This window comes from Bacillus sp. CPT56D-587-MTF, from assembly GCF_058792335.1.
In genome coordinates, this window is the sequence record NZ_JBYTEF010000001.1 from 1,292,287 (window position 1) to 1,349,957 (window position 57,671).

47 protein-coding genes, 4 pseudogenes and 1 riboswitch (2 of these 52 only partly in view) are annotated in these 57,671 nt (G+C 34.5%); of the genes and pseudogenes, 36 read left to right on the forward strand and 15 right to left on the reverse strand.

Annotation, left to right across the window (positions count from 1 at the left end):
• The 4 genes from AC3WVZ_RS06815 to AC3WVZ_RS06830 form a co-directional block, all read left to right on the forward strand.
• A protein-coding gene (locus AC3WVZ_RS06815; RefSeq protein ID WP_000429874.1) for an O-antigen ligase family protein crosses the window boundary here: on the forward strand, positions 1-1,124 show its 3' portion. It extends 91 nt beyond the left edge of the window; only the last 1,124 of its 1,215 coding nucleotides appear in the window; its start codon lies beyond the left edge, outside the window; the stop codon is at positions 1,122-1,124.
• Positions 1,099-1,899, forward strand: a complete 801-nt coding sequence (locus AC3WVZ_RS06820; RefSeq protein ID WP_000237682.1) for a glycosyltransferase family 2 protein — start codon at positions 1,099-1,101, stop codon at positions 1,897-1,899. The genes AC3WVZ_RS06815 and AC3WVZ_RS06820 overlap by 26 nt, the downstream gene beginning before the upstream one ends.
• Positions 1,896-2,948 carry a glycosyltransferase family 4 protein gene (locus AC3WVZ_RS06825; protein WP_001023704.1) on the forward strand — a complete coding sequence of 351 codons (1,053 nt, stop codon included), beginning with the start codon at positions 1,896-1,898 and terminating at the stop codon, positions 2,946-2,948. Before AC3WVZ_RS06820 ends, AC3WVZ_RS06825 begins: the two co-directional genes overlap by 4 nt.
• Before the next feature lie 93 nt (positions 2,949-3,041).
• Positions 3,042-4,589, forward strand: a complete 1,548-nt coding sequence (locus tag AC3WVZ_RS06830) for a glycoside hydrolase family protein (RefSeq protein WP_233936212.1) — start codon at positions 3,042-3,044, stop codon at positions 4,587-4,589.
• A gap of 112 nt (positions 4,590-4,701) precedes the next feature.
• Here the strand turns inward: AC3WVZ_RS06830 and AC3WVZ_RS06835 are convergent.
• Positions 4,702-19,756 (reverse strand): annotated as a pseudogene (locus AC3WVZ_RS06835) (cell surface protein).
• A gap of 122 nt (positions 19,757-19,878) precedes the next feature.
• On the opposite strand from AC3WVZ_RS06835, the gene AC3WVZ_RS06840 reads away from it, so the two are divergent.
• Entirely contained in the window at positions 19,879-20,739 is an 861-nt protein-coding gene (locus AC3WVZ_RS06840) for a GNAT family N-acetyltransferase (protein ID WP_233936213.1), read from the forward strand.
• 34 nt (positions 20,740-20,773) lie between these two features.
• Here the strand turns inward: AC3WVZ_RS06840 and AC3WVZ_RS06845 are convergent, their stop codons facing one another.
• The gene (locus tag AC3WVZ_RS06845) at positions 20,774-21,334 is read right to left on the reverse strand and encodes a cysteine hydrolase family protein (RefSeq protein WP_000806320.1); all 561 of its coding nucleotides are present in this window, start codon (positions 21,332-21,334) and stop codon (positions 20,774-20,776) included.
• Between the two features lie 182 nt (positions 21,335-21,516).
• Between AC3WVZ_RS06845 and AC3WVZ_RS06850 the strand changes: the two genes are divergently transcribed.
• Positions 21,517-21,777 (forward strand): DUF6123 family protein, encoded by a 261-nt coding sequence (locus tag AC3WVZ_RS06850; RefSeq protein WP_001195212.1) that lies wholly within the window; start codon positions 21,517-21,519, stop codon positions 21,775-21,777.
• A 2-nt stretch (positions 21,778-21,779) separates the two neighbouring features.
• Here the strand turns inward: AC3WVZ_RS06850 and AC3WVZ_RS06855 are convergent, their stop codons facing one another.
• The 3 genes from AC3WVZ_RS06855 to AC3WVZ_RS06865 all read right to left on the reverse strand — a co-directional run bounded on the left by AC3WVZ_RS06855 (position 21,780) and on the right by AC3WVZ_RS06865 (position 24,027).
• Complete coding sequence (locus AC3WVZ_RS06855) at positions 21,780-22,685, reverse strand: DMT family transporter (protein WP_063219992.1); 906 nt, start codon at positions 22,683-22,685, stop codon at positions 21,780-21,782.
• A 13-nt stretch (positions 22,686-22,698) separates the two neighbouring features.
• Positions 22,699-23,085: a reverse transcriptase-like protein gene (locus AC3WVZ_RS06860; RefSeq protein ID WP_000573880.1), complete on the reverse strand. Its 387-nt coding sequence runs from the start codon at positions 23,083-23,085 to the stop codon at positions 22,699-22,701.
• Between the two features lie 69 nt (positions 23,086-23,154).
• Positions 23,155-24,027: an aldose 1-epimerase family protein gene (locus AC3WVZ_RS06865; protein WP_000127417.1), complete on the reverse strand. Its 873-nt coding sequence runs from the start codon at positions 24,025-24,027 to the stop codon at positions 23,155-23,157.
• A gap of 132 nt (positions 24,028-24,159) precedes the next feature.
• Positions 24,160-24,204: riboswitch (PreQ1 riboswitch) on the forward strand.
• A gap of 6 nt (positions 24,205-24,210) precedes the next feature.
• Here AC3WVZ_RS06865 and AC3WVZ_RS06870 point away from each other — a divergent pair.
• The 3 genes from AC3WVZ_RS06870 (at position 24,211) to AC3WVZ_RS06880 (ending at position 25,698) form a co-directional block, all read left to right on the forward strand.
• Positions 24,211-24,696: a QueT transporter family protein gene (locus AC3WVZ_RS06870; RefSeq protein ID WP_001026474.1), complete on the forward strand. Its 486-nt coding sequence runs from the start codon at positions 24,211-24,213 to the stop codon at positions 24,694-24,696.
• A gap of 153 nt (positions 24,697-24,849) precedes the next feature.
• Positions 24,850-25,509 (forward strand): ribonuclease H family protein, encoded by a 660-nt coding sequence (locus AC3WVZ_RS06875; RefSeq protein WP_000875547.1) that lies wholly within the window; start codon positions 24,850-24,852, stop codon positions 25,507-25,509.
• 12 nt (positions 25,510-25,521) lie between these two features.
• Entirely contained in the window at positions 25,522-25,698 is a 177-nt protein-coding gene (locus AC3WVZ_RS06880; RefSeq protein ID WP_000358801.1) for a zinc-finger domain-containing protein, read from the forward strand.
• 33 nt (positions 25,699-25,731) lie between these two features.
• Here AC3WVZ_RS06880 and AC3WVZ_RS06885 read toward each other — a convergent pair whose 3' ends face one another.
• Positions 25,732-25,980, reverse strand: a complete 249-nt coding sequence (locus AC3WVZ_RS06885; RefSeq protein ID WP_000534392.1) for a DUF2564 family protein — start codon at positions 25,978-25,980, stop codon at positions 25,732-25,734.
• Positions 25,981-26,099: 119 nt separating this feature from the next.
• Positions 26,100-26,297: a cold shock-like protein CspB gene (gene cspB / locus AC3WVZ_RS06890; RefSeq protein ID WP_001161731.1), complete on the reverse strand. Its 198-nt coding sequence runs from the start codon at positions 26,295-26,297 to the stop codon at positions 26,100-26,102.
• A gap of 264 nt (positions 26,298-26,561) precedes the next feature.
• Between cspB and AC3WVZ_RS06895 the strand changes: the two genes are divergently transcribed.
• The 8 genes from AC3WVZ_RS06895 (at position 26,562) to AC3WVZ_RS06930 (ending at position 33,070) form a co-directional block, all read left to right on the forward strand.
• Complete coding sequence (locus AC3WVZ_RS06895; protein WP_001043767.1) at positions 26,562-27,290, forward strand: YqcI/YcgG family protein; 729 nt, start codon at positions 26,562-26,564, stop codon at positions 27,288-27,290.
• Positions 27,291-27,304: 14 nt separating this feature from the next.
• Positions 27,305-28,048 (forward strand): LysE family transporter, encoded by a 744-nt coding sequence (locus tag AC3WVZ_RS06900; RefSeq protein WP_001196841.1) that lies wholly within the window; start codon positions 27,305-27,307, stop codon positions 28,046-28,048.
• A gap of 19 nt (positions 28,049-28,067) precedes the next feature.
• Positions 28,068-28,361: a hypothetical protein gene (locus AC3WVZ_RS06905; RefSeq protein ID WP_000286361.1), complete on the forward strand. Its 294-nt coding sequence runs from the start codon at positions 28,068-28,070 to the stop codon at positions 28,359-28,361.
• A 78-nt stretch (positions 28,362-28,439) separates the two neighbouring features.
• Positions 28,440-29,069, forward strand: a complete 630-nt coding sequence (locus AC3WVZ_RS06910; protein WP_000755401.1) for a sterol desaturase family protein — start codon at positions 28,440-28,442, stop codon at positions 29,067-29,069.
• Between the two features lie 222 nt (positions 29,070-29,291).
• Positions 29,292-29,633: a DUF485 domain-containing protein gene (locus AC3WVZ_RS06915; protein ID WP_000817366.1), complete on the forward strand. Its 342-nt coding sequence runs from the start codon at positions 29,292-29,294 to the stop codon at positions 29,631-29,633.
• A 2-nt stretch (positions 29,634-29,635) separates the two neighbouring features.
• Complete coding sequence (locus AC3WVZ_RS06920) at positions 29,636-31,186, forward strand: solute symporter family protein (RefSeq protein WP_001098240.1); 1,551 nt, start codon at positions 29,636-29,638, stop codon at positions 31,184-31,186.
• 191 nt (positions 31,187-31,377) lie between these two features.
• Positions 31,378-32,727, forward strand: coding sequence for an aspartate aminotransferase family protein (locus AC3WVZ_RS06925; protein ID WP_000850962.1), 1,350 nt, complete (start codon positions 31,378-31,380; stop codon positions 32,725-32,727).
• A gap of 64 nt (positions 32,728-32,791) precedes the next feature.
• Complete coding sequence (locus AC3WVZ_RS06930) at positions 32,792-33,070, forward strand: DUF3986 family protein (protein WP_000417068.1); 279 nt, start codon at positions 32,792-32,794, stop codon at positions 33,068-33,070.
• Between the two features lie 62 nt (positions 33,071-33,132).
• On the opposite strand, the gene AC3WVZ_RS06935 is transcribed toward AC3WVZ_RS06930, so the two are convergent.
• Positions 33,133-34,296 (reverse strand): cation:proton antiporter, encoded by a 1,164-nt coding sequence (locus AC3WVZ_RS06935; RefSeq protein WP_000393901.1) that lies wholly within the window; start codon positions 34,294-34,296, stop codon positions 33,133-33,135.
• Positions 34,297-34,627: 331 nt separating this feature from the next.
• On the opposite strand from AC3WVZ_RS06935, the pseudogene AC3WVZ_RS06940 reads away from it, so the two are divergent.
• The 4 genes and pseudogenes from AC3WVZ_RS06940 to AC3WVZ_RS06955 form a co-directional block, all read left to right on the forward strand.
• Positions 34,628-35,305: pseudogene (locus tag AC3WVZ_RS06940) on the forward strand (ribonuclease J); the annotation flags it as partial.
• 10 nt (positions 35,306-35,315) lie between these two features.
• Positions 35,316-36,467: pseudogene (locus AC3WVZ_RS06945) on the forward strand (ribonuclease J); the annotation flags it as partial.
• Between the two features lie 93 nt (positions 36,468-36,560).
• Positions 36,561-37,391: a MerR family transcriptional regulator gene (locus AC3WVZ_RS06950; protein ID WP_233936215.1), complete on the forward strand. Its 831-nt coding sequence runs from the start codon at positions 36,561-36,563 to the stop codon at positions 37,389-37,391.
• Between the two features lie 142 nt (positions 37,392-37,533).
• Entirely contained in the window at positions 37,534-38,889 is a 1,356-nt protein-coding gene (locus tag AC3WVZ_RS06955) for an MATE family efflux transporter (protein ID WP_233936216.1), read from the forward strand.
• A gap of 36 nt (positions 38,890-38,925) precedes the next feature.
• Here AC3WVZ_RS06955 and AC3WVZ_RS06960 read toward each other — a convergent pair whose 3' ends face one another.
• Positions 38,926-39,591 (reverse strand): DUF421 domain-containing protein, encoded by a 666-nt coding sequence (locus AC3WVZ_RS06960; protein WP_000923928.1) that lies wholly within the window; start codon positions 39,589-39,591, stop codon positions 38,926-38,928.
• 126 nt (positions 39,592-39,717) lie between these two features.
• Between AC3WVZ_RS06960 and AC3WVZ_RS06965 the strand changes: the two genes are divergently transcribed.
• The 3 genes and pseudogenes from AC3WVZ_RS06965 (at position 39,718) to nfsA (ending at position 41,701) form a co-directional block, all read left to right on the forward strand.
• Positions 39,718-40,329: a YdcF family protein gene (locus tag AC3WVZ_RS06965; RefSeq protein WP_233936217.1), complete on the forward strand. Its 612-nt coding sequence runs from the start codon at positions 39,718-39,720 to the stop codon at positions 40,327-40,329.
• A gap of 146 nt (positions 40,330-40,475) precedes the next feature.
• A pseudogene (locus AC3WVZ_RS06970) lies at positions 40,476-40,794 on the forward strand (magnetosome magnetite crystal formation protein family).
• Between the two features lie 172 nt (positions 40,795-40,966).
• Positions 40,967-41,701, forward strand: a complete 735-nt coding sequence (gene nfsA, locus AC3WVZ_RS06975; protein WP_001004527.1) for an oxygen-insensitive NADPH nitroreductase — start codon at positions 40,967-40,969, stop codon at positions 41,699-41,701.
• A 375-nt stretch (positions 41,702-42,076) separates the two neighbouring features.
• On the opposite strand, the gene AC3WVZ_RS06980 is transcribed toward nfsA, so the two are convergent.
• The 3 genes from AC3WVZ_RS06980 to AC3WVZ_RS06990 all read right to left on the reverse strand — a co-directional run bounded on the left by AC3WVZ_RS06980 (position 42,077) and on the right by AC3WVZ_RS06990 (position 44,631).
• On the reverse strand, positions 42,077-42,802 hold the full coding sequence (locus AC3WVZ_RS06980; protein WP_233936218.1) for a sulfite exporter TauE/SafE family protein: 726 nt from the start codon (positions 42,800-42,802) through the stop codon (positions 42,077-42,079).
• Between the two features lie 221 nt (positions 42,803-43,023).
• Positions 43,024-44,223: an MFS transporter gene (locus AC3WVZ_RS06985; protein WP_000117058.1), complete on the reverse strand. Its 1,200-nt coding sequence runs from the start codon at positions 44,221-44,223 to the stop codon at positions 43,024-43,026.
• A gap of 288 nt (positions 44,224-44,511) precedes the next feature.
• A complete protein-coding gene (locus tag AC3WVZ_RS06990) occupies positions 44,512-44,631 on the reverse strand; it encodes a YjcZ family sporulation protein (RefSeq protein ID WP_000120179.1) in 120 nt (39 codons plus the stop codon).
• A gap of 232 nt (positions 44,632-44,863) precedes the next feature.
• Here AC3WVZ_RS06990 and AC3WVZ_RS06995 point away from each other — a divergent pair, with 232 nt between their 5' ends.
• Both AC3WVZ_RS06995 and hfq read left to right on the forward strand, forming a co-directional pair.
• The gene (locus AC3WVZ_RS06995) at positions 44,864-45,082 is read left to right on the forward strand and encodes an aspartyl-phosphate phosphatase Spo0E family protein (RefSeq protein WP_000291688.1); all 219 of its coding nucleotides are present in this window, start codon (positions 44,864-44,866) and stop codon (positions 45,080-45,082) included.
• Positions 45,083-45,135: 53 nt separating this feature from the next.
• Entirely contained in the window at positions 45,136-45,324 is a 189-nt protein-coding gene (gene hfq, locus AC3WVZ_RS07000) for an RNA chaperone Hfq (protein ID WP_000400664.1), read from the forward strand.
• 27 nt (positions 45,325-45,351) lie between these two features.
• On the opposite strand, the gene AC3WVZ_RS07005 is transcribed toward hfq, so the two are convergent.
• A complete protein-coding gene (locus tag AC3WVZ_RS07005; protein WP_065212107.1) occupies positions 45,352-45,954 on the reverse strand; it encodes an HD domain-containing protein in 603 nt (200 codons plus the stop codon).
• A 172-nt stretch (positions 45,955-46,126) separates the two neighbouring features.
• Between AC3WVZ_RS07005 and AC3WVZ_RS07010 the strand changes: the two genes are divergently transcribed.
• The 7 genes from AC3WVZ_RS07010 (at position 46,127) to AC3WVZ_RS07040 (ending at position 54,293) form a co-directional block, all read left to right on the forward strand.
• A complete protein-coding gene (locus AC3WVZ_RS07010; protein ID WP_000504191.1) occupies positions 46,127-46,960 on the forward strand; it encodes a flagellar motor protein MotP in 834 nt (277 codons plus the stop codon).
• Between the two features lie 19 nt (positions 46,961-46,979).
• Positions 46,980-47,657, forward strand: a complete 678-nt coding sequence (locus tag AC3WVZ_RS07015) for an OmpA family protein (protein WP_000033627.1) — start codon at positions 46,980-46,982, stop codon at positions 47,655-47,657.
• A gap of 150 nt (positions 47,658-47,807) precedes the next feature.
• Positions 47,808-48,176 (forward strand): response regulator, encoded by a 369-nt coding sequence (locus tag AC3WVZ_RS07020; protein WP_000940565.1) that lies wholly within the window; start codon positions 47,808-47,810, stop codon positions 48,174-48,176.
• A 129-nt stretch (positions 48,177-48,305) separates the two neighbouring features.
• Positions 48,306-50,324 (forward strand): chemotaxis protein CheA, encoded by a 2,019-nt coding sequence (locus AC3WVZ_RS07025; RefSeq protein WP_001192608.1) that lies wholly within the window; start codon positions 48,306-48,308, stop codon positions 50,322-50,324.
• A gap of 169 nt (positions 50,325-50,493) precedes the next feature.
• Entirely contained in the window at positions 50,494-52,134 is a 1,641-nt protein-coding gene (locus AC3WVZ_RS07030; RefSeq protein WP_001115001.1) for a flagellar motor switch protein, read from the forward strand.
• A 29-nt stretch (positions 52,135-52,163) separates the two neighbouring features.
• On the forward strand, positions 52,164-53,549 hold the full coding sequence (locus tag AC3WVZ_RS07035) for a hypothetical protein (protein ID WP_000800113.1): 1,386 nt from the start codon (positions 52,164-52,166) through the stop codon (positions 53,547-53,549).
• A 27-nt stretch (positions 53,550-53,576) separates the two neighbouring features.
• A complete protein-coding gene (locus AC3WVZ_RS07040) occupies positions 53,577-54,293 on the forward strand; it encodes a hypothetical protein (protein ID WP_000403950.1) in 717 nt (238 codons plus the stop codon).
• A 31-nt stretch (positions 54,294-54,324) separates the two neighbouring features.
• Here AC3WVZ_RS07040 and cheR read toward each other — a convergent pair whose 3' ends face one another.
• Complete coding sequence (gene cheR, locus AC3WVZ_RS07045; protein ID WP_000582879.1) at positions 54,325-55,107, reverse strand: protein-glutamate O-methyltransferase CheR; 783 nt, start codon at positions 55,105-55,107, stop codon at positions 54,325-54,327.
• Between the two features lie 39 nt (positions 55,108-55,146).
• Positions 55,147-55,644 (reverse strand): flagellar motor switch protein FliG, encoded by a 498-nt coding sequence (locus tag AC3WVZ_RS07050; protein ID WP_001020110.1) that lies wholly within the window; start codon positions 55,642-55,644, stop codon positions 55,147-55,149.
• Between the two features lie 143 nt (positions 55,645-55,787).
• On the opposite strand from AC3WVZ_RS07050, the gene AC3WVZ_RS07055 reads away from it, so the two are divergent.
• The 3 genes in view from AC3WVZ_RS07055 to flgK are tightly spaced (at most 17 nt apart) and all read left to right on the forward strand, a layout consistent with a single transcriptional unit that may run on beyond the window.
• A complete protein-coding gene (locus AC3WVZ_RS07055; RefSeq protein ID WP_000946323.1) occupies positions 55,788-56,252 on the forward strand; it encodes a YaaR family protein in 465 nt (154 codons plus the stop codon).
• Between the two features lie 15 nt (positions 56,253-56,267).
• Positions 56,268-56,720 carry a hypothetical protein gene (locus AC3WVZ_RS07060; protein ID WP_000275879.1) on the forward strand — a complete coding sequence of 151 codons (453 nt, stop codon included), beginning with the start codon at positions 56,268-56,270 and terminating at the stop codon, positions 56,718-56,720.
• Between the two features lie 17 nt (positions 56,721-56,737).
• Positions 56,738-57,671, forward strand: partial view of a flagellar hook-associated protein FlgK gene (flgK, locus tag AC3WVZ_RS07065; protein WP_001239715.1) — the 5' portion only. It continues 365 nt past the right edge of the window; only the first 934 of its 1,299 coding nucleotides appear in the window; its start codon is at positions 56,738-56,740; its stop codon lies off the right edge, out of view.

The window sequence follows — 57,671 nt, forward strand, 5'->3', positions numbered from 1 at the left end:
CATTGAAGATATATATGATTTTTTTAGTCATATATTTTTGTTTAACAATTAAAGACTTTCATATTCAAAAATTATATTTTCATGAAGTTATATTTTTACTGTTTTATTTCATTTATTGTTTAAGTGGAATTCTTTCTATGTATTTAAATGCTAGTATTCGTATGATTTTTGGCGTGCTACTCGTTTTAGGATGCTATTTTATAATGAGGAATTTATTGGGGAATACTGAAATAGTGGTACTTGAATCATCTATTGCTTATGTAGGAGTAGTATTTAATGTTGTAAGTCTAATACTCTATATAATCGGTTTACAATACTTTAGTTTATACGGTGGAGAAGAGAGAGAAATTTTTGCTGGTTTATTAGTGGATAGAGGATATCCACGGTTAATTGGATTGCTAGATGATCCTAACATCTTTATTTTCTATAATACAATATTTTTTATGTACTATATGACGAATTTACAAAATATCACTAACATTCTAGGGTTAATTTTATGTGTTACGACGAGTTTATTAACTTTTTCAAGGGGTGGTATACTAGCGCTTGTGCTTGTCGTTTTTGTATATATATGTATGTCTAGTTTCGCTAAAAAAATAAAAATAATTATAAGTTTAGTATTGTTTAGTGTAGTTATTTTTAGTTTATCGAATAGTGTAATGGGGGGGCAATTAGATGACATATTAAATAAACGAATTTCTGATTTTTCCCATGATAATGGAAGTGGTAGATTTACATTATGGGAAGCTGCTTTTAAATATTATTTATCCAATCCATATATCGGAATCGGTGCTTTTAACTTTTCGAATTATTATGAGTATCAATTTAATGAAAAATTATATGTACACAATACATTTTTAGAAATCTTGTCTGAATCGGGTACAATTGGTTTTCTTCTATATAGCGCGTTTTTATTCATATTAATGTTCAAGCTAGCGCAGCATACTTTGTTTCGTGAAAAACCATATCTTCTATTGACTATGATTGCATTTATATTTCAGATGATGTCATTGTCACTCATTATTAACGAAGCCTTCTTTTTATTTTTAGCAGTTGTTGTGAAGTATATTTCAATATATGAAGGAAGGGGAAAGATAGATGGTAAAATGTCTATCAGCACATAACGAGCCGCCTTATGTTTCTGTAATAACACCTTCTTATAATAGTATACGATTTATAGGTGAGACAATTTTATCTGTACAGAATCAATCGTATGAAAACTGGGAAATGCTTATCGTTGATGACGGTTCAACCGACCAATCTGCCACAAAAATTAAAGATATAATAGAAGGAGACTCACGTATTAGGTTATTATCATTAAAACAAAATGTTGGTGCTGCTAAAGCTCGGAATTTAGCGATCCAAGAGGCGAGAGGAAGGTACATTGCCTTTTTAGATAGCGATGATATATGGTTGCCGCATAAATTGAAGACACAATTGTTATTTATGGAAGAAATGAATATTGCTTTTTCATATGCGTCGTATAGTTTAATTGATGAAAACGGTAATGAATTAAATCGTGAAGTGAGTGCACCAAAATCTGTCGACTATCATTATTTAGTAGGAAATACAATTATCGGTTGTTTAACAGTGATGATTGATCGTGAAAAAATTCCATATGTCGAAATGCCTAGTATACAGCCGGAAGATACAGCGTTATGGCTGAACTTATTACATGAAGGGTATGAAGCAAAAGGGATACAGCAAGTGTTAGCAAAATATAGAATTGTTACAAATTCTGTTTCTAGAAATAAAATTAGAGCAGCTTTCCGGTATTGGAAATTGTTAAGGGAACAAGAACGACTGAATTCGGTGCAAATTTTTTACTATTTTAGTAAGTATGCTTATCATGCTTATAAAAAAAATAAAATCAATGTAGTTGGGAAGACGCAATTATGAATATACTGTTGATGACAGATAAATTGATAACTGGCGGAGCCGAGAGCTATTTTTGTAAATTGGAAAGTAATTTGCGTTATGATGATTTTAAGATTTATACAGCTGCAGGTGATGGAGAACTATATGAATCTCTTACTAGAAAAGAAAATTTTATATTACTTAGTCGATGGAATCATTTGAGAAATATTTATTATTTACGAAACGAAATTTGTAAACGAAAGATAGAGCTTATTCATGCAAATAGTTTGCGAATGGTATTATATGCTTTTCTAATTCAAAAGTTTATTAAAAAAAAGATGAAAATTGTTTATACGAAACATAATGTAACGATATTAGAAAAGAAAATGCCAACGCTTTTTCGTTATTTCATGAATAAATATGTGAACAATATTATTACAGTAAGTGAGTTTGAGAAGAATAATTTAATTTCAATTCATGTAGCAGAAGAAAAAATAAATACAATTTATAACGGTGTCGATATTGAAAAGTTTTTATTCCAGCAGAAAAAGAAAGAATCTACATATAAAATAGGGATATTAGCTAGATTATCCAAAGAGAAAAACCATCAACTATTTGTCAAAATTGCAAATGTGTTGAAAAAGAGAAATGATTTTATGTTTTATATTGCTGGTGATGGACCAGAGAAAGAATCGATTATGAAAGAAATAGAAAAATATGGATTACAGCAAAGGGTGAAGATGCTAGGGAATATTTCAGAGCCGCATGAGTTTATAGGGAATATGGATGCTTTACTTTTATTATCTTTTCGTGAAGTGTTTCCAATGGTAGTAATTGAAGCGATGGCTACAGGGACACCAATTGTTTCAATAGATGTTGGTGGAATACATGAAGCGGTAATAGATGGAGAATCAGGTGTTTTAATATCTGAATATTGCGAATCTGAATTCGCAAGTGCACTTGAAGAACTACAAGGGGATGAACAAAGGGTAAATGATATTAGATTGAAAGCACGAGAGAAAGCAGTGAGGTATTTCTCGTTAGCTAAAATGATAGAAGAAACGAAAAATATATATGAGTTAAACAAATGACCGGGTAGGTCGTTTGTTTTTTTAATTATAGAAACTTTTAAGAGAGAACTCACATATTATATGAAAAAAGGTAATATGAGGAGTGAATTTATTTTGTCAGAATATATTTCTTCCCAAGAAGATTGTGCGCCAGAAAGTAGCGTTCACATTGATTGTTTTGGCGCAGTTCCAAACTCGGGAAATGATAGCTCATTAGCAATTCAGCAAGCTATTGATTATTGTGTAGCGAATCGAATTTCGACGGTTAGAATTACAGGGGTAAATACGTACAAAATTGTAAAGCCGATTGTTATTAAATCAAACGTAAGATTAGAGTTAGATCCTACCGTAACGCTGCAAATTGATGGGGATTTTAATGCATTTGAGCTACAAAGTAACGCTTCGATAGTTGGTGGTACTATTCAAGTTATAAATTCGTTGTTTCAATCGGCTGTCATTTATGTTTCTGGTTCACAACAAATCGAAGTACCTAATCAATCTGTTATATCAAATATAAATATAATAAATACAACTCCATCGTATAAAGGAAAAGCTATACATTTTTATTGTCAAAAGGCATGGGATTATATTAGTTTCTTTCAAGTTAAATTTATTCAAATTAAAAACTTTCAAACTGCAATATATTTGAAAACAGAGTATATAGATGATATCAATACACCTTGCTGGATTAATGCCAATGTATTTCAATCAATATTTATTGATGGATGTGTGTATGGGATTGAAGTAGATGGAAATAGTGATTTGCCAAATGAAAGTTCAGGAAATACATTTCATGATATTCAAGTGCAATGTAGACAACAAACGAAAAAAGCAATTCGTTGCTCAGGTGCGTATAATATATTTGATTGTATGATTTGGGATACGTACCGGATGAGTAGTGAACAAATTGTCATTGAATTTTCTTCTAATTCGCATCGTAACTACCTTTTTTCAAATTTACTTTCTACAACTATTGTAGATAAAGGACGATACAATGTTTGTAAGTCTACCTATGAAGAATCTCTTCGAATTCAGTTACCGATTACGTTAAATAAACCACATTTAATAGGGAATCAAGATGATATTTTAGTAAATGCTCAGCAGAAGTATACGATTAAGCAAGTAAGTGGGAAAGTGCCTTACGGGGGGAATCTCGCAAATTGCTTTAATTTAATAGATGAACAAAGTGTAAACTATATTGACGTTTCAGATAGTAATCCAGTTGTAATTGAACTGGATTTTACGAAAAAACCAATACAAATGTTAAATTGCTTTGGAATGTATTGTGGGTGGGGAGAGAGCCCAAAGAAAATTAAAATTGAATATGCATTAAGCGCAACTGGAAGTTGGGTTATCGCGTTGGATGTTCCATTAAATGTTGGCGATACAATTATATCGAATATGAAGGCGAGTCAGTTATATAAAGTTAGAATTACATTAAGTGGTTATTCTCAAGATCATAAGCGTTTTCGAATTAATCGTATTTTTGCAAGGTCTTCTATGGAAAATGGGAACGCTTGGTTAGCGACAACTGGCGGAAGAATGTTTGGAGATATTGAAATAGAGGCAAGTAAAGGTATAATCATGAAGACTGCTAGTGGAGTGAAATGGAAAGTTACTATTAATGAAGCTGGCCAACTTATTACGACTAAGATAACTTGAGATGTTGTTTAATTGTATATCCTTGGACGAGTTACAACGTAGTGGGATATAGGTAATGAAAAAGAGATTGTAATTTGGTTTCAACCAAACTACAATCTCTTTTTTGTTTCAATTACTTCCACCAAATCCAAGTCCAAAGGTAATTTCGTACATTTCGAGGAGTAATGCGAATGAAGCGTTCACCGTCAAAGAAGCAATTTAAATTTGGAAGTGTTTCATCTGGATTTTCTGGAACAAAAGTGACGATGTTTTCGTTACTTGTAACGGTTACTGTAATTGGTGGGTCGGTAGGCGAGACTTGAAGTTGTAACGAAATATTGGCCGTATTTTTAAATTCATTATTAACAGGTGGACTTATTACTTGTACTGTGAATAATACGATAATTGTTTCGTTTGGTTCCAAATTAGTGGCAACTAGGAAACCGATATTCGGATTCGCTAGTGGAGAGCGTTCACCGTTAATAAAGACAGTGCCGTTTATAAATTGTAAACCTGCTGGAATGGTATCTTGTAAAGAAATATTTGAGAGTGAAATTTTGGAAGTATTTGTAATACGTACCGCGTAATCAAAATATTGATTTAAATAAGCTGAGCTGACGGAAGCATTTTTCGTGACTGTTACAGTTATAAATTGAATTGGTATACGAACGATATTTGAATTAACAATGAAAGTGATAATTGGATCCTGTGGTGTCAATTGAAAGGCAGCGGTAACTGTTGCAGAATTTATAATTGTACTGTTTGAAGGAATAGAAGTTACGAGAACTTGAAATGTTATAGTTGCTACTGAATCTGCAGGTAAAGAGCCGATATTAATACCAGTGTCTGGACGAACATTTGTAACGGGAGTACCGTTAATTGTTACGCTGTTTTCTATAAATGTTGTACCAGCTGGAATGCTGTCTATAACAGAAGTACTGATTGTCGGAATTGGGGAGTGATTAAATACCGCTAATGTGAATGTAATGATATCTCCTATAACGACAATAGATTTGTCAGCTGTTTTTTCAATGTCAACCATCGGATCAACGACTGTCGTTGTAACGGTATTTGTTTGTTTTGTAACTGTATTTATTTGCTTTGTAATCGTAATAGGTGGTTGGATTAGACCGACAATAGGCGTATAGGAAATAGTAGCATCGTTATTGATTGTAGATTGAAGAGTAGAAGAAGAAATTGTCACTTGGAATGTAATAATAACAGATTCATTTGGAGCAAGATTTCCTAACGTAATACCATTTTCCGGATTCGCATTAGGTTGATTGATTCCGTTAATCGTAACACTACCAATAACAAATGTCGTATCTGCTGGTGCTGTGTCTACTAAAAGAAGGTCTTCGATAATGATATTACCATTATTAGTAATCGTGATGGTATACGTTAAAGTTTGACCGGGTAAGGCACTTGTGAAATCAACAGCTTTTATCGCAATGACATTATCATTTTGGACAGTAGTTGTGACGGTGTTTGTTGTAGTCGTATTTGTAACAGGTACGTTATTTGGGTTGACTATATAGTTAAAAGTAGTAATTGCGTTGTTGTTTAGTTCATTTGGTGTTGGAATAGAAGTTACAGTTACTTGGAATGAAACGATAGCATCTTCACCAATAGTTATAGTACCAATTGGTATGCCGCTTACTGGATTCACTCCTGGAAGAGTTTCTCCGTTTACAATGACGCTATTTTCTATAAACGTAGTACCTTGAGGAATAATATCTTGAATGATTACATCATTTACTGCAACATTACCGGTTTGATTTAGTGTAATCGTATACGTTAACGTATCACCAACCGTTGCAAATGCAAGGTCAACAGCTTTATTACTATTCAAATTTGCGTGATTAATTTCTGTTGCGGCAGCTGATGAAATAATAGTTTCGGTAATAGGTGGTCGATCTGGTACCGTGTATTCATATTCAATTGTACTCGTGTTAGAGATTGGATTTGTTTGTGGAATCGAAGTAACCCGTACTTGGAATAGAATGGTTGCTGTCGTATTAGGTGGAATGGTATCAATTTGTATACCGTTAAGAGGGTTGTCATTTGGCCGAGCGTTGCCGTTCACAATAACACTATTCTCTATAAAGCTCGTATTTGCCGGGATAATATCTGTAACAATAATGTTTTCGACTTGTATATTTCCGTTATTTATGATGGAAATTGTATAAGGGAGGATAGTTTGTAAGTCAGCATATTGGATAGGTGTTGTTTTTGTCGCAATTACATTAGCGGAAATAACTTCAGTGAAGGTAATATTGCTAGTCGATATTTGTTCTTCCACGTTAATTGTATAACGAGAAGTTGATTGATTTTGAACATGACCGCTAGTAGGAAGAGCTACGACGGTAACAGAAAATGTGACTGGGATAGAAATGTTAGGAGCAATCGTTCCTACAAGTATACCTACACTTGGATTGGCGTTAAGCTGAGGAATGTTATTTACTAAAACGCTACCGTCAATAAAGGTTGTTCCATCAGGTATATTGTCTGTAAATACAACAGCAGTGGCATCCGTATTCCCTGTATTCGTTAAAGTTGTTGTATAAGTTAAAATGTCACCAATCGTTACAGAGGTTAAATCAACAGTTTTAAGTGAAACGATATCAGCATCATTAATTTGAACGAAAGTAGTATTGGAAGTAGTAGATTTTTGAATTGGTGCAAAGTCAGGATTGAAAATAAAGTCGTAGACAATGTTTGCAGTATTAGGTGTTGGATTTACAGTAGGTAAATTCGTAACGGAAACTTGGAATGTTATTGTAGTCATTTGACCTGCTGCGACATTAGGAATGGAAAAGCCGATATTCGGATCTGCTGCAGGAAGTACAGTATTATTAACTATTACACTTCCTGGAATAAATACTGTTCCATCTGCTATAGTATCTGTAAAAAAGATGGAATTAGTTGTAGCCGATCCATTATTTTGAATGAATACTGTATATTCAATGGTTTCATCAATAGTAGCTAATACAGTATTAGCAGATTTTGTAGCAATAAGAATAGCATCAATAAATTGTATGTTTGTAGCATTGGAAGAGGTCGTTTCTGAAATTGGTGGTGTGCTTGGTTCTGGTCGATACTCATAGTGAATGACGGCAATATTATTAATGTTATTTTGTGGCGGTATAGAAACTACGCTTACTTGGAACGTAACAATAATCGTATTATTTGGAAGAATTATATCAAGATTGATACCGGTAATTGGATTTTCGTTAGGTCTTGGTACGCCATCTACAAGAATGCTATTTGGAACGAATGTGGTGCCAGAAGCAATTGCGTCAAGTAGGAGAGTATTTGTAATAGGTATTGTACCGGCGTTTGTAACTGCGACTGTATATGTGATGATTTGACCGATACGTGTAATGGATCTGTTAGCGGATTTAATTGCACTAACATTTGCCGTTCGCACTTCAGTATTTACTGCATTTGATAACGATCTACGCTGAATAATTGGAGAACTAGGGTCAATTTGGTATTCGTACGAAGTGTCTGAAATATTAATGACTGTATTGCCCTCTGGTATATTTGTAAGTTGTACTTGGAATGAAATAGTGACTGTTTCATTTGGTTGTATCGTGCCGAGAGTTACTCCGTTTTCAGGATTCACGCCAGGCTGAATTACATTATTTATTGCTAAGCTATCTTCAATGAATATAGTACCTTCTGGAATGTTATCAATGAACACGATATTGTTAGCCGGAACGGTTCCTATATTTTGAAGTGTATTTGTGTAGGTAATCATTTGCCCGATTGATACGAAATTTACATCCGCACTTTTAACAGAAATAATATTTGCATTTTGAAGTGATGTTGTAACAATGTTAGAATTTGCAGAGCGATTTACTGGTGGGGCTGTAGGAATACTTACATATTGGTAAGTTGCTGAAGATTGATTTACAATTTCAGTTTCATTCGGTGGATTATTTGTTTGCACTTGAAATAGTATCGTTTTGGAACTGTTTGCTGGAATTGTTCCAATCGGTATTCCGTTTTCAGGATTTACACCTGGCTGAAGGACACCATTAATTGTGACACTATCGGGAACGAATGTAGTCCCAGCAGGGATAGAATCTGTGAAATTAATATTTATTGCGTCAACATTACCGATATTTTTCACTTCAGAAATATAAAGTATAGTTCCACCGATATCTACAGTTGTTGGATTGGATGTTTTTGTAATTGCCAATTGTGCTTGCACGAAATTTGTAATAACGATATTACTAGTAGATGTTTCAGTAATAGGCGGTTGCCCTGGGTCTGGTTGGATTGTATATGTTGTATTGGATTGATTTGTAATCGATTCTTGGGAGAATGAATCGTTAATAAGAATTTGGAACGAAATAAGGTGAGTAGCGTTTGCTGCTAAAGTAGGTAAAGTAACACCTACATTTGGATTGGCATCAAGTATAGTTGTTCCGTTAAGTGTAAAACTATTTTCTACGAATGTAGTATCTTGGGGGATCGTATCTGAAAATATGAGATTCGTAGCTGGAATATTTCCTGTATTTTCTAGTGTTATTGTGTAAGTCAAAATATCACCTGTTGTTGCTTGCTGTGCATTGACTGCTTTTAAAGAAAGGATAGTCGCATCCGAAATTTGTGTGAAAGCAGGATTAGACGTAATTGTTCGAGAGATGATAGGAGCAGTTGGATCGGCGATAAAAGTATAGTCAATACGGGCTGTATTAGAAATTGGGTTTACGCTTGGAATAAGATTGAACGATAACCTGGAATGTTACAGTGACGATTTCTGACGGTGTGATGGAGTTTAATGGTATTCCTACGTTAGGATCAGCATCTGGAACGGAAACGCTATTAATAGTTACGCTATTCGGAATAAAGGCAGTTCCTTCGGGGACCAAATCTGTTAAAGTAACTGTATTTGCAGTAGTATTTCCGTTATTTTGAACGACTACTGTGTAAGTGATTGTACCGTCAGTAGATTGTACGAGAGAATCTGTACTTTTAATTACGGATAATGATGCATCAACAACAGCTGTATTAACCGTATTAGACGAGGAGGTTGCTGTAACAGGAGGTTGACTTGGATCGACAATATACGTGTAACTTGTAAGTGCTTGATTTATAATTGCTCCTTGTGGTGGAATAGAACTTGCAAGAAATTGGAACGTAATAGTAGCGGAATCACCTGGTGCGATAATACCAACGGGAATACCGAGAGTTGGACTTGCATCTGGAAGTGAAATCCCGTTGAGCGTAACACTATTTGGAATAAATAATGCTCCTTCAGGAACTCCGTTAATGAGTAATACAGAGTTTGCAGGGAAGTTTCCAGTATTCGTTAATGTTGCTGTATACGTAATTACATCCCCGATAGACACAATTGAACGATTTGCTTGTAAAACAGTTGTAACAGTCGCGTTATTAATTTGTGTTGAAGCGCTATTAGAATTTATCGTGCCTGTAACAGGAGGAGAGGCCGGATCAACGATGAATGTGTATTGAATAGATGCTACGTTTGTAATCGGATTTGAAGGTGGAGTTGATGTAACTATGACTTGGAAAGTAACGGTTAAGGAACTATCCGAGCTAATTGTTCCGATATTCACTCCGTTATTTGGATTTGCACCTGGAATGGTACTTCCATTTACAGCAAAACTATTTTCAACAAAGGTTGTTCCTGCTGGAACTGGGTCTGAGAAATTTACATTCGTAGCGTTTGTATTGCCGCTATTTTGAATCAAAACTGTATAAGTGATCGTATCTCCAATATTTGCAAAGGCTGTATTAGCAGTTTTTACAGCTGAAAGTATTGCTGTATTAATAGAAGTAACGAAGACATTCGTTTCCACATTGCCAGGTTGAGCCAGTAATGCATTGCCTACGTTATATTGGAAGTTAACAAATCCTAAGTTTTGGAGTTCAGGTGTGAACGTTGTTGGATTACTTACGATTTGTACTTGGAATATGATTGTAACAGTTTGATTTGGATTGATTGTATTTATGCCAACACCGTTAATAATCGAAGCGGATGGTAATGGAGTGCCATCAACAATAACTGATCCTGCAACAAATTGTGTCCACGATGGTAAAGGGTCTGAGAATATAGCGTTGTTAGCAGGAATATTGCCTGTGTTCGTAATAGTCGTTGTATACGTAATCGTATCACCAATCGTTGCAAAAGTTTTATCTCCTATTTTAATAGTATTTAAAATAGCACTTTCAATTTTTGTTGTAACGTTGTTAGAAATAATATTTTTTGAAACTGGGGGATTAGCTGGATTAACGATATGTTGAAAGCTAACGCTAGCTTGATTAGTAATTGGATTTATAGGCGGAATTTCATTGGCGATAATGTTAAATGCTACGATGACAGATTCGTTTGGCGCGATATCACCGATTGGAACGCCTGTAATGATATCTGCATTTTGGATGCTAGTTCCGTTCAGTGTAAAGCTATTCGGTTCAAAGGAAGTTCCGTCTGGAATAAGGTCGGTAAAAATAACATTTGTTGCACTTACATTTCCGCTATTTGTAATTGTAACGGTGTAGGTAATATCCTGCCCGATATCTACCGTAGATACATTTGAATTTTTTTGTGCAGTAAGGATAGCGCTATTAATTTGTGTGGTCGTTGTATTAGATTGATTGGAAGTTGTAATAAGTGGCTGGCTAGGATCAACGACATAATGATATGTGGTAGAAGCAGAGTTAGAGATAGGATTAAGTGTTGGAAGTGTAATAACAGTTGCTTGGAATGTAACGATTGCCGTATTACCACCATTAATGGAACCAATATTTACACCAGTTGATAAATCGGCGTTTGGAATGGTTTGCCCATTAGCTGTGAAACTATTTGGAACGAAACTTAAATTGCTATCAAGAATATCGATAATAGTTACATCAGTTGCGGTCACATTTCCGGTATTAGGAAGGTTAAGTGTAAATGTTATTGTATTACCAACATCCGCAAAAGTAAGATCTGCTGTTTTGGTGCTAATAATAGTTGCGTTGTTTATTTGAAGGAGTGTAGTGTTGGAAGTAGCTGCACTTGAAACGGGAGGATTAACAGGATCAACAGTAAATTCATACGTCGTTGATGCTGTATTTGGTGCTGGGTTACTAGGGGGAATATTGTTTACTGTAACTTGAAAGACGATACTATATATTTCATTTGGTGGAAGTGTTGCAAGTAATACGCCTGTATTTGGATCCGCGTTAGATTGTAAAACGCCATCAATAGTTAATGTGTTAGGAACAAATGTAAGTCCACTTGGTAATGCATCTGTGAATACAATATTAGTTGCATCGGTATTGCCTACATTGGTAATAGAAGTAGTATAAAAAGCAGTTTGCCCGATATCTGCAAAGGATACACTTTCATTTTTCGTCATAGACAATATTGCTTCGTTAATTTGGGTTGAAACAGGATTACTAATTGAAGTTTCTGCATCAGGCGGTGAGACTAATTGATACGATGTTGATGAGAAATTTACAATTGGGTTTTGGGTTGGTAATGATGTTACAGTAACTTGGAACGAAACTGTTACTGTAGTCCCGGCTGTTATTGTCCCAATATTCACACCGTTCGATGGATCCGCCCCACTTTGAGGAACTCCATTAATAGAAAATGTGTTTGCAATAAATGTAGTGACGCTTGGCACTGTATCTGTAAATATAACATTTTGTGCAGATGAGTTTCCATTGTTTGTTAAAACGACAGTATAAGTGAGTATGTCTCCAATACGACTAAAGGATTTATCGACTTGTTTTAATGAAAGAATGTTAGCTGTATTAATCGTAGTAAACACTGTGTTTGAAGTAACGTTTCTTGAAACAATCGGTGCATTTGGATCAGCGATAAATGTGTAAGAAGCAGTAGCGGAATTGGCTACAGGATTTTGGTTTGGTGTAGAAGTAGCAGTAACTTGAAATGCGATAGATATTGAGTTGTTAGGAGCAATTGATCCGATTGTTATACCTGTATTAGGATCGAGTTCGATGTGTGTACTGCCATTGATTGTGACACTATTCGGAATGAACGTTGTGCCGTCTGGAATAAGATCAGTGAAAGTAATATTCGTTGCATTTGTATTGCCATTATTCGTTAAAATGGTTGTATAGGTAATGGTATCACCTAGTGTTACAATTGTTTGATCGACCGATTTTACCATCGTTATCATAGCATCTAGTACCGGGTTTGTAACAATATTCGTTGAAGTAGAAGTTGTAATAGGAGTTCCGTTTGGATCGACAGTATAAGAATATAAAATGGTGTCATTACCCATAATCGAACTTGAAGGGGGAACAGAAAGAACATTTGCTTGGAAAGTAACGGTTACTGTTTCACCAGGAGCGATATTTGGTATAGTTACTCCAAGTGCTGGTTGCGCACCAGATTGCTGAACCCCGTTTATTTTGACTGAGTTTGGTATAAAGGTAGTGTTAGCTGGAATTGCGCTCGTGAACGTTATATTCGTTGCAGTCGTATTTCCTGTATTTGTAATAGTTGTTGTATACGTAATCGTATCTCCAACAGAAATGATAGATTTATCAACGCTTTTTTGGGTCGTTAATATTGCACTATTAATTGTTGTCGAAACAGCATTAGATACGTTCGTTTGTGTTACGGCAGGTTGGCTAGGATCAACTACATGTGCAAATTGTACAGAACTAAAATTAGAAATTGGATTTATACTTGGAATGTTTGTAACAAGTACGTTGAGAGTAATCACGGCCGTTCCATTTGGGTTTATATTTCCAATCTGAATCCCGTTAGATGGATTTCCGATTTGCTGTGTACCAGAATCGTTTGTAAGAGTGCCAGATATGAATGTCGTCCCATCAGGTAAAGTATCCGTGAAAATTATATTTTGTGAAGTGACATTTCCAGGGTTACTTAATGTAATTGTATAAGAAATTGTATCACCAATCGTTGCGAAAGTTTTATCTACAGATTTGATTGCCACAATTTCCCCAGAATTTATTTGTGTCGAAACAGAATTAGATGTCGTATTTCGTGAAACAAGTGGTAAATTAGGTCCTGTCATAAATTTATAATCAATAGAAGCGCCGTTTACAACCGGTGAGTTTGGTCCGCCTGGTCCAATTGTGAAAATTGGATTTGGAATGCTAACTACTTGCACACGGAAGGTAACATTTATAAAATCTCCTGCAATAATATCTCCAATTGGTATCCCGTTAGCTGGATTTACTCCAGGTAATAAAACTCCGCCTACTCGAACGCTATCTTCTATGAATACTGTGTTATTTGGAATCGGATCTGTAAAAATGATATTCGTAGCAGTTGTGTTTCCTACATTTTCTAATAAAACTGTATACGTTAAAAATGAATTTCCAGGTGCTATGTCAGAAAATAGCCGATCCACACTTTTCGTTGCTTGAATAATCGCTTCGTTAATTTGAACTAAAGTTGGATTACTTGTAGCTGTTTCTGTCACCGGCGGCTGGGTAGGATCAACAATGATCGAGTATGTCGTGCTAGACTGGTTCAAAGTTGGATTTGTAACTGGTATTGAGCCAACGATAGCTTGAAAGCTAATTGTTGTCGTTCCTCCAACTGGAATTGAGTCTAAAGAAATCCCGCTATCTGGTCTAAATCCAAGTTGTGGGATGGTATTAATTTGTACGCTATCAGGAACGAATGAAAGTTCAGGTGGTAATATATCGATAAAAACAGGTGTGTTTGCGGCAGTATTTCCGCTATTGGTGAGGGTAGTTGTATACGTAATTGTATCTCCAACAGCAGCAAAAGCACTGCTTGCAGTTTTTGTTGCGATAACAGAAGCAGTATTTACTTGTGTAAAGGTTTTATTAGATTGAACTGTTCGTGAAACTGGCGGTTCATTTATATCTACAATAAAGCTATATTGAAGCGATGATTTATTCAGGATTGGATTAGGGTTTGGAAGTGTTGTAATGTTTACTTGAAAACTGAGTGTAGCAGATGCATTTGAATTTAAGTTACCAATATTGATACCGTTTTGTGGATTTGCATTCGGAACGGTTACACCATTTATCTTAAAGCTATTTGGGATAAAGGTAGTACCGTTTGGAATTGTATCAGTAAAAATAATGTTGTTCGCAGTAGTATTTCCGTTGTTTGTAACAGCTGAAGTGAATGTAATTGTATCACCAATTGTAGCGAAAGTTGTACTAGCGCTTTTATTTATTACTAAAGTAGCGTCAATAATTGGTGTAACTGTTGTATTTGTTACAGTGCTACCAACAGCAGGAGATTGGTTTGGATTTACGGTATATTCATAATTTACAAGAGCATTATTTGTTAATGTGCCACTAGGTGGTATCGCTAAAATTTGTGCTTGAAAAGTAATGAATACAGTATCTCCTGGCGAAATATCTGCCAAGTGAACACCAAGTGATGGATCTAATCCTGGTTGTGGAACATTATTGATCGTTACGGAGTTTTGGATAAATGAAGCTCCTGCGCCAAGCCCATCTGTTAAAACAGTTGCACTAGCAGGGATATTACCTGTATTTGTTACTGCAATCGTATAAGTAACAATATCACCAATTGCAGCTGTCGGTGTATTCACAGACTTAGTAGCGACAATAGTAGCGTTATTAATTTGAGTTGTTATTACGTTACTTAACGTATTGGCGGATGCTGGAGGTAAGTTAGGATCTACGACATACTGGTACGTTGTATTATTTTGGTTCGGGATTGGATTTGGATTCGGGATAGAATTTACTTGTACTTGGAATGAGATGATTGTATTTGCATTCGGATTTATTGGATCGATTGCAATTCCGCTTGCTGGATTGACATTAGGAAGTGTATTCCCATTTACAGTAACACTATTAGGAATAAACGATGTTCCGTTTGGAATTACATCTGTAAATATTACATTTGATGCAAGTATGTTCCCGTTATTCGTTAAAGTAGTCGTGTACGTAATAATATCATTTACGTTAGCAAACTGTTTATCTGCAGATTTAGTAGCGGCAATTGAGGCGTTATTAATAGTTGTCTGTACAGTGTTAGAAGCAACCATCTGCATCACAGCAGGTTTGGATGGATCATACGTATATTGGAATGTTGTGCTTGATTGATTTGTAATTGGGTTTACAGCAGGGATAGTTGGTACAAAAACTTGAAATGCAACGGTGCGTGATGAATTCGCTCCTATCGTACCAATTGAAATGCCAGTGGCAGGATTTGCGTTAGCTACAGGGACATTATTAATCGTTACAGTATTAGGAATGAAGAGGGTACCCGCTGGAATGATATCTGTAAACGTTACATTAGCAGCAGAGATATTCCCGTTATTTGTTAAAATAGTTGCATATAGTATGACATCACCAACATCAGCGAAGTTTGTGCTTGTGAGTTTTGTAGCAACGATATTAGCAGTATTAATTTGTGTAGTTACTATATTGCTAGCAGTGTTTCTAACGAGAGCAGGTAAGTTTGGATCAGCGATAAAGCTATATTGAAGTGAAGCGCTGTTTTGAATTGGGTTTGGTGAAGGTAGCCCATTTGCACTTATTTGAAAAACAATCGTTGTAAAACCACCTGAAGGAATGGAGCCGACTTGAAGACCGGTACTAGGGTCTGCACTTTGTTGTAAAGTACCACCTATAAAAATACTATTTGGTACGATAGTGGAGCCATTAGGGATTATATCGGTAACAATAACATTATTTGCTGTAGTATTGCCAAGATTAGCTAAAGAAATTGTATATGTGATTGGTTGCCCGACATCGGCGATAGTTAAATCTACTTCTTTGACAATCACTACATTTGCTAAATTAATTTGTGTACTTACAGTATTACTTACAGATGTTTCTATAGTTGGTGGATCGCCCGGATTTAGAATAAAGCTATACTGTGTACTAGATGAATTTAATGTTGGGTTTTGTGTTGGTAAAGAGGTGACGGTTACTTGATAAGAGACAGTAAGTGAGCCATTAGCAGCAATGGAAGGTAGTGGAACACCTATATTTGGATCTGCGTTATTTTGGAGTACACCATTAATAAGAAAAGTGTTTGGGATAAAGGTAGTACCGTCTGGATTCGTATCTACGAAAGTAGGACTATCAGCAGAAACACTTCCTGCATTCGTCAAAGTAACAGTATAAGTTAATATATCCCCTACGGTAGCGAACGCTCGGTCCACTGTTTTGGCTGAAATGACATTTGCATCGTTTACTTGAGTAAATGTAGTAGTTGAAGTAGTATTCTTACTTACAGGTGAAGCGTTTGGATCAACGATAAAGTTATAGGAGATGGAAGCGCTATTTGAAATAGGGTTTGGATTTGGAATGCTAGTTATTACTACTTGGAATGAAGCTGTAATTGTAGTATTAGCATTGATGCTACCAATATTGATGCTAGCTGGTGTAACGCCTGGCTGAGTAACACTGTTAACTATAACGCTGTTTGGGACAAAGGCGGTTCCATTCGCAATTGAATCAGATAGTAATACATTGTTTGCTGCAACATTCCCATCGTTCGTAAGAGCGAAGGTGTAAGTTAATACATCGCCAACTTCCGCAAACGTTTTATCTACAGATTTATTAGCACGGAGATTTGCTAGTCTAATTGTTGATGTAACAGAATTAGAATTTGTTGTTTTTGAAGTCGGTGGCAAACTTGGATTTACAGTATATAGATAAGAAGCGAAGGCGTTATTAATGATAGGATTTTGGGTCGTAATATTGATGACTGTTACTTGGAAAGAAAGGGTAACAGTAGCCCCACCAGGAATTGTGCCGATAGGTAAAGCAACGAGAGAATCTACATTTTGTAAAACTCCGTTTAGTGTTACAGTACCAGGAGTCAATATCGTTCCGTTTGGAAGTGGATCTGTTAGTTGCACGTTATTAGCGGCTGTATTTCCACTGTTTGTAATAAGGATTGTATAACTTATCGTTTCGCCAATTGTAGCAAATTGTTTATTTGTTGATTTTGTTAATGTTACATTCGCATTGTTAATTTGAGTGGAAACGAGATTCGAAGAAATATTTTTTGTAACAGGTGATTGGCTAGGATTGACAGTGTATTGATAAGAAGCGCTTGATCCGTTAGATACGACATTTGACGTGGGTATTGTGTTTACTACTACTTGAAATGCAACATTTTTTGTTGTGCCGCTTGTTATGGATCCAATGTTCACGCCGGTAGCGGGATTTGCACCCACTTGTGTCGTGCCATCTATTGTTAAACTGTTTAGAACGAAAGTTGTTCCAGTAGGGATGACATCTGTAAAAATAACATTGTTCGCATTTGTATTACCTGTACCTGTAAAGGAAACGGTGTACGTTAGTGTATCACCAATATCTGCAAAATTTTTATCTACTGCTTTCGTCATTGTTACAGTAGCATTATTCACTTGAGTGGAGACAATATTTGTCGTATCAGTCCCACTTACTGCTGGTTGATTAGGTACAGGAATGTATTGATATGTTGTTGTTCCACTATTTAATATTGGGTTTGTTTGAGGGATAGAAGGAACGAGCACTTGGAATGAAATAGTAGTAGTGGAATTTGCGGCAATTGAACCAATTGTTATACCATTAGCGGGATTTGCGCCAGCTTGAGTAACTCCGTTCACAGTTACACTCCCTGGAATGAAAGTAGTCCCGCTAGGAATCGGATCCGTATATATCACATTCGTTGCAGCGATATTTCCTATATTAGCTAAGGCAATACTGTAAGTTAATGTTTCACCAATATCGGTAAAAAGTTTGTTAACTGATTTTGTTCCATTAATATCTGCAAGGTTAATTTGTGTTCCAGCAGAGTTACTTGTTGCAAGACCATTAAAAGTTGTTCCTCCGGCGATTGGTGTATATTGAAATGTAATATTAGCAGTGTTAGAGATAGGATTTTGACTTGGAAGAGAAACGACAGTAGCTTGGAAAGTTACTATACGAGAAGCACCATTATTAATTGTTCCAAGAGATATACCAGCCGCAGGATTTGCATTTGTTTGTGGTACGTTATCTACTGTTACAGTGCCGGGTATAAAAGAAGTACCATTAGGGAGACTATCTATAAAAATAGCGTTATTGGCAGGAAGAAGCCCGGTGTTAGGGATAGTAACTGTATAAGTGAGAATATCTCCAATTGCAGCAACACTTTTATTTACGCTTTTCGTTGCTTGTATATTTGGGGAGTTTATATTAATTTGTAAGCCGACTGTATTTAACATATATGCATCTCCGTTAGTAGTTAAACGGATTGCAGCGGATACTTGTGAGTTTGTTAAATAAGGAGAAATATCAATAGAAGTGATATCCCAGCCCTGTCTTCCTGCGGAAATGTTTGTACCTGTAGAAGCACTTTGATTTCGCGTTCCAAATGTCCCAGTTGTATCTAAGTTTCCTGCAGCATTATTAACTTGAGAACCGAAGAAATTATTTATGGCATTATTTGGTCCAGATAAAGCATTTAATGAACTGAAATTTGGTCCAAATAAAGCTTGATCCCCGGTTAAATCTGCATCTCCTTCGGTAGAACTTAAAAATAATCTCCCGCTTACTGGTCCTCCTGAAGGTGTTAAAAATCCAGAAACAGATACATCGGCACTACCAGTTTCTGCAGAAACACGGTTACCCGCTACATAAATGGTTAAGTTTCTTGCTGGCAATGTCCCGTTTTGATAAGCGACGATAAGCGTCCATCCAGCCGAATTAATTGTTCCATTAGAAGCATCTATAGGATCTACAAGTCCAGGAACCGCTCCTGTAGTATAGGAACCAGCACCTCCCGCTTGAATAAGAGTTGTTACGTCTGCTGAACGAGTGTAAAAGCCAAATGTAATAGAGTTTGAAACGAAAGTTTGATTTGAAGCCGTAACAGCTGAAGGAGTAATCGAGTATGTTGAAACAGGTGTTGTAAAAGAAACTGGGTTTCCTAATACACTCGTAATGTTTTGATCACGAGATAAATAGTTTCCACCCCAAACGAGTTCTGCGTAAAGAATAGTACTACCAGCAGGGATATTTAAAATAGCGGTAGAACTATTTTGTGTATAGTTTAATGTTGTACCAGCAGGAAAAGTAGTTACTTGTAAAGCAGTATTCGTAGTTGCGAATGCACCAATTGCCCCGATTGTACCAGCACGGTTTTGATTGCTGATTTTACTTAAGCCTAAAGTATTACCTGTAATAGCGAGTGCGCCGTTAGTGGTGGTAGAAAATCGATTCGTAATGGGCATGTTGTCACCTCATTTACAATATAGTCTTGGTCAAAATAACATATGTGTGTGACAAATAAAGGGAAACATGTACAAGTTGATTTCGTAATAATGATTTAAATGTCTAGATAAGGGGATGGAGTATGATTGAATTGGAAATTAGAGTGGAGCGTCTTCGGAAAGAACAAATAAGCGACATTGTAGCGCTATCTTCTTATATTGGTTGGGATTATAACAGAGAAGAAATTGAGACTATTTTTAACGCAGGGATTGTATACGGTGTTTGGAATGAGAAAGAGGAACTAATTGCTAGCGCAGCAATAATATTATATGGGGAGAAATTAGCATCTATCGGAATGGTGATTGTACATCCAGATTATAAGGGGAGAGGGATTGGAAAGATAATAACGGAAGCGTGCGTTAAAAGCGTATCAGCTCATACTCCAATTATGCTTATTGCTACGGATGAAGGGAAAACTTTATATGAAAAGTTAGGATTTAGGGCAGTAAGTTATGTTTCTAAATACATATGTAACTCATACAATGCGAAACATTATTGTGTAAGAAATGAAGATTATGTGATGAATTATGAAGAGGGTGATTTAGAAAAAATAATAAAAATAGATGAATATGCGTTTGGAACAAATAGAAAAGAGTTTTTAAAGAAAAGAATTATGCAAAGTGAACAGTGTATCGTTGTAAAGGACAAGGAACAAAATGTATTAGGTTACGGTTTAAGCATACAAACACCAGAAAATAAGATAATAGGGCCGGTTGTTGCTAAAAATGATGAGATGGCAATGAGAATTGTACATGATTTAGCAAAATGGCATAATGGTAAATTAAGAATTGATGTACTAGAAGGAAAGAAAGATTTCATGAAAGTATTAGAGATTGCTGGTTTTAAAAAGGTGAATACACCACCAATTATGATGAAAAATAGCGGTCAATTATTAAAAAGGAATAATGAGTTATATAGCATTGCAGCACAAATTTTTGGGTGAAAAAGAATCCTTCTGAATGAAGGATTCTTTTTCGCTAATCACGATATTGATCATGAGTCGGCTGAAAGAGGTCTTCCTCGATATCTCTCACCATAGAAAAATGATCAACGTTATAATGACCGTGTAAAGTTTTATTGTGATGACCAATAATTTGCTCTGCAGACAATACGTTAGAATCAGTTGTTGAATGCCCGTTTTTAATTAATGTAACGTCAAATCCTTGTACAGTTGCTGTCCTAACGGCAGTGTCAATGCAATGTTCTGTTTTACATCCGCCTATAACAATATGATTAATGTTTTCTTCTTTTAAAAGTTCAAGTAAAGAAGTGCCGTAGAATGAATTGGTTGCTGCTTTATTAATAAAGATTGCAGACTGGGGTACTTGAATTTGATTATGTACTTCAAATCCTTCGCCACTACCAGAAGCAACATCGATATCTCTTACGAAAACAATAAGAGCATTTGAATCTATTGCTTTCTGCAGGGCTATATTTAGTGTAGATAATAGCTCGGTTTTACGAAAAACTTCATTTTCTTGCTCATTTCCATCAATTAATTCTTGCTGAGCGTCAATAATTAATAGTGCTTGTTTCATCGTGTCTCCCCTTTAATATGAAATAAGTTCCACTGTACATATTCCTTCAGATTGTTAGAAAATCCTCCATTGTAAGAGAAGTAGAAGATTGATTTACAAAGTTGTCAAAGAAATTTCATTCTCATAGCGTGTAAAAACATGTATGATAGGAGATGGAGAATTTTTGAGTAGGTGGGAATAACATGCAAACAGTAGAAGATTATCTTTCATTCTTACATACGAAAGGATTTAAATTATCAGAGGAAGCACAAGGGTTTATTATGTTTGGACAAGGATATACTGGTGCGTCTGATGGGATTGTGAACGCAGCAATAGAAGCCACAATTAAACATCAATTGCAGTTTGATGGTAGTTATTTCGTTGCGTTATTAGAACGATTGAAAGAGGAAGAAATTACAGATAAAAAAAGCGCTAAGGCTTTTATGCGGAAGTTACAAGCGTAACTTCACGCAGCCTGCGCTTCTTTTTTTGTTTTGGAAGGTAATTCAACAAAAATCATGCCTAGAAAAATACATAGACATCCGATAATAGCAGAAATAGAAAGTTGTTCATTTGCAACGAGAACGCTTGTTAATGCAGCAAAAACGGGCTCCATTGCGAAAATAATTGCTACTCTCGTTGGAGAAGTGTGTTTTTGTGCCGATGTTTGAATGAAAAAAGCAATAGATGTTGCAAACAGGGCAGTTAGAAAGAGTGCGAATAAAAAGGATTGATTCGTCCATAGTGATACTGAAAATAACTTTTCCCAATCTTCAAACAAGAAAGCGCAAATAGAAGAAAATATACCAACAGCTAATACTTGAGATGTGCTTAATAATAAAGGTGATATTTTTTTAGAAAAGAAGCCGTTAATAAGAATATGGGCAGCGAAAGCGACTGCACAACCAAGAACAAGTATATCTCCTATATTTAATTGGAAAGAATTAGCAGCTGTTAATAAGTACAAACCTGTTGTAGCTACAGCAATACCAAGTACGATGAAAATGGTGGCTTTTTGTTTTAAGAAGATAAATGATAAGATTGGGACCATAACAATGCTTAGCCCAGTTAAGAAACCTGCTTTTGAAGAAGTTGTATAAAGTAAGCCAAATGTTTGTAATAAATAGCCGACAAATAAGAAGAACCCAACCATTAATCCAGCTAAACTACTATGTTTTAATTCTTGTTTTGAAGTTTTCTGTGAGGAAATAATTTGAACGAATAATAAAATAATTCCAGCGAATAAAAAGCGAATACCATTAAACGTAAATGGACCAACGAAAGACATAGCGTTTTGAACGACAACAAACGTAGCTCCCCAAATAAAAGAGACAAATAATAAAGCAAGAGGAGCAATCCACTCTTTTTTCACACTCATACCCCCGTTAATTTTGTAAGATAGCTTTTCTAGCTAATTCATCAGCTACTTTATTTTGACTACTTGGAATCCACTTAATAAAAAAGAGATCGAAGTTTTTTATGTACTGCAGTGCTTCATCTAAAAGAGGTGCAAATATTTTATTTTTTGCGTATTCCTTTTCAACAGCCCGCTCAACAAGCTGCGAATCTGTACGAAAAGAGACAGTGCTATAATTATGCTCGATGCAATATTTTAATGCTAAAAGTAAAGCGCGGTATTCTGCTTCATGATTGGACATTGTTCCAAGTGGTACTGATAATTGTACAGGTGGCTGAACGCCTTTAATAAACACTCCTGCACCAGAAGGACCAGGATTTCCTTTTGATGCACCATCAATATATACTTCAATCAAAATGAGAAACCTCCAAATTATAAGATGATCCCCTACTTAAATATTTTTTTGAAGTAGGGGATAGAGTAGTTATCCGATTGTGATGCTGTAACGACATGTAAATGTTTCATTCGCTTGTAAAGATTGAATTCCCTTTTTGTTCTTGAAATCTTTTGCTGGATTTACTTCATCAGCGATGCCATACCAAGGTTCAATACATAAGAAAGGTGCGTTATCCCCTGGTGTCCATACGCCAACAAATGGGAATCCATCAAATTCTACTTTTACAAATTTATTATGTTTATGAGAACGAATCGAAATTTCATTCGTATTCATATGTTCAAAAATAAGTGCATCATTTTTGAATAAATCATATGTAAGTGGCAATTCAGTCGTATTTTCAGCGATTAATTGCTTTTTGTTTGAAAGATAAGGTCCTTCTAATACGCTTGTTTCTAAGCGTTCCGAACCATTAAACGATAAGTGATAATCTGTAAATGATTCACCGTCCAATAAAGGGAAGTTGAATCCAGGATGTGCTCCGATTGAGAAGAACATCTCTTTTGAAGTAGGATTGTTTACTTCATATGTTATATGAACGCTTTGTCCATTTAGCTCATAAGAAACGAGTAATTCGAATTCGTATGGGTATTTTTTTAATGTTTCTTCATTACTAGTAACGATATAAGTGATTTTTGTTTCGCTTTGTTCTTTCACAGAGAAAGTAAGATCACGAGCGAAACCGTGTTGTGTTAATGAATATGGTTTACCGTCTACGTAGTATGTATTATCTACTAATCGGCCGACAATTGGGAACAAAATTGGTGCACGGCGTCCCCAATAAGTAGAATCACCTTGCCATAAATATTCTGTGTTGTCTTCTTTTAAGCGAACGCTCTGTAATTCTGCACCTTTGTCAGAAATGGAAACGATCACTTTTTCATTTTGAATTGTTGCTGTCATGAAGTGAAACCTCCTAAATCTTTCATATGTTTCATTATACGTTGTCTAAAAGGAAAAAGGTAGTTTATGATAGGAATCTATTGACGAAAGAGGGGCTACCACGTAAAATATAATCTTGTTGCTTAAAAAACGAATAACGTGGTTCGAAACCATCCCACGTAAAAAAACTAAGGAGATTTTGTCATGAATATTAGAACTTTAGTCGGTAATGGTATTTTAGCGGCATTATATATTGCTGTTTCTATGCTTATTCAGCCATTTGGCTTTACGAATGTACAATTTCGTATTTCAGAGATGTTTAATCATCTCGTTGTATTTAACAAGAAAGCAATTTACGGAATTGTATTAGGTGTATTTTTAACGAATCTCTTTTTCTCACCTATGATCGCTTACGATTTAGTATTTGGAGTAGGGCAATCTATTCTTGCGTTAGTTGCAACGATTATTTCTATGCGATTTATTAAAGGTGTTTGGGCTCGTATGATTTTTAATACAGTTATCTTTACAATTACAATGTTTATGATTGCAATTGAACTTCATCTTGCATTGGGTTTACCATTTATGTTGTCTTGGTTAACTTGTGCAATTGGTGAATTTGTTGTCATGGCGATCGGTATGCCTGTAATGTACTGGATTAATAAGCGAGTACAATTTGAAAGATTTATGTAACAGATGAAAGAGCTATTCCTATAGGGATAGCTCTTTTTGTATGTAATCATATTGAATATAATGCTGTGACTCTAGATAAAATATAATAAAATAAAGTGAGGCTTCAATTAGCCGGATATATATAAGAAGTCTTACATACGAGGGGAATGTAGTATGAAATATAAAATTCATTGGTTGTATAAAACGAAGCGTGGATTGCAGACGGAATTAACAACAGAGTATATGAACATAGAAGAAGTACTTCAATTTGCAGAGGATTTTGAGAAAACAGGAAGAGCTAAGGAACTTTTATTTTACGATGAAATGGACGCAGAATGGTCATTAAAAGAGATGAAAAAGTTAAGTAAGCAAGTAGAGGAAGAGCCCCAAGAAATACTCGTTTATTTTGATGGGGGGTATGATGTGCAAACGAAAGAAGCTGGCGTTGGTATATGTGTGTATTATAAAAAAGGAAATACAAACTACCGCATTCGCCGCAATGCATATATAGAAGGTATATATGATAATAATGAAGCGGAATATGCATCATTATTATACGGTATGAATATACTCGAGGAACTAGGGATTAAGTATGAAGCAGTTACACTTCGCGGAGACTCACAAGTGGTACTGCAGCAATTAGCCGGAGAATGGCCTTGTTATGATGAACATTTAAATCATTATTTAGACCAAATTGAGCAAAAGGCGAAGCAAATGAAATTAAAACTTATATGTGAGCCGATATCTAGAAAACAAAATAAAGAAGCACATCAATTAGCTACGCAAGCATTAGAAGGAACAAGTATTGATAGTCATAAAGAAATAACCGAATAGAGAGGTGCAAAGGTGGATAAAAAGCAACTCATTACAGAGGTAAATGACTTATTAGAAACGTATTGTGAAGGATGTTTTTTGCGAGAACATAATCGAAAGACAAATAGTAAGTATTACGCTCATTCATTTTGTATAAGGCAATGTACAGTGGGAGAAACATTGAAAAAGTATGGGGAACAGTTGTCATGAAAAAACATCCAGAGAAAATTCTCTGGATGTTTTTTAGTGTCTTGCTTCGTTTAGTTGATGCTCACATTTATTTAATTTTTTTTCCTCATTCATTAAAAATGGCTCATCTAAATCAGTTGCAACAGATTTCATAATTTCAAGCTGAGAGCGAGCTGCTTCTACAGCAGTAGTAGCATGTTCTAATGTATCTGGATCCATTGAAATTGTTGCTGATCCTACCATTTTTTGTGCTGTTTCTACACGGAATTTCACTTCTTCAAAATCATTTACTTCTGATCCCATTAATAATTCCTCCTTTGTATAGTGCGCATTTCACATAGTTTTTGCTCTGTAAAACGGAAATATACAAAGGAATAACAAAGGAGGTTACCAAGTAAGGTAACCTCCTGTTATATGTTGGATTAAAGTTTTACTACGTTAGCAGCTTGAGGTCCGCGGTTACCTTCAGTAATGTCGAAAGATACTTCTTGACCTTCTTCTAAAGCTTTGTAGCCGTCGCCTTGAATAGCAGAGAAATGTACGAATACATCGTCAGCGCCTTCCATTTCGATAAATCCAAAACCTTTTTCGTTGTTAAACCATTTTACTTTTCCTTGCATGTTACAATTCCTCCTAAAAGCGTTTACTATTTTCATTTAGTGAAATTCATTTTAAAAAAATAATATAAACTAAAAATGCTATATTCTTGAATATTCTGCTAAATGATTAATTTAAATATACACGAATTGGGAGAATTTAGTCAAGTAAGCGATTTTATTTTTTTGTATTTTTAAATAATTTTTCAGTCAAATTTTTAAATAGGTATAGGACAGGCTGAGTATATAATATTCTTAATTGAATGCTATACATAATGAGGTGAAAGAATGAATAAGTCTTACTTATTAGATAATGAAGGAATGAGAACGAGAACCGACATACCGGATTGGGTTGCAAAAGAATTTGAGATTTTTTCAAATGTTGTGTTAGAACCAACTTTTCCATGTTATTTCGGTTTAACAGCTTTGAAAAAGAATGAACTTCGTTATTCATTTCTTTCTCATAATGATTGGAGTCATTTACCACATACAATGTTATCTTTTTTAGAGTTAATGAAAGAGAGGCCGATTGTAAGAAGGGGCTTTTTCCTTTTTGTAGAACCGGAATGTGAAGAACAGCCACTCGAATATTACCGTGATTCCTTTTGGAAAGTGTTACAGTATTTACATGAAAACGATAATCAAGCATGGCCAAAGCAAATTCCTGAAGATCCAGACCATTATTTATGGGAATTTTCATTTGGTGGTGAGCCAATATTCGCATTTGGAAATGCGCCAGCTTATAAACAACGAAAAACTAGACATTTAGGGAATTCTCTCGTTATTGGGTTTCAGCCACGCACTATTTTTGATGGATTAGAGGGAGATCGTCCTAAAGGAGCATATTCAAGACAAATGGTTCGTGAGCGAGTTGAAAAGTGGGATCAATTGCCGAAACATCCTAACATTAGTCATTATGGTGACCCAGAGCATCGTGAATGGAAACAATATTTCATAGGAGACGATGTAGAGCCAATAAAAGGGAAATGTCCTTTTCTTCATAGGATAGAAAAGTAAGAGCCATCACCTAGATGGCTCTTTTGTATATTTTGGATAAAAAAGGGTATTTTATTATGAAAGCTAGTCTATTTTTTCAAATTACATCATTAACTAGTAGTAAAGAGAGTAGAAAGGATAGAGCGATGTTTGGAGCAATTATACAGCAAATCGTATTAGGTATATCATTAGCTGCGCCAGTAGGGCCGATTAATATTGAAATGTTAAAACGAGGAATTGAACGTGGGTTTTGGCACGCTTGGGTTGTTGGAATTGGTGGAATGACTGCAGATGTTTTATTTATGCTTCTCATTTATTTCGGTTTATCTTCTGTGTTTATGTATACATATGTACAAGCCTTCATGTATTGCACGGGTTTTTTCTTGTTATTTTATTTAGGATTTCAAAGTGTAAAACAAGGAATTTTCGACTCGAATATGGAATATAAAAAAGAAGAGGTAGGTGGCCTTAAGCAATCGTTTATGGCAGGATTTTTAATTGCGATATCCAATCCATTAAATCTTGTTTTTTGGTTTGGTATATACGGAAGTACACTTAGCTCATTACTTACGAAGGTAACGAAACAAGAAGCTTTTTTGTACAGTCTTTGCATTATTGTTGGTATTATTTTATGGAATTTAAATATTGCTTTTTCTGTACATTTTGGAAGAACTTTATTAAAACCAAAAGCGCTTGGCTACATAACAGCTGGAGCAGGTATTATTTTAGTAGGTTACTCTATACATTTTGCATACAAAGCTTTACAGTTGTTCACATAAGATTGAAGGGGAGATTTTTATGTATCGAACCACTATTGACGGAAAAGAAATTATAATTACGTTAGCGCCAAAAATCCGAAAAGAAATTACTGATAGAAATCCACTATATGAAGCGGTATTTCATAATGCTGCAAGATTGTTACAAACAAAGCAACCGACGTTTGCAGTAAATCATGAAATATTTGGGCTCATTATTGGAGAAGTGCAAAGAGGAGAAGTAACAGTGTTTGCAGTGGAACATATTATTCCGAAGCAAAATATATTTGGACCAAACAATTTTTTCTCGACAATAGAACAGCAGGCAAATTTGTAAAGTGAATAGAATAAGAATAGAAAAGAAATAGTCGTAACGATATGTTGCGGCTGTTTTTTGGGAAAAGGGGGAAACAAGATGAAGAAAGTGGGGAAAGAGTTCTTTTTACAACATGATATCGTTATTATGTATAGCATTCTATTTGTTTTCATTATTATTTTAAAAATGCAATTTTTTACGTGGTTTGGCATGTTAGCATGTATGTTTGGGATTGTTTTCTATACACTTAATGAATATATGACACATCGTTTTTTATTCCATATAAAGCCACCTAAAAACACATTTCTATTAAAAATGTTAAGAAGATTGCATTATGATCACCACGTATATCCAGATGATTTAAAACTTTTGTTTTTACCTGTATGGTTTAGTATACCTAGTTTTACTATATATTTACTTATAGCATATGGTATTACAAAAAGTGTTACTATTACACTTTCATTTGGAATCGGAATGATTATTATGCTGCTCGTTTACGAATGGAAACATTATATTGCTCATAGACCGATTCGTCCCGTCACTAAGTTTGGAAGATGGCTAAAAAAACAACATATATTACACCATTATAAAAATGAAAAGTTTTGGTTTGGTGTTTCAAATCCAGTATTCGATTTTATATTTGGAACACTGAAAGACGGAAAAGATGTTGAGCTAAGCGAAACGGCTCGTAATTTAGAAAAGGAAAAAAAGACAAAAGTAGTGCGTTAAGCACTGCTTTTGTCTTAATGAGGATAAATAAGTAAAGTGTCACTTTATTTTGAAAAAGTATATTAAAAATTTAGGGGAAATTGCCGAAAAATGTCTATCAAAAAATCTTTGCATGAATGCATGGATTGTCTAAAATGAATATAAGTTTCTGAATATTTATAAAATTTAGTCTTTAGGTATGCAAGGGGGAAGTGTATTTCAAGTAAGAGAGGGGATCGGTTAATGAAACGAGACGATACGTCAGCACGTAAGTTGCAAAATGAGGTGAATTATACAGAGGTCGTTCAGTCGGAAGAATTTCAATTGTTATTAAATACGAAAAAGAAGTTTATCATTCCAATGAGTATTTTCTTTTTTAGTTTTTTTATCGCATTACCTATTCTAACATCGTATTCAAAGGTGCTTAATACACCTGCATTTGGAGACGTTACATGGGCGTGGGTATTTGCTTTTTCCCAATTTATCATGACATGGGCACTATGTATGATTTATAGCAAAAAAGCAGAATCATTTGATGAAATCTCCCGAAAAATTCTGCAAGATATGCAAAAAGGGAGGGGCTGAACTTGAATACTACTGCATTTGCACTATTTTTAATTATTGTTCTTGGTACGCTCGTCATAACCTATTTTGCATCGAAAAAAACGAAAAATGCGAGTGAATTTTATACGGCTGGAGGGGGATTAACTGGTTGGCAAAATGGTCTGGCCATTGCTGGAGATTACATGTCTGCTGCTTCATTTCTCGGTATAGCTGGAGCAATCGCATTAACTGGGTTTGATGGATTCTTTTATAGTATCGGTTTTTTAGTTGCTTATCTAGTTGTACTATATCTTGTTGCAGAACCGCTTAGAAATTTAGGAAAGTACACTTTGGCGGATATGATTGCAGCACGCTTTGATGCGAAAAAAGTTCGCGGAGTTGCAGCTCTTAATACGATGACGATTTCTATCTTTTATATGATTGCACAATTAGTTGGCGCGGGTGCACTTATTAAATTATTATTAGGGATTGAATATACGACATCTGTATTAATCGTTGGAACACTTATGACGGTGTATGTTATTTTTGGAGGTATGACAGCAACGAGCTGGGTACAAATCGTAAAGGCTGTATTACTTATGGCTGGTACGTTTATTATTTCTGTTATCGTTTTCGCAAAATTCAACTTCAGCGTGACTGAAATGTTCGCTCAAATGAAAACAGCTACACCTTTAAAAGATTCATTTTTAAATCCAGGTGTAAAGTATAAGGATGGTCTTGATACACTTTCTTTAAATTTAGGACTAGTACTTGGTACAGCTGGATTACCACATATACTTGTCCGCTTTTTTACAGTACGTGATGCAAAAACTGCACGTCAATCTGTCGTATATGCGACGTGGTTAATTGGTGCATTTTATATTATGACGATTTTCTTAGGATTTGGTGCGGCAGCGTTTGTAGGAAATGAAGCGATTATTAAAGCGAACCCAGCTGGTAATATGGCGGCACCTTTATTAGCCAAAGCGTTAGGTGGAGACTTCTTATTTGCTTTCGTATCAGCAATTGCTTTTGCAACCATTTTGGCTGTAGTGGCAGGTCTTGTATTAACAGCAGCATCAGCATTCGCTCATGATTTTTATAATGAAATCATTCGTAAAGGAAAATCAACGGAAAAAGAGCAAGTATCCATGGCTCGTTATGCATCTATTGGAGTAGCGATACTATCTATCATACTTGCATTATTTGCCCAAACATTAAACGTAGCATTTTTAGTATCATTAGCATTTGCAGTTGCAGCGAGTGCAAATCTACCAGTAATTTTATTTACAATATATTGGAAGCGTTTTAATACAACGGGTGCTATTTCGGGTATGATTGTAGGTCTCGTATCAGCAATTGTTCTCGTAGCGTTGAGTCCGAATGTTTGGAACCCTGTAGCTGGAAAAGCTATTTTTGTTGGGGAAGCGTTATTCCCATATACGACACCAGGAATTATTTCAATTCCACTCGGATTTCTTGCAGCATATTTAGGAACGGTTTTATCTAGTAAGAAAGAAGATGAAGCGAAATTTGATGAAATTCTAGTGAAATCTAATACTGGTCATGGCATTAGCGATGCGTCTTCACATTAAATAAAAGAGGAGCTTTTCGATAGATAAGAAAAGCTCTTTTTTCTTTTGTCATTTTCTTGTAAATATTACTGATTTGTAAGTAGGATTTGTCTTAATTTTGTGGAATGAAAATAGCAGGGAGAAATTTAAGTCATCATGGCACCAGCGCAGCTTTTGTGAAAAATAAGTTGTTATGGAAGGTGGAAGTAATGATGAAAACGAAGCAAACTGATGAATTATTAGCAAAAGATGAGCAATATGTTTGGCACGGAATGCGTCCCTTTAGTCCAAATAGTACAATGGTAGGGGCAAAAGCTGAAGGGTGCTGGGTTGAAGATATACAAGGAAAAAGATATTTAGATGGTATGAGTGGCCTTTGGTGTGTCAATAGTGGATATGGAAGAAAAGAGCTCGCAGAAGCGGCTTATAAGCAATTACAAACATTATCATACTTTCCAATGTCACAATCCCATGAGCCAGCTATAAAGCTTGCTGAAAAGTTAAATGAGTGGCTTGGGGGAGAGTATGTTATTTTCTTCTCAAATAGTGGTTCAGAAGCGAACGAAACAGCTTTTAAAATAGCAAGGCAATACTATGCTCAAAAAGGTGAACCACATCGTTATAAATTTATGTCACGTTACCGTGGGTATCACGGGAATACAATGGCGACAATGGCAGCGACGGGACAAGCGCAGCGTAGATATCAGTATGAGCCGTTTGCTTCAGGTTTTTTACACGTAACACCACCGGATTGTTACCGTATGCCTGAAATTGAAGGGCAGCATATTTATGATGTAGAATGTGTGAAAGAAGTCGATCGTGTTATGACGTGGGAATTAAGTGAAACAATTGCCGCTTTTATTATGGAACCAATTATTACAGGCGGGGGCATATTAATGCCACCACAAGACTATATGAAAGCTGTTCATGAGACGTGTCAAAAACACGGTGCCTTGCTTATTAGTGATGAAGTAATTTGCGGTTTCGGTCGTACAGGAAAAGCATTTGGGTTTATGAATTATGATGTGAAGCCAGATATTATTACAATGGCAAAGGGCATTACGAGCGCATATTTACCATTATCTGCAACAGCTGTGAAAAAAGAAATATATGAGGCTTTTAAAGGTAAAGGAGAATATGAATTTTTCCGCCATATTAATACATTTGGTGGAAATCCAGCAGCTTGTGCATTAGCACTTAAAAACTTAGAGATTATGGAAAATGAAAATTTAATCGAGCGATCTGCGCAAATGGGTTCCCTTTTATTAGAGCAACTAAAAGATGAAATTGGGGAACATCCGCTTGTTGGGAATATTAGAGGAAAAGGTCTATTAGTTGGAATTGAATTAGTAAATGATAAAGAGACGAAAGAGCCAATTGATAACGACAAAATTGCAAGTGTTGTAAATGCTTGTAAAGAAAAGGGCTTAATTATAGGACGAAACGGTATGACAACAGCAGGATATAATAACGTTTTAACATTAGCGCCGCCTCTTGTTATTTCAAGTGAAGAGATTGCTTTCGTTGTTGGAACGTTGAAGACAGCGATGGAGCGTATTTAATAAATAGAGAGAGGAGCGAGCTGTAATATAAGGCTCGCTCTTGTTTAGTAGGAGGGGACTTTTAATGGAGAAATATGATCCTAACAAACATTATCACATCGGATATTATGAAGACGGATATGATTTAGAAGTGACGGCGTACAAAAGAATAAATGAACCAGTTTGGGATGCTTATATTCCGCACTATGAGGCAGACGATTTTTATAAGAAAGTGGAGGGAATGAAGCTAGGTAAATATATAGATGATTATGGCATTATGGTGTATTCATTTGGCAATGATATTGATGATGATGAAGCACGAATTATTTTTGAAAAATGGTTAAAAAAGAACGGGATTGTTTAAAGATAAAACAAAAAGGAGATTGCTATCTTATAAAATAGCAATCTCCTTTTATTATAGTAAATTTATTTACTTGCTTTCATTGCTTTATCTTTTGCACCAAAAGTGTATTTTAACATTGGTGGTGTAATCATTGTAGTTAAAATAACGACAATAACGATTGCTGTAAAGTAATCTTGTGCCAATAGACCTGAAGAAAGTCCTGTTCCTGCGATGATAAGTGCAACTTCACCACGAGAAACCATTCCAGCACCGATAATTGCAGAAGACTTAGCGTCAAATCCAGTCATTCGAGCACCGAATCCACAGCCGATTAATTTCGTTAATACAGCGATAACAGTTAATGCTAAGATGAACCAAATTTGATTGCCGATACCGTCAAATGTAATATTCATACCGATACTAACGAAGAATACTGGAACGAACATAGCGTAAGCAATTGGTTCTACTTTCTTTTCTACTTCATGTTTGTAGTTTGTTTGAGAAATTGCAATACCAGCAGCGAAAGCACCGATAATACCAGCAATTCCTAATAATTCGCCGAAATATGCGAATGAGAAACAGATGATAAGAGCCGCGCTCACGATAGACTCAGATACGCGCAGTGGTGATAACCAGCGCATAATCGCAGGAACACCTTTCCATCCGATTAAAATAATAGAAGCGAAGAATACTACTTTCTTCAAGATAACCATTGTTAAGTTAACATCATCAGTACCTAAGAAGCTCATTGCAAATGCTAATAAAATAACAACAAGAATGTCATCAAATACAGCTGCGCCTAGCATAGTTGTACTTTCACGTGTTTTCATTTTACCTAAATCACGAAGTGTTTGTACGGAAATACTAACACTTGTCGCACATAGAAGTAATCCTAAGAATACAGCGTTTCCTTGTTCCATTCCCATCACAAGACCGGAAACGTAACCACCTACGAATGGAAGAATGATACCTCCGAGTGCAACTGCTAAAGAAGAATTACGATTTGCGTTTAATTCTTCTAAGTCTGTTTCAAGTCCAGCCATAAACATTAAAAGAATAACTCCGACATTACTTAATTGAGTTAGAAGCTCTGAATTTTCAATCCAACCTAATACAGCTGGACCGATAACGATACCGACAATTAATTTACCTAGTACAGAAGGTTGACCTAATCTAACACTAAGATCACCAGCAAGCTTTGTACTTAATAAAATAAGTGCAATTTGAAAGAAAAATTCGAATTCCATCTGATCCTCTCCTCGTCATTTTTAATTTTATCATACGATTTCTCGGAATTTGCCTAATGAAAATATGTAAAACCCATTAAACAAAAGGGTCTGATTACAAGTTCTTTTGAACTCGTAATTTGAACCTGTAATTAATATATAATAGATTTTATAAAAAATCAATGAAAAAATGGGAGCTTTTTGAGGAAGAAGCTGTCTTATTGGGATATAGGTGTAAGAGTAGTGTGTGAATTTTATATGTATAAAATAGTATGAAGTCCTTTTCCATTACAAATAATAAATTCTACATACTATTTCACGAACTATAACTGTGAAAGGGAGGATTTATAATTTGAAGGCATTAAAAAATAACTTGTCTATTGTTGCTTTAGGTGGAGTAAATGAAATAGGAAAAAATATGTATGCTATCCAATATGAAAATGATATTGTCGTCATTGATTGTGGATCTAAATTTCCAGATGAAAGTTTATTAGGGATTGATTTAATAATTCCAGACGTCACATATTTGCAAGAAAATAAAGAAAAAATTCGCGGTTTAATAGTAACGCACGGGCATGAGGACCATATTGGCGGAATACCATATTTTTTAAAACAACTAAATGTACCAATCTATGCAACAAAGTTAACGTTAGGTTTAATTGAAATTAAATTAAAGGAACACAATCTTCAAAATGATACGGAATTAATCGTTATTCATTCAGAATCAGAAATTGATTGTGGTTCTATTAAGGCAACTTTTTTTAAAACGAACCACAGTATTCCGGATTGTCTCGGTATTGTTTTTCATACACCAGAAGGTACTGTAGTACATACAGGTGATTTTAAATTTGATTTAACACCAGTAAATAATCAACACCCTGATATTCATAAAATGGCTAAAATAGGAAGTGAAGGTGTACTAGCTTTATTATCTGAAAGCACAAATGCAGAACGTCCAGGTTTTACTCCATCAGAAAGGTCAGTAGGAGAACGGATAGAGGAAATATTTATGAAAGCAAATAGAAAAGTAATTATTTCTACACCCTGATATTCATAAAATGGCTAAAATAGGAAGTGAAGGTGTACTAGCTTTATTATCTGAAAGCACAAATGCAGAACGTCCAGGTTTTACTCCATCAGAAAGGTCAGTAGGAGAACGGATAGAGGAAATATTTATGAAAGCAAATAGAAAAGTAATTATTTCTACGTTTGCTTCTAATGTGAATCGTGTTCAGCAAATAGTTGAAGCATGTATAAAAACAAATCGAAAACTAGCTTTGCTAGGGAGAAGTATGGTAAATGTAGTAGAGGTTGCTCTAGAGAAAGGTTATTTACATATTCCAGAAGGTATGTTGATTGAAGCAAATGAGGTAAATCGTTTAGATCCAAAGCAGGTTGCAATACTTTGTACAGGAAGTCAAGGAGAACCAATGGCAGCTTTAGCGCGTTTAGCTAGTGGAAACTATAGACAAGTGGATATTTTACCAGAAGATACGGTTATTATAGCCGCAACCCCTATCCCAGGAAATGAACGTAACGTTTCTCGAATTATCGATAATTTATTTGCATTAGGAGCAAAGGTGATTTACGGATCAGGTAGTTCTACTGGAGTGCATGTATCCGGTCATGCATATCAAGAAGAGTTGAAGTTAATGCTTACATTAATGAAGCCAAAATATTTTATTCCAATTCATGGAGAGTTTAGAATGCTACACCACCATAGTTTGTTAGCAGAATCAATTGGTATTGAAAAGGAAAATATCTTTATTGTACGTAATGGAGATGTTGTAGATATAAGTAATGAAGTGGCAATTCAATCTAGAAGAATACAGGCAGGAAATATATATGTAGATGGATTAGGAATTGGAGATGTTGGAAATGCATTATTACGTGATCGTAAACAACTTTCAGAAGATGGAATGCTCGTTATAGTTATTACTTTTAATAAAGTGGATGGAGAAATAATTTCAGGTCCAGATATTATTTCTCGTGGATTTGTCTATGTCCGTGATTCAGAAGAATTTCTAAGAGAATTAAATAAATTAGCTGTTATTACGATTAATAATTTAAAGAAAGAGAATGTGAATAGCTGGGGTATTTTGAAAAGGGAGGTAAGAGAAGCATTAGGGAAGTATATATATACAAATACAAAACGAAAGCCGATGATTCTTCCTATAATAATAGAGGTTTAATAGTAAAAAAGAATTCTCGTATGGGAATTCTTTTTTGTTTTGAAGAGAAAATGAACATATAATGAAATAAATAGAAATGGAAGGAAATAAAAGATGTTATTAAATAAACGTTTTACAATTGGAGAAATGGCGAAAATGCATAATATCGCAGAATCTACATTAAGGTATTATGATGAAAAAGGAATTTTTCATCCGTCCATTGTGGATCCTCAAACGAATTATCGTTATTATACAATCGATCAATTTTCACTGTTAGATACGATTAAATTTTTACGCCAGTTAAATATTCCGTTAAAGGAAATTAAGAAATATATTGATGAAAGAAATCCAGCATACGCACTCAATTTACTGGAAAAACAACAAGAGATGATGCTGAAGAAACAAAGAGAAATTGAGTATGCTTTGGCGAAAATGGAGCATAGAATTCATTTAATTAAGAAAGCAACAAAAGCAAAAGCTGAACAAATGGTAATTAAAGAGATTCCGCAGCGAAAAATTACAGCAATTGCGGTTGCTCCAAATACGACGGATGATATGTTTGAGTACTACATTCATTCGTTACAAAAAAATATGAGGCAAATGGATGATAGTTTATTTTCTGGAGATATTGGTGTAACTGTTGCGAAAAAAGGATTAATGCAAAATGAGTTTCAAGCATATAGCAGTGTATTTATTCTTTTGGATTATATGCCGTATGAAGTGCATACTTCAGATGAAATTAAAGAAGGTTTATATGCTTGCTCTTATCATCATGGACCGTATGAAGAAACAGATGCAACGTACAAGGAGTTACTTACATACATTGATAAAGAAGATTACGAAGTACATGGAGATTCGATTGAGATTGGATTGATTGATTGGTCTGTAACAGAAAATCCAGAGGAGCAAGTAACAGAAATTCAAATTCCTGTAGTAAAAAAATAAGATGAACACCTTTGAATTGATTACAAATTTACATTCATTAGTATAAGTCAGTTACCTGTTTTTTTAATTCTCTCTTGACCTTCAAGTTACTTGAAGGTTTAAACTAAGAAAAGAGAGTTGAAAAAAAGGAGCATATTAGAGTATGGAAGCAACAGAAAAATTAAGAGAAAAACCGATAAAAAGCTTATTTATTTCTTATTTAATACCAGCCGTTCTTGGAATGGTATTAATGTCAGTGAATATTTTAATTGACGCGGTCATGATTAGTAGAGGAGTTGGGGCGAACGGTTTAGCAGGAGTGAACGTGGCTATTCCAGCATTTTCGATTTTCTTCTCTATTTCATTATGGATCGGAATGGGCGGGGCAACGTTATACTCCATTGCATTAGGTGAAAATAAACGAGAGAGAGCAAGGTCTATTTTTACTCAATCCATGACGGTAGCAGTTGTTATCGTAGGTGTTTTAGCGGCTATTTGCTTATGGAGAATAGAAGATTTAGCATACTTATTTGGTGCAAATGAAGTGATTCTACCATATGCGTTAGACTATTTACACGTATTATTAACATTTGGAATGATATACGTTTTAGAAAATATTTTAAGTACATTCATACGAAATGATGGAAATCCTAATTTAGCAATGGCTGGTCTTGTTGTAACAGCTGTATTAAATATAGTGTTTGACTATATCTTTATTTTTATCTTTGGATGGGGCGTAACAGGTGCTGTTTCAGCGACTATTCTTTCGGCAGCGATTGGTTTCCTTGTATTATTAACTCATTTCTTTAGAAAAAGTAGTATTTTAAAGTGGACGAAATTCCATTTTGAATGGGATACTGTCAAACAAATTATGGTGATTGGTTTCCCAAGTTTTACAGCAGAAAGTACGGTTGCAATCGTAACGATTGGTTTTAATATCGCATTCGTCCAATATGCAGGAGAAGTAGGAGTAGCTTCCTATGCGATGGTGAATAGTATTCATGCAATGACATTACTATTATTCTTTGGTGTTGGAGCAGCATTACAGCCAATTGCTAGTTTCCATTATGGGGCAAATTTATCAGAGAGACTTCGTGAAGGATTGAAGTTTGCTGTGAAAATTGCAGTTGTCCTCGGAGGCATTGCGATAATTGTCGGATTATTCTTCGGGAAATATATCATTGGTTTATTTGATGTTCAATCTCCAGAATTATTGGAGTTAACCTTAACAGGTATTAGCTTATTCTTTATCCAATACGTATTTTTAGGTTATAACATTGTGTATGGAGAGTATTTCCAATCAGTGCGACAAACGAAGAAATCAGTACTTATTATAATGAGCCGAGGATTACTATTTATTATTCCATTGTTATGGATTATGCCGAAATTATTTGGGATAAACGGAATTTGGCTCGTTATGCCAGTTGCAGAAGTAATGACAGCGATTATCGTATTTACGATGAATCGTATGAAACATCCTGTTCCATTAAATATGGCAGGAGAGAAAGAAGCGATATGATGAAAAAAATCCCCTTAAGCAATTAAGGGGATTTTTTTATTCCTTTAAACTAATCGCAAAAGATCCATCCGTTTCTTGAACAGAAGCAAAGGCAACGTTTTTAATATTTGTAATTCCTTTTTCCTTTAATTCTTTATATAACCATTTTTCATCTTTATGTATTAATTTTAAGTTATCATATTGAATTTGTGAATCGACGATAAGTGCAATTGGTAATCCAGCATACTTAACTTCTATGTTTAAATCTTTTGGAGTTAATGGTACAAGTTCTCTTTTTGGTAAAATACTAATAGCGCCGTTCGCTTCTAAAATAGCGTATTCAATTTCATGAACACTTGGATATCCTGCAACGCGAAGATTAGAAAGCAGTTCTGCAATGGGGTATCTACTTTTTTGTAAGTTCTCAAAAATAATATCACCATGTTTAATTAAAATGATAGGGTGTCCGAGAATAAAACGATTTAGTTTGTTGAATAGGCTTAATTTTGTAAGGAGTAAATGTAAACATGTGATAATAACCATACCGAGAAATGCTTGCAAAGCACCAGAGACTGGTATGGCCTGAAAAGCTAAATAAGATAAAAAGATAATAGCACCAAAATCATGAGGAGTTAGTTGTGCTAAAGCTGATTTACCGAGCATCTTAAGTGATAGTAAAAATAAAATAAAAAAGAACGATACGTTACATAAAAAGAGAAGCAATAGAGACACTCCTTCGTGCAAAGTTGTACTTACTGTTCCCGAAAGAAATATAAATATTACTTTCTAGAGGATAAATTAGGTTGAATTGGAATTTGTCTGTATACAAACAAATAAATGGATATTATCATGAAAGAAGCAAAGAACATAGGAGTATATGGATATGAAAAAGAAAAAATAATTAAGTATATGATAGGAATTATAATGGTTTGCGCCGTTTATGTGGGATTTTTACAATATAACATTTATAAGCATGGGCAAATGAATGCGACCTATGAAGCTGATTATATAATTGTATTGGGCTCGAAAGTAAACGGAACGAAACCATCGTACTCATTGCAATATCGTATTGATAAAGCAGCTGAGTATTTGAAATCACATGAGAAAGCAATCGCTATTGTATCTGGAGGGAAAGGAAAAGGGGAAGATATTTCAGAAGCATTAGCAATGAAAAATGAATTAATGAAATTAAAAATTGCAGAAGACCGCATTAGAATGGAAGATAAGTCAACGAGTACTGATGAAAATATTAAATTCTCAAAACCTTTAATTCCGGACAATATGAAAAAAGGAATGATCGTAACAAACGATTTCCACATGTTTAGAGCGAAAAAAATAGCGGCAAAACAAGGTTTACAATTAGAAGGTCTTCCGGCAAAAACACCGAAACCAATCATCATTCCATCGAATGTACGAGAATATTTAGCAATCACACAGTACTGGTTTATGAATCGAATATAGAGAAAAAAATCCCGTCTGAAAGTCCAGGTGGGATTTTTTGAGGGAAATCTTACAAACATGTCATCTTAATGAAAGGTAAAGCGATAGTTTCTAGAATGGATTCCTGACATAATGAAGATAACAAAAACTATTTAGAGGTGAGTCGGATGAAAGGAAATAATATACTATCTTCACTATGTTACTTTAGTATCTTTTTTTGCACCATTTTTACTACCAATTATCGTGTACTTCGTTGCGGAAGATGAAGTGAAATACCACGCGAAAAAAGCATTTTGGTCACATATTTTCCCGTACGCAATTTTATTCGGAGGATTAGCGATATCAGGAATATTCGGTTTAGGATTCAATCAATCTGACGGTGCTGGAATTGGAATGATGATCACATATGCAGTGTTCATTCTTGTAGGAATTTACTACTTCATTTGGAATATCGTAAAAGGTATTAAAGTTTTGAAAACGGCGTAATAAGATAAGAAATAATATGATGTAAATCTGTCGGTATAATTTCATTTACCGTATTAATAAACGTTTTAAAAAGAGCAATTCAAAAAGAATTGCTCTTTTTGTGCTTATAAGTTGTGAATATTGAAAAAGATATGTTAATTTTTCATTAGGAAGAGAAAAAGGAGTGATTTTCATGAATGAGATGATACATAAAATGGAGCAACACGTTTCAGTTCGTAAATATAAAGAAGAACCTATTCCGAAAGATGTAGTAGAAAGAATGGTGCAAGCTGCGCAGCATGCTGCGTCCTCGCATTTTGTACAGGCTTATTCTGTTATATATGTAACAGATCAAGACCTAAAGATTAAACTAGCAGAGCTATCCGGAAATCGTCACGTGAAAGACTGTGCAGCATTCTTTGTTTGTTGTGCAGATTTAAAACGACTTGAAATGGCATGTGAAAAACATGGTACCGAGATAAAGCATGAAGGAGTAGAAGATTTTATCGTTGCGACAGTAGATGCTTCACTTTTTGCGCAAAACTTAGCGCTAGCAGCAGAATCGTTAGGATACGGTATTTGTTACATTGGTGGTATTCGTAATAACCCAAGAGAAGTGAGTGAATTGCTTCATTTACCAGATAAAGTATATCCTGTATTCGGAATGACAGTCGGTGTACCAGATGAAGATCATGGAGTGAAACCACGTTTACCAGTAACAGCTATCCTTCATGAAAATGGATATGATGAAAAGAAATATGATGAATTATTAAACGAATACGACGAAACGATGAGCGCGTATTATAAAGAAAGATCATCAAATCAAAAAAACGTAACATGGACGGAATCAATGAGTTCATTTATGTCTAAAGAAAAAAGAATGCATATGAAAGAGTTCTTAAGTGAAAAAGGATTAAATAAGAAGTGAGTAAAGAGGCAAACCTGTGATGTAGGTTTGTCTTTTTGGGAAGGAGAAATACCTAAGGCCAGAAAGTTGTTTATTCTTTCTGAACTTAGGTATTTTGTTTGTTATCATATACATAGAAATAAAAATTAATAATTTTTTACAAAAGTGATAGAAAATGAGAATGAAATGCCAATAGTAAGTAAAAGCAGCATAATAGCCGCTTTTTATCGTTTTATTTAGTATTTGATTTGAAATGTTTATCTTATGAAAGAAAGATTATTGCTAATTGTAAACTGTCAATAAAGTTATTTAAGTTTTGATATGGAATACCCTGCCGGAAAATACAGCAATAATTTTGTTTGAACATATCTGTTATGGCACAATCTAAAGCATCTTCTATAACAAGTTCAAACTTTCAATAAAAAGATAACCCCCTGTACAACTTAAAAGAATGTACGTAAATATTTTAAAAATCCGTTGATTAAGCCATTTAAAAATAATTTGACCTATAAACAAACCTAAAAATACAATTGGAATGGCATAAAAACTTGATTCCCAAATGGTTTTGTTTGTGCCAGTAAAGAGTATTTGAGTTACTAGGCTAATGAAATATATAAACAAATAAAAAGCTAATGTAGTTGCTCTTAACTTCTCTTTTTCAGTATCAGTCCCTGTAAAATAAAGTAACAGGGGTGGACCGGGCATACCGATACTTGTCGTTAAAAGACCAGATAATCCACCAACTATGAAATCTCTAGATTGTGTTGATCTAACCTTAACGTTGCATATTAGCAACAATGTTAATAGTAAGAGTAGGATGCTAACTGCTAATTTAAAAGTGTTTATGTTAACGGAAATGAAAATTAAAATGCCAAAAGGAACACCAACTATACTTCCAAAAATAAACCTTTTCAGTAGAACAAAATCAACGTCCATTCTTATTTTCCAAATGAGTGAAATGGAAATAATTAAAGATAAAATAATGTTTATTTGTATAGCTTCTTGTGGTAGAAATAACATAAGTAAGAAAGGGGTTGCCATTATGGAAAAGCCAAAACCTGTACTTGCTTGCAGAATAGAAGCCACTAATATAATACATACGAAAATGAATGTGATACTCAAAACAGCCCTCCTATTTAATCAAGTTTAACTAGTTAAAGTCTATTATTTAAGTGCAATATTTCACAAACTCATTTGTATTTTAACATAAATATCTAGTTTTTTCTCAAATAGTATTGCCATATAAGGCTCTTTAACTAAAAAATCCGACTTACATTTTGAAACAATTTTATTATGGGGAAACAAATAATGAATGGAATCAAAATTCATTGATTATCATTAAATTATTCACTGAGATCCCCGCGATAAAACAAGAACAGCCATATAAAACTTACAAAAATACAGCATGTAGCTAATAAACTGCCAATCATTTGAGGAGAAAGAATTTCTAACAGCCCTCCTGTAAAAAACATCGATAACTGAATAAGAGATCCGTAAATAGAATAATGGAATGAAAAAACTTTACCTATCATATTTTCGTGTGTGTAAGTTTGAAGTAATGTCGTATCAAGTGGAACGATGATTCCTCCTGCTATACGCATACAGAATAAAGTAATGATACCGATAATAAGTTGATCGGATAGAATGAATCCGAGAAAGAAAATTCCTTGTAATAAGTAGGCCCAACCGAATACTTTTTTCATTTTTTCTTTATTATGGGATATATAAAGATTAACGAGAAGGCTTCCTATCATAAGCCCAGCCCCTTGAACCGTATATAAAATCCCAATGTTCGTATGGAAAATTTTTTCGGCATAGATCGTTAGAAGTAGTTGATAAGCGCCTCCAATAATGCCCCATGAAATGCCGACAAGAATTAATGTTAAAATGATTTTTGTTTGTAATATGTATGTATAACCACCTTTTATATCAGTGAAAAATGCTTTGTTCTTGTTACAAGTATCATGAGCAGGAATACTCATGTTATAAATAAAATAGGCTGAAATAAAGTATGATAGGCTATTTACTAAAAAAGCGAACTCAATATGTAAAGATTGTGTAAGTATCCCGCCCAAAGAAGCACCTATAATAGACATAAAACCAGTAATTGTACTAGAAAGAGAGTTAGCAGTTACGAAATGGTTTTGGTGTACGATATTTTTTAGGGTTGCTTGTTTAGCCGGTTCAAATAAACAAGAAAGTAAAGATAAACATATATTAGCAATGAAAATAATCTCAATTTTATAGCCTGCGAGTAAGTATGTAAGGACTAGAATTCCCCGTGTAATATCGGTAAAAATCATAATATTCTTTTTAGAGAAACGATCTACAATTCCGCCTATGAATGGACTAAGAAGAAGCTGTGGTAAACTTTTACTTATAAAAGTAAGTGCGATCATAAACGGCGATTCCGTTATGCTGTAGACAAATGTTAATAAAGCTACCGTATGGAACCAATCCCCAAGTACACTTAATGTTTGCCCATAAAATAGTTTATTGAAGTTTTTATTTGTTTTAAGAAGTGTGGAATAAGAAACTGACATAAATAGATTAATCCTTATGTATTGATGATGCTTGAACTTGTTTTTTCCATTCGCTTACATGCACTTTCTCCTCTGTAGGAAGTCCAACAGGTAATTGTGCTTCGTAAAGACCTTTAATCATTGTAATCCTCCTTAGTAAAATGTTTCTTCCTCCATATTAAACGATATTTTGTTAGTTGAAATCGCAAATAAGAGGGATATAAATTCATACGAAAGTATGAAAAAAAACAGCTCATATTTGAGCTGTTTTTCTATAGTTTTTAGTTCATTTTTCAAGGATAGGATATATTAATATCCGTATCCGCCGCCACCCCAACAGCTACATCCGATGATGATTAGAAGGATGAATAGTACGATAAGCAAAGCAAATCCACCGCCGAAACCAGCGCAACTTCCACCATAACTCATATGTTTTCCTCCTTTTTAATAAGTTAATCTATATGGTTCATGGACTACTATATACAGTATGTTTTTTGTATAGAAAACGAGCCAGTCTCATTTATAATTAGACAAATGCCTGTAGATTCATTAGGATTGCATGTTAGTGATTTGTAAATAAACCTTTACGTAATTCATAATTTAGGCATAAAAAATAAAAAATTGTAAAAAAAACCATTTTCTTATTTTTTTATGAGAGAATATGTACTATAATTTTACAAGTAATATTATGGGAAAAGGGAGTTTTAGTATAGAGATGGAGATGGGACAATTAAAAAATAAAATAGAAAACAAAAAGAAAGAGTTAATTCAACTTGTTGCGAGACACGGATTGGATCATGATAAAGTTTTGTTATTTAGTCGTGATTTAGATATACTTATTAATAAGTTTATGAACATAAAAGACAAAGTGCATAAATAAAAAATTTATAGTTTTTTATATTAAGATGTTTCACAGAAAGGAGAGGACAGTAATTGGAACATTTACAGGAAGAATTGTATAAACAAATAAAAGAAGAAAAAGGTACAGTTACAATTTTCTTAAAGAGTGGCGTTAGAATAATAGGAGAAGTTGTTGGAGTGGATAAATTTACAGTTTTAATCTTAGTGGATGGAAAACAACAGCTTATTTATAAGCAGGCTATATCAACAATAATGAAATAAGACACTCTTGTTGAGTGTCTTATTTCATTATTGCTTGCATGCCTCAACATCAATGCCGGCAGCAATTAACTTCTTTTCTCCATCTTGTTCAATGATTTTTTGTAATTTAGATAGGAAAGAATCAAAGTTTGTATGCTTTGCTACTTGGAATGTCATTTTATGTTCAATTGGTAGCCACGTATCAATATCAGCTTCGTTATGCTGGATTTTCACCTCAAGTTTATCGAGTGCATTAGCAACTTTTGCTTCGTACGTTTCTTTCGCTTCAAACTCCATCCATAAGTCATATAATTCCTCACCGAGAGAACCTGTTAATGTTTGTTTAATATTTAAAATAGCTTCTAGTTCATTTTTTTGTTTTTGTCGCTGTAAGTCATGACTATTCATTGTATCAAATGCAGGGATATCACCAGCTTCGGCTTCGACTAGATCGTGAATAATAACCATTTTAAGTAATTTCTCAATATTTACTTTTTGATCCAAATAAGGTTCAACTAAAATGGCCATTAGAGACATGCGCCATGTATGTTCGGCAACACTTTCTTGACGTCCGTTGGAAAGCCAGCTATGTCGCATTTCATATTTTAGTTTTTCTGCTAATGCAATGACTTGTAAAATGTTGTGTTCCATCGTGATCCTCCTCACTTATTCATACCATAATTCTAATATAGAAATGAAATGTGTCAATTTCATGAGTATATTGCGATAAACAGATGATAAGCGTATAATAAATGTTATATGTGAAAACGTATTATTAAAATAAAAAAATGTTATATAAAAATGGAAAGGAAAGGGCAGAAATATGGGAGAGAAAAATCAAGTATTAGCTAGACCACAAAGAAGAAAAAGGAAGTTTGATATTTCTAGCCCAGTGGGCATTATAGTAGGTTTCATTATAGTGATAGCGGCAATTATGCTTGGCGGCGGTGGAATAAAAGCTTTCAAAAACTTTTTAGATGTTTCATCTATTTTAATTGTCATAGGGGGAACAACAGCGACAATTGTTGTGGCATATCGATTTGGAGAAATAAAAAAATATACGAAAAGCATTTTTACTGTTTTACATAGAAGAGAAGAAGATTTAGAACAGTTAACGGATTTGTTTGTCGATTTTTCGAAAAAGTCTAAAAAGCACGGCTTGCTTTCTTTAGAGGTAGATGGAGAGCAAGTGGATAATCCTTTTATTCAAAAAGGAATTCGATTAATGTTAAGCGGTTACGATGAAGATGAATTAAAAGAAGTGTTATTGAAAGATATTGAAACGGAAGTGTATGAGTTAAGAAAAGGAGCAGCATTATTAGATAAAATTGGTGATTTTGCTCCAGCTTGGGGCATGATAGGGACTTTAATTGGTCTTATCATTATGCTCCAAAACTTACAAGATACATCGCAAATTGGTACAGGGATGGCAGTTGCGATGTTAACGACATTATATGGGTCTGTACTTGCGAATATGATTGCAATCCCTCTTGCGGAAAAAGTATATCGTGGTATTGAAGATTTATATACAGAGAAGAAGTTTGTAATAGAAGCAATTTCAGAATTGTATCGTGGACAAATCCCTTCTAAATTAAAGTTGAAACTGGATACATACGTATACGAAACAAAGGTAAAAAAGGTAAAAGGAGCAGCCTAATATTTCAAGGAGTGGTATGATGAGTAAAGGACCGCAAAAGGGATCGCCTCGTTGGATGACGACTTTTACAGATTTAACGATGTTATTATTAACTTTCTTTGTATTACTAGTTGCTACATCAAAGCAAGATGCAGTAAAATTGTCAAAGATGCTTGAAAAGTTTAGTGATACGGGGCAAGTAGATGCAAAAGTAATGGAAAATACAATACCAGATATTTCACATGAAAAAAATGATGAAAAAATGATCTCAAAAAAGAGAATGGATGAATTATATAAGAAGTTAAAAGCTTATGTAGATAATAACGGTATTAGTCAAGTGAATGTATATCGGGAGGATACAGGGGTAAGCGTCGTTATAGTAGATAATTTAATATTTGATACAGGCGATGCAAACGTTAAGCCCGAAGCGAAAGGGATAATAAGTCAATTAGTTGGATTTTTTCAATCCGTACCTAACCCAATTGTTGTAGAGGGACATACAGATAGTAGACCTATTCATAACGAGAAATTCCCTTCTAATTGGGAGTTATCTTCAGCACGAGCGGCAAATATGATTCACCATTTAATTGAAGTGTATAATGTGGATGATAAAAGGCTAGCTGCGGTAGGATATGCAGACACAAAGCCAATTGTACCAAATGATTCACCGCAAAACTGGGAAAAAAACCGTCGCGTTGTTATTTATATAAAAGAGTAGTATATTATTATTTTAATAATAAAATAATAAAAATACGAAAATTCTTTTAAAAAAATATTAAATTTTATCATTTTATTTTGTATAATGAGTGAGAATGATAAGGTGAAATATTAAGATATATTTATACATAGAAGGAGAGAATTAAAAAGAATGGCACATAAAATTTTAGTAGTAGACGATGCGATGTTTATGCGAACGATGATTAAAAACTTATTAAAAAGTAATGCTGACTTTGAAGTTATCGGCGAAGCAGAGAATGGGGTAGAAGCGATTCAAAAGTATAAAGAACTTCAACCTGATATTGTAACATTAGATATTACTATGCCAGAAATGGACGGGCTTGAAGCATTAAAAGAAATTATTAAAATTGATTCAAGTGCAAAGGTTGTTATTTGTTCTGCAATGGGACAACAAGGTATGGTATTAGATGCAATTAAGGGCGGGGCAAAAGACTTTATTGTAAAGCCATTCCAAGCCGATCGTGTAATTGAAGCTTTAACAAAAGTAGCAAATAGTTAATATAGAAGGGGTGCCACAAGGAATCAAAACAGTGATAGCAGATCGACGTGTGGCCCCCTTTTTTCTCATTATAAAACACTAAATTGTTATACATAAATGAAATGTTTGTTAGACAGGTAGGGGATAAAAATGCAAACAGATCTATTAAATATATTTTTCGAAGAGTCAGAAGAACATTTACAGTCGCTAAATGAAAATGTGCTAGTGTTAGAGCAAAATCCTGCTGATATGGATGTTGTGGGAGAAATATTCCGCTCCGCTCATACATTCAAAGGTATGTCTGCGAGTATGGAATTTACGGAGATGGCTGATTTAACGCATAAGATGGAAAATGTGTTAGATGAAATTCGTCATGGAAATATAGTTGTAAATGCGGATATTATTGATGTGATTTTTGAGTGCATTGATAATTTGGAGAAGATGGTTGCAGATGTGCAACAAGGTGGAATGGGCAATATTGATGTAGCCTCAACTAAACAGAAATTAGAAGCGTTATTGAACGGCAATGTAGAAACTCCTACGGAACATATAGAGCAAAATCATATAGACAACGATGATGCAGTTTCGCATGAAGTGCATATAACAGTTGAACAGCAAGCGATTTTAAAAGCAGTACGTGCCATTATGTGTATTGAAGCATTGCAAAATGTAGGGAATATACAAAAAACAGCTCCGAGTATTGAAGAAATTGAAGCAGATGCTTTCGGATTTGAATTTACAGTATTTATGGATACGGATTGTAGTATAGAAGAATTGAAACAAGTAGTACTTCATGTTTCTGAAATTGAGAAAGTGGAAGTAAAGCAAGGAGAACCTATATCGAAGGAAGTAGCTTCTAAAAAAGTCGTTACACAAGAAGTTGTGCAAGTAGAAGAAAAGCTACAACCAGCTGTGGCTACGCAGGTAGAATCACCAATAGAGGCAACGAATCAACCTTCAAGTGCTATGCCAGCTAAAAGTACTACAAAAACGAAAAATGCTAAAGTGGAGAATCGTTCAATTCGTGTTCAATTAGAGAAAATCGAAAGATTAATGAATATGTTTGAAGAAAGTGTAATTGAACGTGGGCGCATTGATGAATTGGCTCAAACGATTCAAAACAAGGAGCTAATTGAACATTTAAATCGATTAGGCGATATTTCAAAAGATATTCAAAATGTACTATTAAATATGCGTATGGTGCCGATTGAAACTGTGTTCAATCGTTTCCCGCGTATGGTACGTATGTTAGCGAAAGATTTAGGGAAAAAAATCGATTTACAAATTACAGGTGAAGATACTGAAGTAGATAAAATTGTTATTGATGAAATCGGTGATCCGCTCGTTCATTTAATTCGAAATGCAATCGATCACGGTGTTGAAACTGTTGAAAAACGACGTGATGCAGGTAAAAATGAGACAGGTACGATTAAATTAGAAGCCTTTCATAGTGGAAATCATGTCGTTATTCAAATTACGGATGATGGAAACGGTATTAATAAAGGGAAAGTATTAGAAAAAGCGATTAAAAATGGCGTTGTAACTGAAGCAGATGCGAATAGATTAACAGATCGTGAAGTGTTTGATCTTATTTTCCAACCAGGATTTAGTACAGCTGAAGTTGTATCAGATCTTTCTGGACGCGGTGTCGGATTAGATGTTGTAAAACATACGATTCATAGTTTAGGTGGACATTTAATTATTGATTCTGAGGAAGGAAAGGGAAGTACATTTAGAATTGAACTTCCATTAACGTTGTCTATTATTCAATCTATGCTTGTTCAAACGAATGATAAGCGTTATGCTTTACCTCTTGGAAATATCGTTGAAGCAATTCGAATTAAGAGAGAAGACATCCAATCCTTACAAGGGAAAGATGTGTTAAATTATCGTAATCAAATTATTGAAGTGAAACATTTAAGTACTGTATTTGGTGAAAAAACAGTAGATGAGGCGTTTGCGTCATATGATGGTCAAATGGTTCCTGTGTTAATTGTTCGTAATACACATCGCAGCTATGGACTTATTGTAAACACAATTATCGGTCAAAGAGAAATAGTCTTAAAGTCATTAGGTGACTTCTTTGCAGAGAGTTCTAACTATTTCTCTGGTGCGACGATTCTCGGTGATGGACGAGTGGTCCTCATTTTAAACCCAGAAGGTTTATAATAGGAATGAAGGAAAGCTCCCCACTTGTATACAATTGGGGAGCTTTTTGGCTAATTGCTACGAATCTAATAATGGGATACATAGTAACGTTTTATACTAATGAGTTTGCTAAAATAAAATAAGAGTTTATATTATTTGATAGAAAAACAGAAATGAGGAGGCAGGGAAAATGCCTGAGCAACACACAAAAGGGGATACGAGCACGATTGTGCTAGAAAAAGAAAATGAGCATTTAACGCCTCAAGAATGCGATATTCTTGGCGAAATTGCAAATATATCATTTGGTTCAGCTTCGACTGTATTATCAACAATTTTAAATAGGCAAGTAAGCATTACTGCTCCTCGCATAGAGTTGGTAGATTTATATGATTCAAGAGATGTCGAAGTTCCACATGTTGTATTAAACATTCATTTTACAAAAGGATTAGATATGGAAAACCTTCTTGTCCTTAAGCAAGATGTTGCATTGTCCATTGCTGATTTAATGATGATGGGAACAGGTGAAATCGAGGACGGAAAAGAACTTGGTGAATTAGAGCTAAGTGCTGTACAAGAAGCGATGAATCAAATGATGGGATTCGCAGCTACATCTATGTCGGAATTCTTCCAAGATACAGTAGATATGTCTCCGCCGACGATTAAAGTTGTAAAGTTATCAGAAGAAATGGAGAAAATCTCTGAAATTGATGGGAATCATACGATTGTTAAAGTGTCGTTTGATTTAAAGATAGATAATCTTGTAAACTCTAAACTTGTACAAATTGTTTCAGTTGATCATGCGAAACAAATGGTAAATAAATTAATGCAATTATCTGGTGAAGTAGAAGAAACAGTCGAACCAGCAGAAGTAGTGGAAACTGAGATTGTAGAAGAACAAGTTGAAAAAGAGCATTTAACACAAGAAGAGAAAGATGTACTTGGTGAAATTGCAAATATTTCAATTGGTTCCGCTTCAACAGTATTGTCAACGCTTTTAAATCAGCCAGTTACAATTAGTACACCAAATGTGGAAGCAATCAATGTTCGTCATTATGATGGAGTACCAGTGCCATTTGTTATTTTAAATGTTGACTTTGTTGAAGGGCTAAAGAATGAGAATGTATTCGTATTTACGAAAGATGTCGCCTTAACAATGGTAGATTTAATGATGATGGGAACAGGGGAAGTTGATCCGGAAAAAGAGCTTACTGAATTAGAACTGAGCGGTATTAAAGAAATTATGAACCAAATGATGGGTCATGCTGCTACGGCGATGTCAGAAATGTTCCAAGAAAAAATGGACATGACGCCGCCAAATGTTAAATTTGTAACGTTAAAAGAAGAAATGGAGTATTTGGGAGAGTCAATGGAAGTGGACGAACTCGTTCAAATTACGTTCAATCTTGAAATTGGTGATCTGCTTCAATCGAAAATGTATCAAATTTTGCCAATTTCTGAAGCGAAAGAAATGGTAAGGCGACTTCTGTATCCAATGGTGGAAGAAGAAGAGATTGCCACAGAAGAAATTGAAGAAGAAAAAATTGTAGAACCAGTTGTGCAACCTATTGAATTTAAAGAAGTAAAACAAATGGAACCAGTATATATGGACACGTCCATTCTACAAAATGTAGAAATGAACGTGAAATTTGTATTTGGAAGTACAGTGAAAACGATTCAAGATATATTAAGTTTACAAGAAAATGAAGCAGTTGTGCTAGATGAGGATATTGATGAACCAATTCGTATTTATGTAAATGATGTATTAGTGGCGTATGGTGAACTTGTAAATGTAGATGGATTTTTCGGAGTAAAAGTGACGAAATCACTATAAGGCATTGAAATAGGAGTTTGAACTAGTAGATGAAAAACGTAAAGTTTTTTCTAATGAGTTGGCTAAGCATACATGTATGCTTGTTCTTCCCCTTGCAAAGTCAGGCTGAGGAACAAATTGAGTCAGATCAAAAAATAAATGAAGTGAATGTACAAGAAGAAAATAAGGAATCTCAAGAATCGTCAGAACAAGTGGAAACGAAACAAGATGAAGAGAAACAAAAAGAGGAGAAACAAAAAGAAGCAGAACAACAAGAAGTAGTAAATAAACAATTGAGTGAAAGAAAGATAGAAACAGAACAGGGAATTATTACAGTAAATAAGCCGGAGCTTAAAGTTGGCGAAGAGGTGCGAATTGCTGTAGAACCAAATGGGAAAAACATTCAAAGTATGAAAGGGATATTGCAGTTACAAAAAAATGGGGAGCAATATGCGCAAGAAAGAATGTTATCTTTTGAGTATGATGAAGAAACGAAGAGCTGGGTTGCTAACTATAAAGCAGGGGATTTTGATTTGCAAGGTGATTGGAATCTTCAGCTCGTTCAAAGTTACAAAGAGAATGAGAAAGAAGAGCTCATAAAAAATGAAGTGAAAGTCCCGCTCATTCGTATTAAAAATGAAACGCCAACTATAGATAAAGAATTGCCAAAGTTACAGAAAGTTACTATTGATGAAGTAAAAGAGAACTTAGTTGAACGAAAACAGGGAGATTCTATACATATACGAGTAAAAGCATCAGATATAGAATCGGTTGTAAAAGAAGTGCGCGTTACATTAAAAGGGAAAGAAAATAAAGAGCTTTCGTTTTTATTAGACTACAACAAGCATGATATGGATTGGCAAAAAGTATTTGAAATAACAGAAGCATTGCCGGCTGGGCCATACGAATTACTTGTAGAGATAATAGATGCAGCAGGTAATAAACTTGTTGAGGAAAGTGAATATACCATTTCTGTTTTGGCGCCAAAAAATGAAGATGATAAAAAGATAGAAGAGAAAGAAGATAAATTAGATAATAAACTAGAAAATGAATTAGAAGATAAGAAAGAAAATGAGAAGCAAGAAGATTCCAAAGTCAAAAACCCGGTTCCAGAAGAAAATTTGCCAGTTGTTCAAATTCCGAAGCGAGATGAGAAAGTAAATAAGTTTATAAAAGAACCGTTGAAAGAGAAAGAGGAATTTACTTACGTTATAAAAGAGCCGTTCGAAGACAACAAGGAAGTACATAAGGCGAAGGACCAAAAAGAGAAAAATAACAAACAAGTTGCCTCTAAAAAGAAAGAACAAAAAGAAGAACCGAAAGACAAGAAAGAAGAAAAAGGTGAACAGGGAGTGCAAGCTTCTGATGTGTTTACTATCATGTCAGGTTTATTCGTACTGTTTTTAGTTTTAAAGAGTAATAAAGAATGGGGCTAATTATTTCATAGTAGTGGAGGCGCTTAAATGGAGATTAAACGTACGACAATTGAAGATAAGGCGTTACAACCATTAAAACAGCCTGCAGCTATTTCGGAGCATGAAATCCAGAAAGAACGAAAGCGTAGCAATTTAGTGTTTACTGGACAGTCTAAAATTATTTCGAAAAATAATGAAATAGGCATTTTACTTGCAAGTTTAAGTGATGGAAAGATTATGAAGGAAATGCTTTCTAAAGAGATGGATACAGTGTTACAACTTTTTAAAAAGTTACATACGTTATCTGGAGAAGGTAAGCAAACAGAAAAAATATTTGAACAAGTAATTAGAAGCCTACAAGGGCTTGTTAAGCAGGCGCATATAAAAGAACTTCCTTTGTTAGATGGAACATATGATTTCGCTGAAGTACAACTATCATTTGGTAGAAAAGTACATATTCCGTTACTAGATGTGAGTGCACTTATCTCTAGAGTGGAAAGTGATTCTTCAGAAGGAAATATAAATTTGATGGTAACGGTTATTACTGCTTATATAACGAAATTGTCTAACGAAACAATTTTAATTAGTGTTACAGACCGCATTGCTAAAGATCGGGATGTAAGTGTATGGAGAGCGCTTGCGGAAATGAACATGACACAATTATCACAGGCATTGAAACAAACGATGCAAGAACATAAATGGTCTATGACGCTTCTTTTTCTCTTTATATGGATTGTCGGTATTATTTTAATTCGAGTTATGTAAAAAGGTCGTCACTCCATTGTGACGACCTCTTTTATATTTTTTCGTAGAAGAATGTATCAAATCGCTGAAGATTGTAACGCTCGGGTGTTAAAATTTGTTCCGTACTACCAACAAATAGTACACCGCCTTTTCGTAAAGAACGACTAAATTTTTCGTAAAGTTTTACTCTTGCTTCTTCTGTGAAATATATCATTACATTGCGACAAATAATCAAATCATAATTTGTATCGAATGACTGCATTAAAAGGTCATGTTGTTTAAACGAGACGTTTTGTTTAATGTTTTGATGCAATGAATATAGATCATTCTCTTTTGTGAAATGACGTTCTTTCAAATCAGTAGGTAATTCCTTTAAAGAACGTTCTGTATATTGACCGCGTTTTGCGGTTTCTAAAATATGAAAATCAAGATCTGTTGCTTGAATTTCAAAACGAAATGGAGCAAGATGCTTCGATAAAATTAAAGAGAGTGTATACGGTTCTTCACCAGCAGCGCAAGCGGCACTCCATACCTTTAATTTTCCGCTATTTTGTTCGAGTAATTTTGGTAGTGCTTTCGACTCTAAAGTTTGCCATCGTTCTTTATTTCTAAAAAACTCTGAAACGTTAATTGTAATATAGTCAATAAAATTTAAAAATAAATTTTGATCAGCGCGTAATTTGTTTAAAAAATTAGTGTAGTTTTCGAAGCCTTTTCTCGAAATGAAAGCATCGATTCTACGGCGCATTCTATCTTGTTTATATGAAGCGATATCCATATTGAATTGTTGTTTAAAACTCGCGATAAAATGATCATAATCTTGTTCAATTATCATATTTACAATGGGCACAATAATGATATTGTGCCTCCCCCTTTACATCATACGAATTTTTTGTTCAAAGCTTTTTTTCATTTGCTTTTCATGTAATCCTGGTAAATCATAAATGACAGCATCAATACCTGCTTCTTTTGCAACATCGACAGGGATGACAGATGTATGTTTGTCCCCATTATAAAAACAGAGAACTAAATCAGTGTCTTCAATAATTTGTTTAACAAAAAACATATAATCTGATCGGTAAATGGAGTCAGAAGGATGATCAAAAGCAACATATTCGGCTCCGTGTTTTTTTAAGTAATCAACGACTTCTTGGAATTCATCTGTAATTGCTTGCAATGGTTGCAGCGTGTAAAGGCATAAATTTTGAGCGAGTCTTTCATTCTCAACGAAAAAACGAAGAACCTCATTTTCAATAGATTTATAACATAATATGTAAATTTTATGTTTGTGAGCATAGTCAGTTAAAAATTTTTTAATTTCTTCTTGATCTAATGCTGTTAATTGATTTGAACCACAAAGGAAAATATTCATAGAATTGTGCCACCTCATGCTAAATTGTAACATATCTTTTATAAAAAATAACTGCAAAATATTACTGTTCAGAGTATAATTATAAATAACTGGATTTTACGATTAAGTTTAGGAAGAAATAAAAAAATAAATAGGTGATATATATGCTACGTTCTATCTCGCATAATCCAATTTTATCGCATATACCGCCTGCTACTCAAATGCCGAAAGAAGCAAATGTCAGAACAGGACTTGCATTTTCGGATAATTTGCATGCAGATCCGAAAAAAGATAAATTACTAGAACAAATGGAAGCGTTTGTCGATAATATTGGAGAAATTAAAGAGAAAATTGAAATGGAATTAACGCTTGATAATGTAATGGAATACAAAAATACAGTAAAATCATTTTTGAATTTCTACGTTGATAATGTATTGCAGTATAAAGATGTCATGTCTCGTCACCCACGTTACGGATATTCACAGAAAATGACGATTGTGAAACAGGCAGAAATGGGATTGAATGAATTAGAAGATGTTATGAATTTAATTAACACGAAAACAGGACATTTAGAAATGTTAAATCAAATTGGAGAAATCCATGGCTTAATTGTAAATTTAGTCTTGTAAAAGGAAGGAAGCTATATGTACATACAATTATATGAAAAGCTTGTTATTATACAAAAAGCGTATGAAAATATTCAAGCGCTTGGAGAGCAAATATATGAGAATTTAAAAAATAAAAATGTAAATGCAGTTCAAAAGTTACAAGTAGAGCAATTGCAGTACATTGATGGTTTAAAAGGGTTATCAAGCTCATTTGAAGAAATGGTTGTTCAGTTCTGTAAAGAACAAGGAGTTGAATCGTTTCGTGTAAGTGCGTTATTTTCGTATTTTTCTCAAGAAGAAATTGAAAAAATGAAAGAATTACAAAAAAACGTAACTGAATTAGAAGAGAATGTAAAAATGATTCTTTTGAAAAATCAATATTACTTAAACGTACTATTAAAAACTACAGAAAGTATTGTGGATTCTGTTTCTGAATATAATTTAGAGCGAAACAATAATTCGCAAATCTTTATGAACGAACTATTGTAAAGGAGAAGTGAAGCTTTATGAGATTATCTGATTATAATACACCGCTATCGGGCATGTTAGCGGCTCAAATGGGGTTACAAACAACGAAACAAAACTTGTCTAATATTCATACACCGGGTTATGTGCGTCAAATGGTGAATTACGGATCTGTTGGAGCAAGCAATGGTCATACGCCAGAACAGAGAATTGGTTACGGTGTACAAACGCTAGGTGTTGACCGTATTACTGATGAGGTAAAGACGAAGCAGTTTAATGATCAATTATCTCAACTCTCTTACTATAACTACATGAATTCGACTTTATCACGTGTAGAGTCTATGGTTGGAACGACAGGAAAGAATTCATTATCTAGTTTAATGGACGGTTTCTTTAATGCCTTTCGTGAAGTAGCAAAAAATCCAGAGCAACCAAACTACTACGATACATTAATTTCTGAAACTGGGAAGTTCACAAGTCAAGTGAATCGTCTTGCGAAAAACTTAGATACAGTGGAAGCACAGACAGCAGAAGATATTGAGGCGCATGTTAATGAATTTAATCGTCTTGCTGCTAGTTTAGCAGAAGCGAATCATAAAATTGGACAAGCAGGTACACAAGTGCCGAATCAACTTTTAGACGAAAGAGATCGCATCGTTACAGAGATGTCTAAGTATGCAAACATCGAAGTATCTTATGAATCTATGAATCCTAATATCGCGAGTGTTAGAATGAATGGTATTTTAACAGTAAATGGACAAGATACATATCCACTTCAATTAAATAAAGAAAAAGACCCAATGTCAGTTGAGATTTACGGTTCAGAGATCTCTGTAACTAGCGGGGCGATAAAATCAGCGATTGATACGAAAGCGAAGATTGTTGAATATAAAAAAAATCTCGAAGACTTAATGAGTTCGATGAAAAATCAAGTGAATACAGTGATGGGAAAAGATTTCTTCGTTGGAGATTATG

What these genes read in the sequence shown, in the direction of transcription:
- AC3WVZ_RS07015 (WP_000033627.1), top strand. Translation starts at nt 46,980, where the DNA reads ATGAGTAAAGGACCGCAAAAGGGATCGCCTCGTTGGATGACGACTTTT.
- AC3WVZ_RS07020 (WP_000940565.1), top strand. Translation starts at nt 47,808, where the DNA reads ATGGCACATAAAATTTTAGTAGTAGACGATGCGATGTTTATGCGAACG.
- AC3WVZ_RS07040 (WP_000403950.1), top strand. Translation starts at nt 53,577, where the DNA reads ATGGAGATTAAACGTACGACAATTGAAGATAAGGCGTTACAACCATTA.
- AC3WVZ_RS06840 (WP_233936213.1), top strand. Translation starts at nt 19,879, where the DNA reads ATGATTGAATTGGAAATTAGAGTGGAGCGTCTTCGGAAAGAACAAATA.
- AC3WVZ_RS06985 (WP_000117058.1), bottom strand. Translation starts at nt 44,223, where the DNA reads ATGTCAGTTTCTTATTCCACACTTCTTAAAACAAATAAAAACTTCAAT.
- AC3WVZ_RS07005 (WP_065212107.1), bottom strand. Translation starts at nt 45,954, where the DNA reads ATGGAACACAACATTTTACAAGTCATTGCATTAGCAGAAAAACTAAAA.
- AC3WVZ_RS06955 (WP_233936216.1), top strand. Translation starts at nt 37,534, where the DNA reads ATGGAAGCAACAGAAAAATTAAGAGAAAAACCGATAAAAAGCTTATTT.
- AC3WVZ_RS07025 (WP_001192608.1), top strand. Translation starts at nt 48,306, where the DNA reads ATGCAAACAGATCTATTAAATATATTTTTCGAAGAGTCAGAAGAACAT.
- AC3WVZ_RS06865 (WP_000127417.1), bottom strand. Translation starts at nt 24,027, where the DNA reads ATGACAGCAACAATTCAAAATGAAAAAGTGATCGTTTCCATTTCTGAC.
- AC3WVZ_RS06900 (WP_001196841.1), top strand. Translation starts at nt 27,305, where the DNA reads ATGGCTCTTTTGTATATTTTGGATAAAAAAGGGTATTTTATTATGAAA.
- AC3WVZ_RS06935 (WP_000393901.1), bottom strand. Translation starts at nt 34,296, where the DNA reads ATGGAATTCGAATTTTTCTTTCAAATTGCACTTATTTTATTAAGTACA.
- AC3WVZ_RS06910 (WP_000755401.1), top strand. Translation starts at nt 28,440, where the DNA reads ATGAAGAAAGTGGGGAAAGAGTTCTTTTTACAACATGATATCGTTATT.
- AC3WVZ_RS06905 (WP_000286361.1), top strand. Translation starts at nt 28,068, where the DNA reads ATGTATCGAACCACTATTGACGGAAAAGAAATTATAATTACGTTAGCG.
- AC3WVZ_RS06825 (WP_001023704.1), top strand. Translation starts at nt 1,896, where the DNA reads ATGAATATACTGTTGATGACAGATAAATTGATAACTGGCGGAGCCGAG.
- AC3WVZ_RS06925 (WP_000850962.1), top strand. Translation starts at nt 31,378, where the DNA reads ATGAAAACGAAGCAAACTGATGAATTATTAGCAAAAGATGAGCAATAT.
- AC3WVZ_RS06875 (WP_000875547.1), top strand. Translation starts at nt 24,850, where the DNA reads ATGAAATATAAAATTCATTGGTTGTATAAAACGAAGCGTGGATTGCAG.
- AC3WVZ_RS06990 (WP_000120179.1), bottom strand. Translation starts at nt 44,631, where the DNA reads ATGAGTTATGGTGGAAGTTGCGCTGGTTTCGGCGGTGGATTTGCTTTG.
- AC3WVZ_RS06995 (WP_000291688.1), top strand. Translation starts at nt 44,864, where the DNA reads ATGTACTATAATTTTACAAGTAATATTATGGGAAAAGGGAGTTTTAGT.
- AC3WVZ_RS06850 (WP_001195212.1), top strand. Translation starts at nt 21,517, where the DNA reads ATGCAAACAGTAGAAGATTATCTTTCATTCTTACATACGAAAGGATTT.
- AC3WVZ_RS06845 (WP_000806320.1), bottom strand. Translation starts at nt 21,334, where the DNA reads ATGAAACAAGCACTATTAATTATTGACGCTCAGCAAGAATTAATTGAT.
- cheR (WP_000582879.1), bottom strand. Translation starts at nt 55,107, where the DNA reads ATGATAATTGAACAAGATTATGATCATTTTATCGCGAGTTTTAAACAA.
- nfsA (WP_001004527.1), top strand. Translation starts at nt 40,967, where the DNA reads ATGAATGAGATGATACATAAAATGGAGCAACACGTTTCAGTTCGTAAA.
- AC3WVZ_RS06915 (WP_000817366.1), top strand. Translation starts at nt 29,292, where the DNA reads ATGAAACGAGACGATACGTCAGCACGTAAGTTGCAAAATGAGGTGAAT.
- AC3WVZ_RS07010 (WP_000504191.1), top strand. Translation starts at nt 46,127, where the DNA reads ATGGGAGAGAAAAATCAAGTATTAGCTAGACCACAAAGAAGAAAAAGG.
- AC3WVZ_RS07050 (WP_001020110.1), bottom strand. Translation starts at nt 55,644, where the DNA reads ATGAATATTTTCCTTTGTGGTTCAAATCAATTAACAGCATTAGATCAA.
- AC3WVZ_RS06950 (WP_233936215.1), top strand. Translation starts at nt 36,561, where the DNA reads ATGTTATTAAATAAACGTTTTACAATTGGAGAAATGGCGAAAATGCAT.
- AC3WVZ_RS07060 (WP_000275879.1), top strand. Translation starts at nt 56,268, where the DNA reads ATGTACATACAATTATATGAAAAGCTTGTTATTATACAAAAAGCGTAT.
- AC3WVZ_RS07035 (WP_000800113.1), top strand. Translation starts at nt 52,164, where the DNA reads ATGAAAAACGTAAAGTTTTTTCTAATGAGTTGGCTAAGCATACATGTA.
- AC3WVZ_RS06885 (WP_000534392.1), bottom strand. Translation starts at nt 25,980, where the DNA reads ATGGGATCAGAAGTAAATGATTTTGAAGAAGTGAAATTCCGTGTAGAA.
- AC3WVZ_RS06930 (WP_000417068.1), top strand. Translation starts at nt 32,792, where the DNA reads ATGGAGAAATATGATCCTAACAAACATTATCACATCGGATATTATGAA.
- AC3WVZ_RS06895 (WP_001043767.1), top strand. Translation starts at nt 26,562, where the DNA reads ATGAATAAGTCTTACTTATTAGATAATGAAGGAATGAGAACGAGAACC.
- AC3WVZ_RS07055 (WP_000946323.1), top strand. Translation starts at nt 55,788, where the DNA reads ATGCTACGTTCTATCTCGCATAATCCAATTTTATCGCATATACCGCCT.
- AC3WVZ_RS06870 (WP_001026474.1), top strand. Translation starts at nt 24,211, where the DNA reads ATGAATATTAGAACTTTAGTCGGTAATGGTATTTTAGCGGCATTATAT.
- AC3WVZ_RS06965 (WP_233936217.1), top strand. Translation starts at nt 39,718, where the DNA reads ATGAAAGAAGCAAAGAACATAGGAGTATATGGATATGAAAAAGAAAAA.
- cspB (WP_001161731.1), bottom strand. Translation starts at nt 26,297, where the DNA reads ATGCAAGGAAAAGTAAAATGGTTTAACAACGAAAAAGGTTTTGGATTT.
- AC3WVZ_RS06820 (WP_000237682.1), top strand. Translation starts at nt 1,099, where the DNA reads ATGGTAAAATGTCTATCAGCACATAACGAGCCGCCTTATGTTTCTGTA.
- AC3WVZ_RS07030 (WP_001115001.1), top strand. Translation starts at nt 50,494, where the DNA reads ATGCCTGAGCAACACACAAAAGGGGATACGAGCACGATTGTGCTAGAA.